Genomic DNA, 57,671 nt, shown 5'->3' on the forward strand with positions numbered 1-57,671 from the left:
TGGACATGGCAAGGTCCAAAAATGGCCTAACATAGTGGGCTCGTAGAGACCCAAGCTCTTAATCTTGAGCAAAATTCAAAGAAAATATCAAAAGGGGTTCGGAATTAATACATTCCGAACCCCTTTTGTCGACAAACTGCAGGGAGCCAAATTTATTGGCTCCCTCAGTTTGGAGTTTATTCCCTAAGAGAGGATATCCCCTTGCCCATCTTTCTATTTGTTTTGATGGGTACACTATATAATGTAATTATACTTCAATAAAAGAGGATATCCCCTTGCCCATCTTTCTATTTGTTTTGATGGGTACACTATATAATGTAATTATACTTCAATAAAAGAGGGAAGTATTGGCGTATAACGAAGAGGCGCCGCCAGAGTGTACGAATAGAATGTTATCATCCGGCTTAAATGTGCCTTTTTTTACTAAATCAATGAGTCCCGCTGCCGCTTTACCCGTATAAACCGGATCCAGTAAAATCCCTTCTGTTCTGGCCATGAGCTTGACAGCTTCCACCATTTCAGGCGTAGGTAAAGCATAACCAGGTCCGACATACTCATCAAAACACACAACAGCCTCACGAGAGATTGAATTCGGAACGCCGATGTGTGCTGAAGTTTCTTTAACGAGCTGAAAAACTTTCTCTTCTTGTTCGGCTTTTCCTCTGCTTACGTTTATTCCGATTACCGGGATTTTACTTTGATTTCCATAAAATCCAGTCACCAAACCTGCATGCATTCCCCCGCTGCCGCTAACACAAACAACAGCATTCACATTGACTCCTTGATCAAAGGACTGTGTCAAAATCTCCTGAGCACAAGCAACATATCCCGTTGCACCAATGGTATTCGATCCCCCTACCGGAATTATATAAGGTTTATATCCCTCTTCCGTTACCTCTTTAGCTACTTTCTGCATTTCTTTCATCAAGTCTGTTCCATTAGGTACAACCTTGATTTGTTCAGCGCCCAATAAATGATACAGAAAATAGTTACCGTTAAAATCCGGCTCTGAACTTTCTGAAAGGCCCTCTTCCAACACAAGGATGCAATTCATTTTCTCTTTAACGGCAGCAGCTAGTGTTAAGCGGCAATGATTTGATTGAATGCCTCCACATGTAATTAACGTATCTGCACCTTTTTCCATTGCATCGGCTACAAGGAACTCTAGTTTTCTTGTTTTATTTCCACCAGCCGTCAGCCCAAGTAAATCATCTCGTTTAATATAAATAGAAGGGCCCCCAAGTACTTCAGAAAAATGATGTAATTTCTCCATGGGTGTATTTGTTGGTGTATATCGACGTCTGGGAAATTGCGCTAAATTCATATTAATTCTCCTCCTGTATTCTCTGTCTAGGACTACCCTATGTAAAGTAAAGAAAAGAGAATATCAATTTGACGTTCTCTTTTCAATTATTATTATTATTATTATTATTATTATTAAATTATAGCAATTGCTTCGATTTCAATCAAAGCGTCTTTAGGTAAACGAGCAACTTCAATCGCACTTCTAGCAGGATAATCATCCAAAAAGAATTCTCCATATACATGATTCATTGCAGCAAAGTGACTCATATCGCTTAAAAAAACCGTTGTTTTTATTACCTGCTGTAAGCTTGCTCCCGCCGCTTCTATAACCTTCTTAAGATTCTCCAATGACACCCTTGTTTGCTCCTCAATATTATCAGGCATTTCTCCAGTTTCTGGATGAATGGGAAGCTGCCCAGAAGTATACACTACGTTTCACTTTTATACCTTGTGAATAAGGACCGATAGCCTTTGGGGCTTCATTGGTTATGATTGTTTCTTTTAACATATAAACCACCTCTTTTTTTGTAATCCTATTGAAAAACGGAATTGAATTTAATTCTCCTTTGAATAAAACGCTTACATTCAAACAAGCCTTCCCTCTTATTCTTTGCGCTCAAAATCACACTCCATCAGAGGAACTATTTTTGTTTTCCTAATGATTTTATAACCAAGCCAGAGAAGCAAGAAAATAGGAAGACCTATATACGTCGCTATAATTTCTGCCCAGCTAATTTGATCTCCGTAAAAAAAAGTCTGCCCAAAAATGAAAACCACAAAAAATAACAGTGTGATGACCGGGCCCAGCGGGTACCATTTGGCTTTAAACGGCAATTCATTTAGATCTCTGCCTTGGGCTACATAGGCTTTACGGAAGCGGTAATGACTAACGGCAATCCCGAACCATTTGATAAATCCGGTAAGGGCTGAAGCATTTATCAACCAAATGAAAACTGAACCATTTCCAAAAAGGGAAGCCAAAAAAGAGGCAAGTCCTATAAAAGCAGTTGTACAAAGGGCCCACATGGGAATTCCCTTTCTGTTAAGCCGTGCAAAGATTCGTGGTGCCTTTCCTTCTTTCGCCAGTGCCCATAGCATACGTGAAGAAGCATACATTGCTGAATTTGCTGCTGATAAAACAGATGTAAGAAGCACGGCATTCATGACGGAAGCGGCTAATGCCAACCCAGCTCTTTGAAGAACAAGCGTGAAAGGGCTGATAGATACATTTTGAACACCCGATTTAAGCAGGTTTGGATCCGTATAAGGAATAATTAAACCGATAACAAAAATCGTCAACACGTAGAAAATAAGGATTCGCCAGAAGATTGACCGAATCGCTTTCGGTACGTTTTTCGATGGATTTTCGGTTTCACCGGCTGCCGTCGCAATCACCTCAGTGCCCTGGAACGCAAAGCCCGCGATGAGCACTACACTAAAGATAGATACAAGCCCGCCATGGAAAGGAGCATCTCCTTGGGTAAAGTTACTGAACCCGACCGCATGTCCTCCCATAATTCCAAAAATCATGGCAACCCCAATAACGAGAAATACGATGATTGAGATGACCTTAATGCCGGCAAACCAGTATTCACTTTCCCCATATGCCTTGACTGATAAAACATTTAAGATTAGCAACAAACCCAGAAATAGTGCACTCCACAAGATAGAAGGTGAGTCCGGAAACCAATACTTCATAATAAGAGTAGAGGCCACCAAATCTGCAGGAACCGTTATCGCGGTTGTATACCAATAGTTCCAACCTAACGCAAAGCCTAATGCAGGATCAATGTACTTTGAGGCATAGATGTCAAAGGCTCCCGGGAGCGGTAAGAAGGCCGATAGCTCTCCTAAACTATTCATAACAAAATAGACCATGATCCCTACCAGAATGTATGCAGCAAGCGCTCCCCCCGGCCCCGCAGTGCTAATCGTCGATCCGCTGGATACAAACAATCCAGTTCCAATAGCGCCACCTATAGCCATCATCGTTAAATGTCTGGATTGCAGCTTCCTTTGCAATGATCCTTTTGAATTTCGCTCTTCTATGGTGTTACTTATCTCTGCTTCTAATTTCCCCATAGTGTATCCCCCTTTTTACTCATCGTTCAAATACAATTTGTATGCTAGGTTCATCTGGCTGTTATTTCAAAAAATCTCTTTATTAATCATTTGCAGAATTTTCAGTTATTTCACAAAATATCTCTACCTTCTGCTTTTGTCCTCACCCTTCTAAAATTCAGGCGAGAAAATGATATGCACTCTCCCGCTTTTATTTTAAGAAACTTTAATTGAGAAAAATAGATATTTTCTATGAAGTTAACATAATTTATATTTTTCCAACTTGCGATAAAGAGTAGAGAGGCTAATCTGTAGTTCCCGGGCAATTTGTTCCTTATCATGCCGATATTTTTCAGCCAGGAAATAGCTCTGGATTACGTCTTTTTCATATTCAGAAATCATTTGTTCTAAACTTAACCCTCTACACTCTACAGAAAGAGGATCCTGTTGAAACAGATAGTCAGGTAAGTCATGGAAGGAGACGATATCTGATTCAGCCATATTTGCCATATATTCTACGGCGTTTTCCAACTGCCGTATATTCCCCGGCCAATCGTAGCTTATAAGCCATCGTTCCAGCATGGGGTCAAATCTCAATGGGTGCCTTTGCAGGATCTTACAATGTTTATGCATGAAATGTTCAAGATACAAAGCGATATCATCACGCCGCTCTCTTAAAGGTTTGGTATGGAGAGGGATGACATTGAGACGATAATATAAATCCTCGCGGAAAGTGCCATTCCGCACCATTTCCTCCAGGTTTTGGTGAGTGGCTGCAATCACCCGTACATTAATCTGGATTGCTTTTTTTCCACCGATTCTTTCAATCTCTCTTTCTTGTAAAAACCGTAATAACTTTGGCTGCAAGAAAAGCGGCATATCGCCAATTTCATCAAGGAAAATGGTCCCGTTATGTGCTAATTCGAATTTCCCTATTTTCCCATTCCGCTTTGACCCGGTAAATGAGCCCCCCTCATAACCAAACAACTCACTTTCCAACAAGCTCTCAGGAATGGCAGCGCAATTAACTGCCACAAATGAATGCATCCGCCGCTTGCTTTCAAAATGAATCGCTTTGGCTATTAATTCTTTCCCCGTACCGCTATCTCCCCTGATCAAAACAGTGGAGGGGCTGTTTATAATCCTTTTAGCTTTCTTAATAACATCTTTAAGCCCGGAATCTTTTCCAAGAATGTTTTCAAAAGTAAAAACCTTCGGGGGAATCGGAATCTCTTCTTGAATTTTGCAACCCGGTTCCTTCTCAGGGTCCAGCATTGCTAATTTATTGACCAACAATGTACTAACATACCGTAAAAACTGTATTAGATTCTCTGATTCTATAATCATTTTCTCCTTTTGTTCATGGGAAAAACCAATCATGCCGATGACGCCAACTGGTTTGTCTTGCTTTACAATAGGAAACCCGATGGTAGCGAGTTCTTTGCATTGATTCACGAATTTACAACTCCTGCACTGCGACTCATCTCTTTTCACGTCGTAAACCACTCCAGGCTCCCCTGTTTCCAATATCATTCTGAAAAAGGAGCCTTCCGGAGCGGTTTTGCCAATGAGATCTTTATAGTAGCCAGTTCCGCTAATGCGAATGCCCTTTTCATCAAGCACGGTTATATCCAGACCAAGGATTCCTGCTGTGTTCTCAGCGTAATCTTGAATAAACTGCTGTATGCCAATAAAGCCTGCCATATTATCCTCCTCTGCTCTAACGTTATATGCAATAATAAAATAATTTTATTATTGCATAAATTCTACGCTTTGCACAAAGAGGAGATAGCTTTTTCTATGCCATCCAAAGCATTTTTCAACATCGAACGCGGACAAGCAATATTGAGCCGCATGAACCCTTCACCTTCCATACCGAAAATGAGCCCTTCATTCATTGCAACCCTTGCTTTGCGTAACATAAATTCATCCAATTCTTTAACTGAAAAACCCAGTTCCCGGCAATCCAGCCATACAAGGTATGTGCCTTCCGGCTGGATGACTTTAATTTGCGGGATGTTTTTGCTGAAGTAATTCAGAGTGAATTCCAAATTCCCCTGCAAATATTCAAGGAGCTGATCCAGCCATTCTTCTCCGTGTCGGTAAGCAGCCTCTAACGCAACAACGCCAAATATGTTCGGCGAACCAATGGATAATGTATTAAGTTCTCGATCATACCTATCGCGCAGTTGTTGATTTGGAATAATGATACTTGACGTCTGTACACCCATCAGGTTAAAAGTTTTGCTTGGCGCAATGCAGGTAAGAGAATGATTTGCAAACTCTTCTGATATAGAGGCAAAAGGAATGTGAGTATGTGTCTTATAAACAAAATCACAATGAATTTCATCTGCCACAACGAGAATGTTATGCTTCATGCAAATCTGTCCCAATCTTGTCAATTCTTCTTTGCTCCATACCCTTCCAATCGGGTTATGAGGACTACACAAAATCAACATTTTTACCGTTGAATCTATCTTTGCCTCTAGGTCTGCGAAATCTATGGAATAATGTCCATTTTCAAGCTTAAGCGGGTTGTTTACAATTTCACGGCCGTTCGCTTGAATCACACGGGCAAAATGATGGTATACAGGAGGTTGGATAATTATTTTGTCCCCTGTCTGAGTGAAGGACTGAATCGCCAACGATAGGGCTGGAATCACGCCTGGGCTGTGGGTAATCCATTCTTTCTCAATGGACCATCGATGTCTTCTTTTTAGCCAACCTTCAATCGATTCCATATAAGAGTCCGGTCTAAGTGTGTAGCCATATACACCGTGCTCCACACGCTGTTTTAATGCTTCGATGATAGGTTGTGGAGACTGAAAATCCATATCGGCCACCCACATCGGTATCACATCCTTTACCCCAAATTGACTTTCAAGTTTATCCCATTTTTCACAATCAGTGTTCAGTCGACGGATTTCTTGGTCGAAATTGTATTTCATCGAGTATCTCTCCTTCTCATGTTCGCTTGTGTACCTTGCCTCTTTATATATGCAATTGCCATGCCAACCCATTTCTTCTATAAAATCTCCTTATACCGCGGTGATTATTAAAAAAATTTTCCATTCTAAGCATTGGCACATTTGCAACTATGGTAAGTATTTTCGCATGTATGATAAAATTCAAAGAATTCATTTAGCATCTCTGGCAGGGCGCAACTTCTGCTGTTTTCTCCATTCCTCATATCCGCCTACAAGGCTTTGTACTTCTTTAAAACCATGAACTTGTAGAAGGCTTGCAGCGATGGCCGATCTTCCGCCGGTTTTGCAATAAACCAAAATTGGTTTATCATGCGGAATTTTGTGTACCTGTTCTTGTAAATGACCAAGCATCACATGCTTCGCCTGCGGAATATGGCCTTCCTCCCATTCTCCCATGCTTCGGACATCAAGCACATATATATGGTCTGTTTGAATAGCACCACCTAACTTGTCCATTGTCACTTCTTCATACTTCATTACACGCGAATCAATTTCGCCTGCCATCTCATCGATATATGGTTCCATTGTTGCAACGACGTGATCCAATCCAATGGACTGGAGATCATTCACAATAATTTCCACAACATCATTGCTTGCGAGAAGATATAAAGGTCGGTCATAGTCCAACAGCCATCCCGCCCAGGTTATAAATGATTTGTTATAAGGGATATTAATTACACCTTGTATATGCTTTTTAGCAAATTCACTGGCCGGACGTGTATCAATGACAATTCCCTGTTTCGCCCATTCCTGTACAATATCTATTGAAACCTCCATACGAAGTGGTACTGCTATACTTCGAATTTGCTGCGGACCCTCTTTATTCAACCGCTTCATCATTGAAAAATAAGAGGGTGCCTCCGGCTGTCCAGCCAACAGCGCTTCTATAAAGCGCTCCTCATTATCATATTGCAGAGCCCAATTTGTCCGTTTTTCATATCCGATGGTTGATGATGGGATTGCTCCTAGCGCTTTTCCACAGGCACTGCCCGCTCCATGCCCTGGCCATACTTGCAAATAGTCAGGAAGATTTTTAAACTGCTGCAGAGACCGATACATCTTGCGTGCCATTTTTTCCGAGGACCCGTGCACCCCTGCGGCTTTTTCTAATAAATCGGGACGCCCCACATCACCGACAAATACAAAATCACCAGTAAATATCCCGAGTGGATCCTTGGTAACTATACCCCCATCTGTTATAAGCAGTGATATATGTTCAGGTGTGTGTCCTGGTGAATGAATCACCTCAAAATGGATATTTCCAATCGTAAATACATCTCCATTTCTTAGAAAGCGGTGTTTATACCCAGTTACGTACTCATACTTCCAGTCCGGCCCTCCCTCATCAGATAAATACAATGTTGCCCCAAGCCTTGAAGCCAGCTCCTGTGAACCAGACAAAAAATCGGCATGGATGTGTGTTTCCGTTACACCCACGATCCTCACACCATTTGCTCTTGCCGTTTTTATGTAAGGTTCTACATTACGTGACGGATCAACAATGATCGCTTCTCCAGTAGCTTGGCATCCCACAAGGTATGAAGCTTGGGCCAGTTTCTCATCATAAAAATATTTGAGCAGCATAAATCTTCCTCCTTTTTTTATGGATATCAGAAATGCTATTACATCATACCTTTAAGCATCCCATTCCAATACATAACGGGAAGCAAGTTTTTCTTCAATACATACATACTGAACCTCTCACGGGATTGATCGATTGGAAAGGTTTCTTGAGGCTGTAAATCATAATTGAATTCAGCCAGTATAAGCCGCCCGTATCCAGTAACAAGTGGACATGATGTATAGCCGTCATATTTATGAACCATTTGTTTGGCACGCATTCGATGAAGTAAATTTTGCACAAGCACTGGTGCTTGTTTGCGAATAGCAGCCCCTGTTTTTGACGTAGGCAGGTTTGTACAATCCCCTATGCCGAATATATTGTCAAAGTGTTCATGCTGCAGCGTATATTTGTCCACTGCCAGCCAGCCATTACTAGCAGCAAGGGAACTATTCTTGATGAAATCCGGGGCGCTCATCGGCGGTACCACATGAATCATGTCATATTGCATATTCACGCGCTCTTTTGTATTTAGATTTTCAAATGTCGCTCGTTTTTTATCACCATCAATTTCAATGAGATGATGCATAAAACATGTTGCGATTTCTTTTCGTTCAATTATTTTGTTTAGTGCCTGTTCATATTTTTTTACATTGAATATGGATGGGCTGCCTGAAACAAAAATAACCGAAGATTGCTGGCGAACACCTGATTTTCTGAAATATTCTTCCGCCAAATACATAATTTTTTGAGGAGCACCACCGCATTTTACCGGAGTGTTCGGATTGGTAAAGATGGAAGTCCCGCCCTTGAAGTTTCGGATCGCATCCCAAGTGCTATCAACATAATCATAAGAGTAATTACTACATACCCCATTCTTTCCAATACTCTCTTTTAACCCCTTGATTTCATGCCAGTTAATTTGAATCCCCGCAGCGACAACTAAATATTCGTAGTGCAGTTTGTTTCCGGATGCTGTTACAACAACGTTTTCATCTGGCTGAAATGTGGTAACCGCATCCTGTACCCATACGGCTCCTTTCGGAATAACAGATGCCTCCTCCCTTTGTGTCACAGTTTTGTCAGCTTCGCCTGCTCCTACAAGCGTCCATAAAGGTTGATAATAATGTTTCGTCGCAGGGTCAATGATGGCAATGTTTCCGCTCAGAGTGCGTGATTCACGGAGGAGACGTGCCGCGACCGTAATTCCGGCACTGCCGCCTCCTACAATCAAAATTTTGTAATGTGTCTCATTCTTCATCTTTGCCATTCTCAATCACCTCATATCAATTTTATAAAGCAGCTCATCAATTTAACGCTTCAGATTGGAAGCGGCACTTTTCGATAGGCACCCTCCCAATTAAATGCCAGTAAATGATTATCTTTCTAATTTTCCACTTTCCACTACGAATTGATTGAGAAACTGTTCAACCTCCTCCTGGCTTTTTCCGAGTTTACTTACAAAGCGATTAAGTTCCTTCCCTTCTTGAAATACAATAAAGCTTGGGATTCCATACACATCTAGCTTCTCTAATAATTCCGGAAAATGGTCTCGATTTACTGCAATCATATCTATTTTTTCTTTATACGCTTCTACTACAATTGGCATGAATAAATTGGTATTCTGACAGTCTGGGCACCATTCAACATAAAATTTGGAAACAACTGGTTTTGTTGCTGAAATCGCCTCATCAATTTGTTTTTATCTCTTTCATAATTACAATCCTCCCTATATTTTGTTCTCAATGCTATACTGATTGTCTTCATTACTTGATCGCTCTTGCTTCAAGATATCTTTCGCAATCCAGAGCATCCATACATCCACTTCCTGCAGCAAACTCTTTCCAATAAAGCTTTAGTAATTGGCGATTCATCACTCCCTACTTTCTCGATTTACTCATCATTTATATCAAGCAAAAACCATGCCAACTAATTTCCTCCTGTAAAACCGCTTTGTTTGTATACTTCACTCTTTGGAAATTCCCATTTTTGCTATCATTTATATTAAAAAACCTTTATCATCAGGCTTAAAGCCTTCCTAGGACTAGGAAGGCATTTTGCATCTGTGATAAACTCTTCGAACCAATTATTAAAGTGATTATCTAACATTTAAAGCTAATAAGTATTTTCCTTAAGTTTCGTATAACTAAATTGACTAGCCTTTCCCTTTATTGCATAAGATAAAGAGCTGATTTCACAGCCTTTTCATGAACCATTGCATCTGTTGATCACCCCGGCTCAGCCTTCCTGTTTAACAAATATTCTTCAATTTCCTGCTTGCTTTTTAAAATAACCATTATCTTTTCAGGCTCACTTCTTTGAAGATCTGCAAGTCTTTTTTTCATTTTTTTCTTACGTGGAAAGTAGGTGGTCATTATAAATTTAACAAACTGCCAGTCTAATTTTTCATAACAGCCCTCACCCATATCAGGTCTTGTTTTCCCTATATAAGACAGCCAACGTTTTACAACACGGTAAAGGCAAACACGGAGAGGGAGTTCTAAATAAATAATCGTATCGGCATGCTCAAAACGTAAGTCAAAAGAATTACTATAATTACCATCCATTATCCACTTACCATCACTCAATACTTTCTTCTGAGCAGAAATAAAATCCTCTAAAGGAGCTTCCACCCAGCCAGGCCTCCAGTAGAATGTATCCAAATGATGTACATCAATATTTAAATTTTCTCCTAGTCTTCTTGCAAAAGTAGATTTTCCGACGCCCGCAGATACTCCTATAACCATAATACGTTCCATTGATATACCAGCTTTCTACTTTGGGTATTGGGAATGATTTGTTGTTTCATCATTCTTTCTTCCCTTTAGCTCCATAAGGAAAAGGCGACCCTTCTTAATGAAGAATCGCATCAGTAAATTGAAAGAAAAAAATGATTGGTTATTTTGTACACTGACATTTAAAAAAGGCTATGCTTTTTCTCAATTAAATCAGTTGCCCTAAATGTTTCTTTGCCTCGTAATCAACAAGTTTTTCTTCATGCTTAATTCGTGCCAGATAATCCGGGTTGGCGATAAGCGGACGTCCAATCGCCGCAACGTCAATTGTGCCCTTTTCCAGTGCGGCTTCTGCTGTTTCAGGATCAAGCCCTCCCACACCAACTATAATTCCATCCCAGTGACTGCGTACCAATTCATGCATGGTCAGTCCCCTTGCAATCGGTTTGGTAAATTCCATCGTGGACGGGTGAATCATTTTGACTCCTGTTTCATTAAACGCTTCAATAAATGTTTGGATCGCTGTTTCAGGGTCTTCCCACATGTAAGACGGCTGGTCAATTTTCAAAGCCGAGAAACGAATAAGGGTACGTTCCACTCCAACCGTATCAATAACAGCTTTTAGCACTTCCTTCATAAATGTCAGACGCTGTTTTAAATCACCGCCGTATCGATCCGCCCTTTTATTGGAAGTGTCAGAATTGAACTGGTCTATTAAGTAGCCATGTGCACCATGAATTTCAACGCCGTCAAAGCCAGCATCCATCGCATTCTTTGCAGCTTGTTTATATTGGTTCACTACTTCTGCAATATCCGTCTCTGTCATTTCTTCAGGAATATCAAAAGGTTTTCCGAATCTTGAAACCTTTCCTTCAGCAGCGATAGGAGAAGGGGCCTGCGGAGGTCCTCCTGCAATTTCATGATGGCTTGCACGGCCAACATGCCAGATTTGCGCAATGATCGTTCCGCCTTCAGCGTGTACAGCTTCCGTTACTTTTTTCCACCCATTTATTTGCTCTTGAGTATAAATCCCGGGCACCCCAGGATTCCCCTTTGCTCTTGGTGAAATCACGACACCTTCTGTAATGATAAGCCCGATTCCATCTTGAGCCCGTTTTCGGTAGTATTCTACGGTCAGGTCATTCACAACACCAGTTTCGTTATTGGCAAACGACCGTGTCATAGGAGCCATTGCCGTTCTTGTTTTTAAGTTCCATGCACCTATTGTTACAGGTTCCAACAGTTTAGTTATTTTTTTCATTTGAATTCCTCCTGTTAACCACTTTACCTGAGCTAACTTTTAGTAACTATTATTGTGTAAGATTATCCGATAAGTGGTTGATTTTCAAATAATTAACTCTGAATATAATACCATTTGATAAAAAATGGTATTAAAGACCAATAAAAAAGAACTTATTCATTACCAATAAGTGGATGGTTCTAAATTGCTTTTTTCCAAGCAAAAAAGCCAGTCAGAGAAAACCTTTTCCCTGCTGGCTAATGGATCTTTTTTCATTACCTTTTTAGTCACGTGCTGTTCTGATAAAAAACGATATGATCAAACCAATGATTGCAAGGACTAGACCGAAAATGAAGGCATCTTGAACGCCTGCAGTCAATGAACCGCTAATGGCTGATGGATCGAACGGATCTTCTGCATTTGCCATATAATTTTTTTGTGATGCTGACATGATGGTAATGGCAACGGTTGTCCCGATAGCTCCCGATACTTGTTGCAATGTATTCATAAGAGCCGTTCCATCCGGATAAAGATTTTTCGGCAGTTGATTCAGCCCATTTGTCTGGGCGGGCATCATGACCATCGAAACACCAATCATAAGGAGAGTATGCATGATGATTACCATAATGATAGATGTTTCAGTCGTTACGTTCGTCAAAGTCCATAACATGGCAATCATGATAATAAAGCCTGGAATCACTAGTCCTCTTGGTCCGAACTTATCAAATATGCGTCCAGTAACCGGAGACATGATACCATTAAGCACTCCACCCGGTAAAAGTACCAGACCAGCTGAAAACGCAGCTAATGCCAGCCCGGTTTGCAGGTATAGCGGTAAGAGGATCATGGATGACATGATGATCATGAAGGTGATGAAGACGGTTATTAACCCTAAAGTGAACATGGGATATTTAAAAACGCGCAAGTCAATCATCGGTTTATCCATATTGAATTGTCTTACAGCAAACAGGAATAGCGCTATAAGGCCGACAATGAGCGAGGATAGAACTATCGCATTACTCCATCCATGTTCCCCAACAATACTAAAGCCATAAACAATTCCTCCAAAACCAATGGTCGATAAAATAATGGATGGTACATCGATTTTAGGTTTGGTGATTGTTGAAACGTTTTGCATATACTTGAGACCGAATAGTAAAGCAATCACAAAGAATGGCAAAGACACCCAAAAAATGTAATTCCATTTCAAATTTTCAATAATCAAACCTGAAACTGTCGGTCCGATGGCTGGGGCAAACATGATCACCAGCCCCATCAATCCCATCGTCGCTCCCCTTTTATGGATCGGAAAAATCAATAAAATGGTATTGAACATGAGAGGCAATAAAAGACCTGTTCCGATTGCCTGGATGACACGAGCTAGCATCAAGATGCCGAACCCAGGTGCAATTGCTGCAATGAGCGTCCCAATGATGGAGAACACCATTGATGCAATGAATAATTGACGGGTATTGAACCACTGAATTAGGAGTCCCGAAACGGGAACCAATATCCCCAATGTTAATAAATAACCCGTTGTCAGCCATTGCACGGTGGAAGGACTGACATTGAATTCCTGGATTAAATCCCCCAGGGCCATGTTTAAAGCCGTCTCACTGAATAACCCAATGAACCCTGCAATTAAAAATGCAATTAAAATGGGGGTAGTTCTAATGACTTGGTTTTGTTGCTGTGTTGCATCTATAGACATAAAATGATTCCTCCAATTACTGACTGTTCGATGTAAGCATAAAATAATTTTTCCGTATGACTTATTTATTTATCAACAATAATGGTATCTGTTCCGCAATAGCTTGGAGAGGTTTACCGTTTTTCGCCGTTAAGGATAAAAGGATACCACCCTCAATTAAAGCATTAATTACGATACTCAATTCCTTTGCCCGTTTCTCACTGAATTTCGCCTCGAGTAATTTCTTCACATATATGGATTGCCAATCTTCTATCGCTTCTTGACAGGCCGTTCTTATCGGCTCACTCGTCGTATATGTTTCCGCCGCTATCGTCCCGATTGGCAGTCCTAAAAGATTTTCACTTTCACCAAAAACCTCGGATAATTGAAAAATATGAGCCTGAATCGCTTTAATAGGGTCTTCGATTTCATCAAATCCCCGTTGAATTTCATCTATCACGAATTCTTTTGTATGAATAATCGCCTCTATCGCCAATTCTTCTTTGCCTTTCGGAAAATAATGATACAGAGAACCTTTTGGGATACCACTTTCCTCAATAATATCCTTAAGTCCTACACCATAATATCCACGTATGCGAAAAAGTCGGGAAGCAGCTTCAATAAGAATGTCTTTTGAGTTTCGTTTGTCTGCCATAGCTGGATCACTCCTTTGAATTATATCAACCGGTCCATTAGGACTATACTTGTATATTATTGTTTTGTCAAAGATGACTGCCAATGTTTGCTTATGAACTCATGTGAAATACTTATACAACAAAAAGAACACCTTATACTCGGTGTTCTCTGCAAGTTCGAGGAAATCATACCTTCTATTAAATCCCGGTATTTTTTAAAACGCTTCCATTATCAAACACAGCGGCCTGGCTTATCATAAACATATCGTTATCTTCAAGGATTCCTGTCATGATTTTTGAAACCAAGAATAGCAATTACAAACATGCCAAAGCTTAGCATTAGGGAAATAACTTCGAAAGTACCCATTCACACCGCCTCCTTACATCCAGCTTTTCCTGATCAGAGATTGTCCTATACAAGAAAAACATGAAGGCAGCACCTTTTATTCAAAAAAAAAGCAAACCCCAATCAAGGTCTGCCCTCCTACTCCATTCATATCATTGAAAGTTTGAAAGTTCCCATTCGTTGAGAGCTTCTTTTTCATAACCCATTCCTGTTAATAACCCAGTCCTTTTTCCACAACGTTCTTGAGCGGCTTACCGTCAGAAAACAGCTTTAAATTTTTCAGGAATAACTCCATTACACGATCTAGATGTTTGGCAGAGTTGTAAGCATTATGTGGGGATACCATGACATTTTCCAGCTGCCAGAAAGGGTGATCCTCAGGTAAAGGTTCTACTTCAAACACATCGAGCGCCGCTCCTGCTATGTGCCCATTTTTCAATGATTCAATTAAATCTTCATCCACAATCGTATTACCACGGCCGACATTAATTAAATGGCTGCCTTTTTTCATTTTATTTATGCGTTCTTCATTTAAAAAATAAGAAGTATCTTTTGTAAACGGGAGTGCCAAGACTACAAAATCGGACCTAGAAAGGACCTCATCCACTTGATCCATCCCCATTATCAAATCAGCAGGTTCATATTCTTCCTTCCTCTGGGCGGGATTTCTGCGGCAGCCAATAACGGTCATTCCTAGTCCTTTACATCTCTTTGCTATCTCAAAGCCAATATCACCATACCCAATTATCCCGACTGTTGAATTCTCAAGGTCTTTCACAGGGATTTCAACCCAATTTTTGTTTATTTGATTTCTGATCATTGTCGGCACACCCCTTGCTAACGAAGATAGCATCGCAATTGTATGCTCGGCTATCGGGACAGATGAGCAGCCTTTGACATTAGTGATGATGACATCGCTTTTTTTGATGTCTTCATTCAGCATGGCCTCCACTCCCGCACTGTCTGAATGTACCCATTTAATTTTTGGAGCTTTTTTTAAAATGCTAAGATTATCATGAAGTCCCAGCGTATAAAGGATATCAAACTTTGATAGATCTACTGTTGGCTGCGGTTCAGTTTCGCCGAATTCCCATGGTTCGATAACAACTTCAGAACAAATCTCCTTAAACTCATTGATGTATTTCTCCGGTATATCGACCCTGATATAAAGTGAAGGTGCTGTTTTCTTAGAATCGGACATTATTAAACCTCCTCAAGAACCTGCAATCCCTTTTTCCCTCTTTGATGAAAGCAATCCGTTTCATGTTTCGTGTCTATCCCCGTGCTTTATGATCACTTCAAGCAATCCGGTTGCTCTTCTCTAATTCTATCCCAAAGAGGCTGAAAACTCAGCCATCCCTCATATTCAGTTCCCGTTTGTTCTGCAGTTAACTTTGCATACTCCTGTTCTATAAAAATGGGCTTGCCTACAGATTCAGCCATTATCTGTGCTTGACATGAACGTTCCATCGTTATGAACCACCAAGCAGCTGAATCTACAGATTGGCCCACCGTTAACAATCCATGGTTGCGGAGGATGACAGCTTTGTATTGACCTAGAGCCCTGGCAATGCGTTTCCCTTCTTCAGATGCATAAACCACACCAGTAAAATCATCAAATAATGCATGGTCATTGTAAAATTGGCAGGCATCTTGCGTAATCGGATCTAACAGTCTCCCTAAAGAAGACCATGTCTTTCCATAGACCGAATGAGCATGTGCCGCTGCAACTGCATCCGGTCGTGCTTTATGAATTTCCGAATGGATGGCAAAGGCAGCACCATTCACTGAATGTTCACCCTCTACAATATCACCTTTATGATTAACCAATATAAGATCTGAAACGGAAATTTGACTAAAATGCATCCCAAACGGATTGACCCAGAAATGGTCTGTATATTTTGGATCACGGACCGTAATATGGCCAGCTATCCCTTCATCGAAACCAAACTTTGAAAAAAGCCTGAATGAAGCTGCCAACCGTTCTTTCCGGTGATTGCGCTCTTCTTCCATTGTATTGAATGTTGCGGGTTGAAGGGAAATTGTCTTTGTCATTTTTCGTTCCTCCTTGATTCTTTTTCTGTTTTTTTGGTGAACCATCAATTAGCCATGGTGTCCATGTCAGCTTTACCCTTAACATCTTGCATTTCCTCGCTTTTGTTCTCGAGATGATTTTTCGAACTTAGGAAAGTAAATGTAGTAATGACGACAAAACTAGTAGCGAGCCCGTACAGAATTGGTTGAGTGGAGGATGGTCCATTTATCACTAATCCAACAATAATAACGACCATGCTGGCCAGGATGGAGTAAAATGCGGCTGTAGCCGTTACCCTCTTCCAAAAGAATCCAAGGATGATTGGAAAGAACACAGCACCAGATAAAATTGCGTAAGCTACGTCCAATGCAACTAAAATATCCTGAATCCATATCGAAACGATAATGGTCAATACACCAATCGTTAAAGTCGTAATCCGGGATGTTTTTAAAAATTGACGTTCACTCATTCCTGGACCGATATATTTTTTAATGATGTCATTAACAACTAAAGTGGAAGAAGCAAGCAATGTCCCTGATGCTGTGGACATAAGGGCAGATACCACACTCGCAATGACGACCCCCAATAGACCAGGAGGCAAAGTTTCCATCGCTATACTAGTAAAAGCGTTTTGTGGATTTCCTAAATTAGGAAGGATAATAAAAGCGCACATTCCAATGATACTGATTGCTATCGCATAAAAAACACTATATATTCCCGCTCCAACCGTTCCGCCACGAGATATCGCTTTGGTTCGTGCAGTAAAAAGACGCTGCCAGATATCTTGGCCAACAACAACCCCTAAAGTAAATAGTAAGAAGTATTGAAAAATTGTCTCTCCGCCAATGTTGCCTAACTCGAAATGGGATGCAGGGAGATTTTCTTTAAGCGATTCCCACCCTCCTGCCTTAGAGATGCTCAATGGAAGCATGATAAAGAAAATACCGATCGTCATGATGACGAATTGCACGACATCAGTCATGGTGACTGACCACATACCTCCTAATATTGTATAAAATAAAACGATCCCACCCCCGACTATCATGGAAACCGTTAAATTCCAGCCAGCCAAAACATGTAATATCGTCCCCATCCCAATCACTTGCGTTACAGTCAGCATGAAAGTATAGATAACAGAGACAAGGGCACTAATCAATCTTGTTTGAGAATTGTAACGCTTCTCAAGCATTTCACTGATCGTCAGTACTTTTAAATCAAATATCTTATTTGTTAAAAACAACCCGATAGCGATAATGCCGAGTCCAATCATCACCACTAGCCAAATACCGGATATCCCAAACTGATAACCTAACTTTGCTGTACCTAGAGTGGAAGCCCCCCCTAATATCACAGCAGCTAAACAGGATAAATACATAAAATGCCCTAGATTACGCCCTGCTACAATGAAATCATCTGCCGTTTTTGCCCGTTTGGATCCGATTACTCCCACAATGATTAAAACAGAAAAATATAGAATCATGATCGATATATCCAAAATATGCATGTACACATCTCCTTTTGGGGTTGTTTTGTTTTATATCGCTTTGTGTTTAAAGAGGGAAGGATTGGATTTCACCGTTCCTCCCTTCAATTTATATGAGAGAACTAGTTGTTAAGCTGCGTTTCCAGATCTCCCGTTCTCTCTTTTTTCTCCAGTTTACCTTTTTTTGCGAGAGCGATGAGTGTGATGAATTCATAGACAATATTAGCTGCGGCGGCAGCCGTGATTTGTCCGTGATCATATGATGGTAAAACCTCAACAAGATCGAATCCCACAAAATCTATATTCGTCAATCCTCTTACAAAGGCTAAAGCATCATCAATGCTGGCCCCTGAAACCTCCGGGGTCCCCGTTCCAGGGGCATAGACGGGATCTAAAAAATCAATGTCAAAAGATAAAAACACCGGGCCCTTCGCGACACGTTCATGAATGACCTCTAGCATCTTTTGGACCCCGATGCGTTTATAATCGTTCGTCGTATAAACCCCCAAACCTAAATCCTGGGCATCCTGAAGATCTTCCGGTCCGTAAAGACCACCCCTCATTCCAATTTGAAGAGATCGCGATACATCGATGAGACCCTCTTCTATTGCCCGGCGAAAAACCGTTCCGTGATTATACTTTTGATCAAAATAACTATCCCAAGTATCGGAGTGAGCATCGAATTGAAGCAAGGCCACTGGTCCATGCTTTTTTACGATTGCGCGTAACTCCCCTAGAGTAATAGAATGATCGCCTCCTAATGAAATGGGGATGATCCCTTTTTCAATGACGGGGGTAAGCTCTTCTTCGATCTTTTTATATGTTTCAGAGATATAACCGGGAATGATCGGAATATCCCCATAATCAATTCCTGATATAAAATCAAAAATATTTATATCTTGTTCTGGATTATAAGGGCGTAAAAGGATTGAAAAATCGCGAATGGCTTCTGGTCCGAATCTCGCACCCGTTCTGAATGATTGCCCGGAATCAAAAGGAATTCCCGTAATGACAAAATCCATATGTTCATCTACCTGTTCAACAAATGGAAGCCGCATAAACGTACGTACTCCGCAAAAACGGGGTGATTTGAATGAGTCTTTCGGTTGATACTTCATCATGTAACATCCTCCTAAATTTCAACTATTATTTTCACTACATTGCAATTTCATGATGTTAAATGAACTTCCATCTTTTTTACACTAATAGAATGGAAATATATAACACCCTTGTTTGGAAGTTCTCTTCTTACCTTTTACATAAGCAAGATTCACGCCAACTATTTCGCTGCGGTTTATAAGGCTTTTCGATATTCTGTTTCATCAAATGATCAAAGACTTAATCATTTTCTTATTTTTTGATTTAATTTTTGATTATTCTGACTTTTTGATTTATATTTTAATTAATCAACATCCCAAAGGAGCGGAACTCATGTATGACGATATGCTGGAGGAAGAACTTAATAAGATCATTGAAACATCGAATAATAACATCCTCATTACCGATCAAGATGGAATCATTTTATATTCCAATCCAAAGCTTTGGGAGATTTATGGTATGGAAAGTGATTCTTATATCGGTACCTCTGTCTATCAATTAGAAAGTGAGGGCCTTCTCACACCATCCATCAATGCGATTGTTTTAAAAGAAAAAAAAGCGAAGCGTATAATGCAACATACAAAAACAGGTCATGTTGTCATGTCGACTGGCTATCCCATTTTTAATAAGGACGGACTTCTCGTTAGGGTAATCAGCTATGGCCAGGATCAAACCGAGATTCTGCAATTGCAAGATCAATTTGAGCAATTACAACGAAAAGTAAAAGGCTATCAAACCGAAGTCGAGGATTTAAGAGAAAAGGAACTGGATTACCATGATATGATCGCTAGAAGTAATGAAACGAAGCAGATTTTAAAAACGATCCATAATGTTGCAAAAACCGATGCCACGATTCTCTTATTAGGACCATCCGGGGTAGGGAAAAGCACTTTTGCCCGTGCTGTTCATGACCAAAGCAACCGAAAGAAAGAACCTTTTATCGAAGTGAATTGCAGCACGATACCTGATAGTTTGTTTGAATCCGAAATATTCGGCTATGAGCCGGGATCATTTACAGGGGCAGATAAACAAGGAAGGCAAGGCCTGGTTGAGCAGGCTGACAGCGGAACTCTTTTCTTAGATGAAATCGGGGAACTCCCACTTGCCATGCAAGCTAAATTACTGAAAGTATTACAGGAAAAAAAGATAAAGCGTATCGGCGGAAAAAAAGAAAACTATATTAACTTCCGCCTTGTTGCAGCAACTAATCAAGATCTGAAGGGGATGGTTAGTCAAGGTAAATTTAGATTAGACTTATTTTATCGTTTGAATGTGATTCCCATCCAAATTCCGGCTTTGCATGAACGTAAAGAAGATATACCTCTCTTAATACAACATCATTTAAAGAAAACGAATGATAAATACCAGAAATTCAAAAAAATCCATCCATCGACTTATGAAGTTTTGACCCATTATAATTGGCCCGGGAATATACGAGAATTAGAAAACCTAATTGAACGGTTAATCCTGACCATTGAAGTGCCAAATATATTTCCCGAACACCTTCCGCAATCCATCACAGGGCAAATAGAAAAGCCCGAAGACTCCACTTTCTTGGCAATCGAAAAAGAATGTGAAGAGAATTTCGATTTAAAGAAGACACTGGAAAAGGTTGAAATGCAACTGATTGCTAAAGCATGGAAACAATGTAAAACCACCTATGAAATGGCAGACCATTTGGGCATCAGTCAGCCAACGGTCATCTATAAATTAAAGAAATACAAAAAGTATTTTTAAATTCATCTGGATTAAAATCCCCTAGACACGATAGATGGTGGTCCTTAGCCTTTAGTAATGAAATGCCATTCAAGCTAAGTGCGCTTTTGAAACCTTATATGCCAGTTGCCATAAACCCAATAACAATAAAAAAGCTATAATACAAACAATCAATAAAAAAATCCACATTCAAGATGAATGGGATCCACAAATATCTTTTTAAGTAAGATTTGCAGGCTTAAATTAATTCAACGAATAATCGTCAGTGAGGCTCCTGCTGCTCCTCCTGTAAAGACAACTGTGGCCTCTAAATCAAATACATGAAGGAGATTGAGATTGTATTCTCTGCTGATAAATTAACACCCACATCATTATTATAATTAGAAATTAAGACTGCTATTGATAATATGGAGCTGCGAATAGGCGAAGCACCCTTTAAAATCAACCTCGAACCAACAACAATTGTTCCAGTTGCCCTGTTGTTGATCCTGTCGCCCAGTTAATCCCGTTGCTCCGGTTGTTTCTGTATTTTTCCTTTTTCTTTTTTTAGATATATCAGGACATTATTGCTGAATATCAGGTTTTTATGATTGGATTAATCTTGAATACATATATCAGAACGAATTTTTTCATTTCAACGGTTCCGCCTAAAAAACAAAAGATATTTTACTATATCAACAGAATAAGAATTACATATCCTAATCGAAGCTGAATACATCAAAAAAAGAGGCACCCATAATGGGAGCCTGAATTTTAGTGAAGGTAAGCTATTGTATGTAAACGGCAACCATTCCGCATCCCTATCCGATGCGATAGTTGAGAAATAAGATATTCCACGCAGTCACTTTAGAGATTTCTTTAAGCCTTTTAATGAGTTTAATGAGGCTTTGACTTAAGGACACGGACTTAAAACTGGAAATGCAAAAAAATAAAAATGAATCAGGAAGCCATGCATAATTTCCCGATTCATTTTTTACATTCATTTACTTTTTATCTTTAATGCTTTTGGGAACATAGTCATTCAGTTTATTAAATAAAGAAGTAATGTAGGAGTTGAGCTCGAATCGATCCTCCTGAATAAATTCAGCTAACGACACTCCATTCTTTTTCATATCTTCTCCCCCTTTTAGCATTCTATCCTGATGCATATATCTTCCAGCCTCAGCCTCCACTACCTGTGACTCCAGTCATTGGCGCACTTACAATATCTTCTCTCCATCGTTTTCTTTATTTGATTATCATGATTACACAAGAAAGCGCTTACAATGTAAAATATTATAATACTATAGATTCCTATTTACTTATGTTTCAGATTAAATAAAATTTCATCTTCATCATATTTATATTATCAAGCTGCACTGGCTTCTATGTGCGCATGAGCTTTTCTTTTCTTTTATTTCAAAGCTACTTGTCTTTTTTACAGTGTGCAAAATTTCATGAAATGCCCTTCAATATTTCAGTTAAACGTATGAACTCATCCTTATCATGATTCTTCAATGAATCATCGATTTCTTTTTCAATTTGTGCTTTCCGATAATCACTAAGGGCCTTTTTCAAAACCAATTCAGCCATCTCTTCAGGTTCCAGCGATGTTCCTGGCAATTGCTTCTCCATACGAAACCAACTCCTTAACCTTTTTTCTATTATACTAAGTAACTTGGAGATTATTATTATTTATTGAAATCTTATCCTTTCCGCTTTTTTATTTCCTTATCCACATGATTTCCACTTTGCCACTCTTCTATACATAAAAAATACTAAATGATTTTAAGTGAATGTTCTTCTCATCTTTAGTTAAAAATTTCCCCTTACTTTGGCTTCACCATTTTATCCGTTAAGGTCTGAATTTGTTTATTTCCATTACTTTAGAATTAATTATATTCGAATACAGCTAATAAGAGCTAAGTTAATTGCTTCATTTTTTCTGAAAAATCAGAAATATATTGACTGTGATGGATAACCCCTCTAAAATAATCTAAATAATCCAGTTTTTTACTTATATTTCTAACCAGCGATTTTGTTCATTCAATGTAAGTGCTTTATTTATGAAACCATTTTTGAGTAAAACTATGCATTAAAGGAGCATTATCCATGAAAAAAAGTCGAGTTCTTTTCGCTAGTTTAGCCGGTTCCGTTATCGAGTGGTATGATTTTTATTTATACGGGACAGCAACGGGCTTAGTTTTTACAACTCTATTCTTCCCCAATCATGATCCTGCCATTTCACTTCTTCTCGCCTTTGTCACTTTCGGGGCAGGTTACGCAGCCCGTCCAATCGGGAGCATCCTCTTCGGTCATATGGGTGATCGCATCGGCCGGAAGGCAGCACTCATGTTTACACTAATTGGCATGGGCGGGAGTTCAATGCTTATCGGTGTTCTGCCCACTTATGCCCAGGTTGGTTTGGCGGCACCCGCTATCTTGGTGGTGCTGAGGTTGATTCAAGGAATTTCCCTGGGAGGTGAATGGGGCGGAGCCATCCTATTGGCAACGGAATCTGCTCCAAAGGGTGTCCGTGGGTTATATGGATCCATTCCCCAACTAGGGGTACCCATCGGTTTAGTTGCCGGTTCGTTCAGCCTAACCCTTATAAGTTCCTTGACAACCGATGCCCAATTTTTAGCTTGGGGTTGGCGAATTCCTTTCCTTTTAAGCGGTGTACTGATTGCATTGGCAATCTGGGTAAGGAGTGGAATTGAGGAAACGACGGAGTTCCAGCAACAGAAAGATAGCGGTGATCTTGCGAAAGTTCCCATTATTGAAACGTTGAAACACGATTGGAGAAGTGTGCTGCAAGTAATCGGATTAAAAATTGGGGACGGGTTCTTCAATGTATTCATCATGTCCTATGTTCTCGTCTTTACTACAATGTATTTCGGTTATTCACGAGATTCCGCCTTGACCGCTTTAACGGTTGGATGTGCTACAATGCTAGTTACCATTCCAGTCATTGGTTACATTTCTGATTTTATCGGTCGAAAAATTATTTATTTTGGGGGCCTGATTCTCCTTTTCATCTTGGCTATCCCATATTTCACAATGATTGGGCAAGGGGTCGGCTGGTTCTATTTTATGCAGGCAATTGTACTCGGAGTCGTCTGGGGAGCCATTTTTTCTACACAAGGAACATTATTCTCAGAGCTCTTTCCAGCAAAGGTCCGTTATACCGGATTATCCGTCGGATATCAGGTCGCGGCAGCCATTGCAGGTTTCGGTCCCCTCATCTGGACCACCATGGCGGAATCATATGGCCCATCCCCTTTGGTATTTGGCGGATTCATGATGACAGGCCTCGTAATCTCCCTAGCACTCTGTCTGCTATTACCGCATTCCAGTAGAATGATCGAAACGGATCAAACTCTTAAACCCAATGAGCTGGATTTGAACTGATTCTAAAATCCTTGGCATAAATAAAAACAAAGGCTGCATGTCATATCACTTGGACAAGCGGCCTCTGTTTTTTAGAACGCAGATAACTCTCTAAACTTGCTTACTTCCTATAATCCCTAAAAGATCAGTCAGCTTACGGATTTCATAGGTTGGCTTGATTCCCAGATTATTATCCTTTTGATGGGGATTGTACCAGCAGGTGTCAATTCCATAATTCAATCCACCCTGTATATCTGATGTCAAGGAGTCACCCACCATCAACGCTTTCGATTTATCTGTGATCTTTAACTTGGAAAATGCATAATCAAAAATCCCTTTATCAGGCTTCTGAAACCCAGCCTCTTGGGAAGCTATCAAATGCTCAAAAGTATGGCTAAGAGGAGAACCCCCGATTCTTGCTGTCTGCACTGACGTAAAGCCATTTGTTATAATAGCCAGCCGGCATCCTTTAAGCTTCTCGCAAACCTCTACAGCCCCTGGCATTAGATGTATTTCCTTTCCCAAATATCCCAGATACGCACGGCTGAATGAATCCGCATGGATATCAAGACCATGCTTAAGGAATAACCGCTTAAACCTTTCCACTCCCAGTTCAGTTAAATCAATAAGTCCCTGTTCCAGATCTCTCCATAATCCTCTACTGATTTCTTGATAGCCTACCACATAATCCTTTGCCCCTGTGGGCAAACCGAACTCCAAAAAGGCTTCATGCAGTGCCTTTTTTTCCGATATTCTAAAGTCTAGCAATGTATCATCAACATCAAATAAGATAATCTCGTATTTCATCGCTGCCTCCTGTATTCATACTGAACTGTTTAAAATCATCATCTGTATTACTATTCCTATGAATAGAAGCCTAACGAAGAATAACTTCTTCCAAACATAGAAAAGCCGAATAAGGACACTCTTTAATAGTGTCCATTATTCGACCGATGACACAACACCTGTTTATAAAGCCTCTTTTTTAGGAAGGGGCGCTTTTTGTTCAGGTTCTTTATTTTGTTTTCCCATTGTTAGACCTATTTCCGCTTTAAGACCTTTATATGTAGAATAACACATGACGAGCATTAGCACCGCCAAAGGAACCGCGGTTGCAACAAGTGCGGATTGCAAACCTGCCAGACCACCAGTCATGATCAATACAATAGAAATTGCCGCAATGACAGCTCCCCATATCATTTTTATTGAATGGGATGGATTTGGATTTCCATTTTCGCTAAACATCCCTAACACAAAAACAGCTGAGTTGGCGGATGTGATAAAGAATACCAGTACGAGTACCATAGCTAGAATACTTAAAAATGTAGTCATCGGAAAATAATCAAAAAATTTAAACAATGCAGATGTCACATCGGTCGAAACTGCAGTAGCTAGTTCTGTTTCACCCATATTTTGAATTAAATGAATGGCTGATCTCCCCACTTCTCTCGATAAAGCACTTGATGAAACGAAACGGATATTGATCAGGAAATCTTACCAAACATACAAATCATCAAGGAAAGTCGCGAAGGACCTCTCTATCAGTCAAACGAAAGCTTCGGCATTGATCCGGGAGTACTGTTGGGATTTAATGAATAAATAGGTATCATGAAAGGACAATATTTGTCTTACCTTAAACAAGTCCATTTGCCCCCAACCGAAACATGCTGGTTATTCGTTGCTAGTGATCGATAGTGAATGGTAAACACTTATATTCCAATTCATATTTCACTTAGCTATTAAATTCAGGTACGAACAGAAAATAAGAGACTTCCCCTTTGCGGGCAAGTCTCTTATTTTTATGAAGATCCAACTATTTTATCACCTCTCGGCTTTGTACTATTTGAATCTGGTTCTTTTGTGATGCCAATTTGATTGAATTGATCATTAATGGACAGTTTGTATGTCAACGATCCTGTGCCTGCTTCATCAGGCTTGAAGGTTCCTGCATTTGTCCGTTTTCCATCTTTCAGCAACCATACCTGATACACCTCGGACTCTTGAAGGCTAGGCAAATTCTGAATCTGAACGATTAACCTTCTTTCTTCACCTTGCTGCAAAATGTATGCAGCACCGTCCGTATTCATCTTTATAGCTGTCTTATCAGCAGGCTGCAAAGATAGTGACGTTTTAACCTCCATTGGCAGATTGATGGCTGTAAGTTCTTTTTTTAGTTGAATATTGGAATACAACAGCACAAATGACAACACTAGAGTGGCCAGCAAGATACCTGAAGTTACAGGTGTAAACTGCTTAAGGAAAAAACCACTCCATTTCTTTTCCTTTGTCACTGGAACTTCATCATCAGTCTCAAAGACAAAATTCATAACCTCTGATTTCATGGAAGAAGAAGGTTCTATTTCCTCAAAATCCCATTTCAATGAATTCCAGGCTTCCGTCATTTGTTCATACTCCCTAGTGCATTCAGAGCAGTGAATTAAGTGTTCCGTGAATGCCTTTTTTTCTTTTTCCCCCAGTTCACCCGATAAAAATGAAAGCAGGTTAGCGCATTTTGTATTCATTTACAAACCACCTACTTCCAAATGCTTTTTCAACAATTTAAGCGACTGATGAAGTCTGCTCTTGATGGTACCAACCGGTTCATTTTCAATTTTGGCAATTTCCGTTAACGAGTACCCTTTCCAATACAGTAAATCAATCAGCCTTTTTTGCGGCTTGCTTAACTTACTTTTTGCATTGGCAATTTCACTGTGTAATAGCCCATTTTCTATATCATTATTCGGATCTTCTATGTCAATTGGATGACTCATGTCCATATGTTTGTTATTCCGGATATGAACACTGTCTTTACGCACATAATCGACACACACATTTCGTGTAACCGTCAAAAGCCAGCTTAAAAAGTGCCCCTTTTCGGAATTGTAGCTGCTTTTTGTGGTCCAGAGCTTTAAAAAGACCAACTGCACAATCTCCTTAGTTTTTTCAGCATTTCCATTTGTGAATTTAAAAATAAAACCATAGATTAATTTAATATGCCGGTCATAAAGTTCTTCCAGGGCAGGACGATGCTTTTTCATTACTAATGCCATCAATTCCTTATCAAGTTTTTCTTTCAATCGCACCTGCAACTCCTCACCAAGTAAATTTGGAAAACGAACAACAGGAACGATCACCAGTGATCGTCCCTTTTTTTCTTATTTTGGAAAAACCGTCTCATTATTTACAATATACCAAACATTTTTCACTCCTTCACCATTGACATCTCCCGCTGCCTTATCATTCACAAAATAGTAGAGTGGAAATCCTTTGTACGTTACCTGTTCTTCTCCTGTATCTTCCCTTTTAATGGTTCCAAAATCTTTTTCCTCAAATCCTTTTGGAACAGCAAAATCCCTTTCCATGAACGGCGGCCATTTCTCCAGACATTCATCCGCGCAATTGCTTTTACCGGATTTATCATTCTTGAAAAAATAAAGTGTCATTCCCTTGGAATCAGCCAAGTATTCGCCTGTTGTTTCACTTTCCATTAATTTTAGGGTTACTGCTTTTTCATCGGCAGTACCACTAACAACTTGATCCTTTTTGGGTGAATCATCAGCTTCATTTCCACACGCCGTCAAAACTAGGACCATCATAAAAACTGAAAATACCAACCACTTTTTCATATACTCTCACTCCTCATAAATTTTACTTCCATCCCCATTTTTGAAATACTTGATGGGATTCTTCCGTTTTAAGATAGTCAATGAATTGTTTTGCTTTTTTCTTGTTTTCGCTCTTACTTGTTATGCTTACCGGAGTTCCCCTATATAGCTTGTCTTCCTCAGGGAGTTGAACCAGGTCTGTCACATCCGATAGACGGTAATGCCAGGATTCATATGTTATCCAAGCGTCGAATTTAGAATTTGCCTTCCATAGCTCGATAGCTTCTGCACTGGACTTCACTGAAATGGCAATATTCCTGCTAATTCCAGGAATAAGTCCTTTTCTTCCCGCCAAATCTTCCCATAGCCCCAGTTGCCCGGCTCCATTAACATCCACAATCTTTACGCCCTTCTTCGTTAAATCCTCCAATGACTGTATATTCTTTGGGTTTCCTTTTCTAACCAGAATTCCAGCCGCCCTCGAGTACAATTCAGTACGGCTTTTTTCATTAATGATACCTGGATGATTAAGCATGAAATCAGTTAGCATATACTCAGAACCTCCGTAAATGATATCGGCATCCTGCTTGGCTTGATCAATCCATTTTTCTTCGGGTCCCGCTGTTACCTCAACTTTTATTCCCGTTTCATTGGTGAATTGCTCCGCTACTTCCTTGATTGGTCCAAGAGGGCCACCTGGACCGTATACTTTTACGACATCGTTGACTGCTTGCCCCGGTTTCGAATCCATTTCAGGTGAAAATCCTACAAGGACTAACATCAATGATATCCACCCAACAAAAATGACCTTTTTCTTCACGTCTTTCTTCTCTCCTTTCTAAAAAAACCTTTGTACTATAGATAACGGGACAAACCTCAAAACGGTTTGAAAAAGATTGTTAATTATTTTTAACTTGCTGCAAATTACATCTGATGATCTCCAGTTTTTAAGTTTTTCACTCAACAAAAAAACCATTCGAAAACGGAATGGTTGCAGACTGTAGACAAACTCCATAATGATTGAGTCTTTCTATAATTTTTATAAGATTTTTAAAATTTTGCCGTTGATTGGAACATAGAGCCCTCGGCGCCATGCGCCTGCGGGTTCTCCGATGGAAGCGCTTTTCTAAGCAGGAGTCTCGAACCTTTCGTTCCAATCAACTTTGTTTTAACATTAAGATAGAGCTCCTTTTGCCTATTTTCTTGCCCATACTTTTTTCAAGCATCTTAAATCAAAGAATTGGAAGAAAAGGTTAGCTTGAATTGCTTCCCTTTTTCTGTATTTTTCTTTTCCCAATCACAGCAATCACCAACAATAACAGAGGTATAATCGTTTGCATCAAAATTCCTTGAAAAGGGAAGGCGATGATATCATATCGACTGACATCCATAGAGCTAGGATACGACCAATAGCTGAATTCTACAATCAATATCCCTATCGGCCATACAACAGGACGATAGTCGGAGAGATTCAGCCACTGCGCGGTACCTAAAGCAGCCGCATAATAAAACACGGAAATTTTGACAAACGCTCCTACTATCCATACGGCCATGATGGCGGACTCCAAATGTTCAAAAAAGTCCGCCAAACTGATGTACCGAGATACATTCATCACGGGATAATTCTTTGTGGCTGTTGTTGACCCGAGTATAAAAAGAACCAGAAGATTCACCACAATCAACGTCATCATCACGGCAAAAACAGACATCATCCCGGATTTCATCCCTTTTTTCATATCGGTTAAAAAAGGGAGGAGAAAAATCATCAAAAAAAACTCGCTGAACCATCCACCCGGTACAATCGAACCCTTGATTGGAGGCATAATTCCATTCCCCAATATCGGGAATATATTCTTAAATTCAAGATCTGGGCCCAGTAGGACGATTAAAATGAGGATTGGAAAGATAAAAACAGGAACCAACAATTGGGCAGCTCTCCCCATCACCTCTATCCCTCCGCGTACGATAAAGGCACAGAGGAGTACCATCGATGCCATGATCACGCTAATCGGGGTTTTGACCAGAAAAGAGTCGACAATAAATTCTCCGTAACTTCTTAGGATTTGCCCTGTGATCGGGATATAAAAAAACAAGAATAAAAAACCGAGAATTTTCCCCGGAATCCGACCTATGATATGTTCACTGAATTGGATAACCGTTTGTTTTGGATAAAGTTTGTGCAGTTTATAAGTGATATACACCGTCGCATACCCGATGAGAGACGCCAAAATGGGGGAAAGCCATAAATCAGTTTTGGCATATTTCGCTGTGATGCTTGGAACACCGAGAACAGCCGTTGCCACAATCGTTGGATACATCAAGAATGCCATCTGTAGAGATGAAATTTTACCTTTCTCCATCATCTTCCTCCTTTCTGTGATGGTAAGTAAATTTGGAATCACGTAGCCCACTGATAGATTTACTTTTTCATAAACTCTTCAAAGGGCTAAAAAAAGAGATGCAATCCATTCAGTTAGTCCTGCCCTCTGCGCGAGTACGAACATAGATAGCACCTTTTTGATAGGATATTTAGCATAAAAAATGCCCAGTTAGCTGGTTTCGGTTCCTTTACGATTTCTTTTCCTTACAACAGCAATCACCAACAATAACAGAGGAATAATCGTTTGCATCAAAATTCCTTGTAAAGGGAAGACGTTAGTATCATTACGACTGACATCCATAGAGCTAGGCAACGACCACAAACTGAATATGACAATCAAGATCCCTATCGGCCATACAACAGGACGATAGTCGGAGAGATTCAGCCACTGCGCTGTACCTAAAGCAGATACATAATAAAAAACGGAAATTTTCACAAACGCCCCCACTATCCATACCGCCATGACGGCGGACTCTACATGTTCAAAAAAGTCGGCCAAACTGATGTATCGAGATACATTCATCAGGGGGTAAAGTTTTGTGGATGTGGTTGACCCAAGTACAAATAGAACCATAAGATTCACCACAATTAACGTCATCATCACGGTAAACACAGTCATCATCCCTGATTTCATCCCTTTTTTCATATCTGCCAAGAAAGGGAGAAGAAAAATGATCAGGAAAAACTCGCTGAACCATCCACCCGGTACAATCGCACCCTTGATTGGGGGCATTATACCATCCCCCAATACCGGGAATATATTCTTAAATTCGAGATCAGGAATCAGCAAGAGGATTAAGATAAAGATTGGAAAAATGAAAACAGGTACAAACAATTCAGCAGCTCGCCCCAACACTTCTATTCCCCCGCGTACGATGAACGCACACAGAATCACCATCGATATCATGATCACACTAATCGGGGTACGTACCAGAAAAGAGCCGACAACAAATTCTGCGTAGGATCTAAGGATTAGCCCCGTGTTCTGGATATAAAAAAACAAGAGTAAAAAACCGAAAATTTTCCCCAGAATCCGACCAATGATCTTTTCAGTGAATTGGATCACCGTTTGTTTTGGATAAAGTTGGTGCAGTTTATAAGCGATATACACCGTCAAATACCCTATGAGCGCAGCAAAAATGGGGGAGAGCCATAAATCAGTTTTGGCATATTTCGCTGTGATGCTGGGAACACCGAGAATAGCCGTTGCCACAATCGCCGGATACAACATGAATGCCATCTGCAGAGATGAAATTTTCCCTTTCTCCATCTGCTTCCTCCTTTCTTAATAGAATGAAATTAATCCCGCAACACCCACTAATAAACTCACTTTTCCATAAACTCTGCAAATGGTCTGAAAAGAGTCTCCACCCATTGAGTGGGCCCTGACATCTGTGGGAGATTGAACATGGACAGAACCAAGCCAGTGAGGAGCAGTGTAACAAATGCCACTTTATCTTTTTTAGGATTTTTTTTCATTTTCGGCCATTCATACAAAATGATTAGAATTACAATCACGGTTGTACACAAAAAAGTCCCCCATCTCACTTGTCCTTCACCTCATTTTCAGATAAACCTGCCGGTTTGTTAATATAGCCCTGTCTTCGAATATAGGCCATAACATCGATTTCCACTTCCATTTCCGCGAATATCTCCTCCCAGTGGTTTTCGACCTTATTAAACTGTTTAGGATATTTCCTATAGAAATCTTTACCTAACCCTAAAATGTCCGATTTCTTATGCTGAGTATTCAGAAAAGCCAGCTCGATGCGTTTTTCTATATCTTTTTGATAGGCTCGTTCTGCCATTTTTAAAGATTTTGGACTTGAAAGGTCTAAATTCGTTCCATTTTGTATAACAGCTCCTTCTGTATTTACCTTCACCAACAATTTCCATTTGTCATTGATAATTTGCGGAATGATCTTGACTTTGGCTGTCACTGGATTTAAAGAAATCTCCCCTTTCACACCTTTTGGTTGTAAGGTCACGGTATATGATTCTATTTCATCCCTTAACCACAATAGCCCTCTAGTTTCCTTTTCAGTCAGCGTTCCAGTCATTTTATCTTTTTTGAACACGGCTGATCCGACAATGTAAGGAATCCCCTGTAATTTCGTTTGCCCTTTCCCTGGAGGTAATATTTTAATGAATGGAATTACGGCCGCTTGAGGCTTACCCGTTAACATTTCATCTAAATCCTGTAGTGTAACCAGCATCCCGATATGTAAATCAGATAGTTCTCTAAGCACTTCCCCTGAATAGTTTTCCAGGGGCGGCAAAGATTCAAGGATAGGCTTTGCTTTCCCTTTGCTTACATACACATTTGCTTTCTCTCTTGGCTGCGGATGGCGCAGCAAAAAATCCAGCTGCTCTTGAACTCCTTCCTTCGCTAACTTTTCACCGAATACAAATACTTTACAATGTCCCCAAAATACTTTTCGCGGAAGCTTGCTTTGAAGCCTAGACAATGCATCTGAAATATTGGAGCCTTTTTCAGATCTCACCAATGTCGTAACCGCACCCCCTCCTTGACTGGACCCTCCTTGACCTCCTCCGCTACTTATTGAACTTGGAATAAAGACTTGGACGGATAGTTCGATTTGATTATCATCCTTCTTATCGATGGCGGCTGCTGTGACAACCGCCAAATCAGTGATTTCCACTCGATCCCAACAACCGCTTAGAAAAGGGGTCGTTCCACAAATACCGAGCAAAAGAAGGACGCTTTTCATGAAATGACGCCTTTTTCCTTTCTCCAATATCCTTTTTCGCCTCCAGCTATTATTCACTCCGTTTCACTCCCCCTTTTTGGATTTGGTTTCTGTTCCGGGGCTTGACGGTATACATTAGAATCCCCTGTGAGACGCGGGCGTGAATCCATCATCCACCAAGGGGCTCTCCACAGCACATCTTTCAGCTCTTTACCTTTTAACGGTGCCAGTGGCGCTAAGTATGGAACGCCAAAGGAACGTAAGCTGCATAAGTGAATGACTATGGCGATGATCCCCATCATGATGCCAAGCAGTCCTAAGGTACCGGCAAGCAGCATCATTGGAAAACGCAGCATCCGGAAAGCAATTCCGGCAATATAACGAGGCATCATAAAAGAAGCGATTCCCGTAATTGCAACCACAATGACCATTGGCGCTGAAACCAAGCCCGCTTGTACGGAAGCTTGACCAATCACTAGCGCTCCAACAATGCTGACGGCAGAACCTACCTGCTTCGGCAATCGAACCCCTGCCTCTCTTAGTGCTTCAAACGTAATTTCCATAGCCAATGCCTCTACTATTGCAGGAAAAGGGACCGATTCCCGTGATGCTGCTACGCTTAGCAGGAGGGCGGTTGGGACCGCCTCATGATGGAACGTCAAAATGGCAACATATAGGGACGGGAGCAAAAGGGATAAAAACATGAAAAAATAACGCAACCAACGGATAAAAGTGCCTGCCATAAAACGTTGAGCATAATCCTCTTGTGATTGAATCAAAGAAAAGAAGGATATTGGTGCAATTAAAGTAAAAGGGGTTCCTTCTACAAGAATGACAGCTCGTCCCTCCAGCAAACTAGAACAGGCTACATCCGGCCGTTCTGTCGACATGATCTGAGGGAAAGGTGAAAACGGATTGTCCTCAATCATTTCCTCGATGTACTCGCTTTCTAAAATACCGTCTATTTTAATTCGTTCCAACCGAGTTGTAATCTCTTCAATCAGTGTTTTATCCGCAAGTCCATCAATATAAGCAATTGAAACATTCGTCCTGGTAAGAGTTCCGATCTTCATCGATTGTATTTTAAGGGCAGGACTTTTAATAATGCGTCGCAATTGGGACGTATTTACCTCTAGCGATTCAATAAATCCCTCTCGTGACCCCCTAACTCCACTCTCTGCCACAGGTTCTTCAATCGCTCGCTTTTCCCATTTGGACAATCCTAAAGAAAATCCATCGCTTCCCCCTTCATATAGAAGGATCGGGTTTCCAGAGGAAATCGATTCAATGCAATTTGCCAGCATACTCACTTTTACCACTTTAGGAACGGGCAATTTATGTTCAATAAAATCATTTAATGGTTGTGGTTCTTTTGATGACTCCTGCATGAGTGGAGATAGCACATATTGCTCTATCGCCTCGATGTCTGAGAGTCCCGCAATGTAAATGAGCATCGCCCGCGTTTTTCCGAAAAGTAAGAACGAGCGAAACATGACATCCGAACAATTATCATAAACAGAACGAAGTGTTTCTACATTTTGACTGAAATTCGCATCAAGTGAATCTGCAGGCTTGGAATCTAGGTAATCATTTTGCACCAGGGATTTTTTTTCTTTCTTTTTTCTTAACAATTTGCCAACATTACGAATCAAGCTGGTTACCCCCATTTTTTTGCAGGTCGCTCTAACTCCATTTTTCTATGTTTCTTCATTAAGGGTATTTTATACAGAAAATCCTGATTCCAGCATGAACTTATATTTAGAAGAATTAAAAAGCTATGTTATAAGCTGATATTGAATAAACCGTAAACTCTTGTGATATCCTGTTTGTAATTAATAACTAAGGGGTATATCAAAAACCGAGACTACATATTAGTGAAAAATACTGTCTCTGTTTAAGTATGGATTTTGACCAAGATATGCAAGACCATAAAGAAGGGGATACTTTTTAAAGGATGGATATTCGCTTTAAAATACCTCTGCATTTTTATCTTTTTATAGTAGTTTCATGGACACTCAGAGTAAAACATTAGAAGATAGGGGGGATTCTATGTCATTCTTAATCGCTTTGCTCGGATTATTGGTTGCCACAATAATTGCAACCATCTTGAATGCCATATGGCCTCGTATTCCGCTTCCAATATATCAGATAGTCATGGGAGCAGTGCTTTCATTATTGCCATTTCAATTATCGTTGGATTTTCATTCAGAATTATTCATGATCTGTGTCATTGCTCCGCTGCTCTTTACAGAAGGAAAAAATACGTCCCGTAAAGAAATGCTTGAATTGCGTAAGCCTATTCTGTTATTGGCCTTTGGGTTAGTATTCGTGACCGTTTTTGCAGGAGGTTTTTTCATCCACTGGTTAATACCCGATATGCCCATGGCTGTTGCTTTTGCTTTAGCAGCCACGATTACCCCTACGGATGCCGTAGCGGTACAATCGATTACAAAAGGATTGAAATTGCCCGGAAATATGATGCCCATCCTTGAAGGTGAATCACTTTTCAATGATGCTGCTGGAATCGTTGCTTTTAAAGTTGCCTTGGCAGCTGCCTTAACTGGTGTATTTTCTATAAAAGATGCTTCGCTTAATTTTATATTCGTAGCTTTAGGCGGTATCTTTATAGGTATCCTATTGGGTTATTTAATCGTTAAATTACGATTATTTTTACGGGTTCATGGTCTTGAAGAAATCTCCATGTCCATTGTTATTGAACTGATTACGCCTTTTGCCATATATATGGTAGCTGAAGAATTCCATGTATCCGGCATCTTGGCAGTGGTTGCTGCAGGTGTAATTCATGGCATCGAGCGGGACCGCCTTCAGAGTTCCACAACTAAATTGCAAATTGTATCAACTAATACATGGTCTGTATTAGGTTATGTTTTGAATGGACTTGTATTTGCCTTGTTAGGATTCATGTTGCCGATTGTTTATCAGGAAATTGAGTCCGGCTTAAATAGGGGTAATCTTTTTGGGATAAGTGTTTTGATTGTTCTTTTATTATTGGTGATCCGTTTTATTTGGGTATACATTCTGCATGATACTTTTACGAAAAACAGAGTGAATCCATTAGAGCAATTCATCATGTCAAGGGTTCATCCAGAAGATAGCCATGACACCGATGAGGAGAATGTTTCAAGATCACGATTTGCCTTCTTGACATCCGTTAGCGGCATTCATGGAACCATTACATTAGCTACAGCTTTATCCATACCATATTTTATGCCGGATGACACTTTATTCCCGATGCGTAATACTGTCTTGTTTATCGCAGCTTGCGTTATATTGTTAAGCGTCATATTGGCTACGGTTCTCTTGCCATTACTGGTGAAGACACCGATTGAATTCAAAGATGAACGCCTAACCCCTGAAGAGGCTTATAAAATTGTTTTAAATAAAACGATCAATCAGCTGAGCAAAGAAGCAACCATCGATAATCAGAAAGCTGTCCATCAAGTGATGGAAGATTTAAATGATCAACTGATAGATTTGGAGCGGGGAATAACAAATAGACCGGATAATCGGACAATACGCGATTTAGTTGAGCTAGGTGCCAACAAGGAATTGGAGGTCGTTTCTGGATTAGTCGAAAAAAGGACTATATCTGAAACAGCCTTTGAACTTTATAAAGTATATATCTCAAGAACCTTAAATTATATGCAAAAATCTTCGCTGAAAAGGGCTTGGATCAATTTGCAGGCCATTCTTTTCAAGAAAAAGATCAATGTCAAATGGGATAAGAAATGGAAAGCGAAATTAGAGGACTCCATCGTTAAAAATGCTGACCTGATCCGGGAGTTCCGTAAAGCACAAAAAGAAGCTTCAAAGGAAGCTATTTCATTGATCAAACAACAAACTACAACTGAGAACCGTCATGAAGTCATGCTTGTCATTCAAAGATATAATCGTTATTTGAATCCATTCGGAACATTAAGTGAAAAAGAAGCAAATCGCTTTAAAGAGATGGTGAGTCATTTTCAGTTGAATGCGATGCAAATCGAACGTGATATCATTCAGCAAATGGTTGAAGATGAGCAAATATCCATGCAATCAGCGACTGAGCTTAGACAAAACTTAATCTATGATGAAATGTTAATGATACAAAATTGATAAATTATAAAGAGGCACCGATACAGCAGGAAGCGGTGTCTCTTTATTTAAAACCAAAGGGGGCAAATGGAGAAATAACTCAGGAAAAAAGAAATGAAAAGACCTGCTATAGATCGAGCAGGGATAAGGGATTTCAGTTTAAGTTGGTACGGTATCTTCATGGCATCTGTTCCCTCTATCCTTCTCGGTGTTCTTGTTCTTTCACAATGGTAAGTTAATCGTTTTGCAGCTTTAACTGTTGTTTCAATTGCATACTGCAGTTGATGCAAGCATCATGAAGCCGGCGGGTTATATGAAAATGCCTTTATTTTCTTGCGGTTCAGCTCCACACTGCTCTAACTGATCACTCCACGCTCAATTCCTTCTTTTATCAAGTCCATCATTCAATATTTTCATTTGGAAGCGGAAGTAGAGATAGAATATGGTCCAAATGATCATATAGAATGGTATGAAAATCCCTATTCCTATAGCTAATCCTTTTAAGCTGAATGGGATCCAACCAACAAAGAAGGATAATAGGAAGTATAGGATGCTGACAGTCAGGAAGTGCAAAATGGTTTGAGATAACAAACTCCATTTTTCCTTTTCAAAGTAGAGTGTTGCCGTGCTGAAGAACCAGCCACATAATATGCAGCCTATCGCGTTTTTTACAAATATTTCACTGTCCAATGAAGTAGCCTCCCCAAAAGCGATCACCCCAAAACATGTCAGCACCATCACGAGTGCCCCAAAGCAAATCCCAACTAAGCTGCGGAATAATAGTATTTTCATCATAATCCCTTCCTTTTCCATTGAAATGCTTTCTTGATCCCTTGAACATAGTGGCGAGAAACATATTCTTTTTCCCCTGATCGGAAATACACACATAATGTCCCGTTGAAAGATGCCTCGAATCTGCTTAACTCATCCAAATTGGCAATCACTGACTTGGACAATCGCACGAATTGATTACCGGGAAGTTCCCTTTCCAGTTCATATAACCTTTCTTTCATTTCGAAAGTACCCTGTTTCGTCCGCACCATTATGGAATCTTGCTCTGTGAACAAACAAATAATTTCTTCTGCCCGGAAGACATGCTGCATTTCTTCTTTTCTACCAACAAAATACGGTCTTTTCCTCTCCTTCAAGCGCTCCATCAGTTCCTGCACTTCCTCATTCCATTCGTGATTGCGGATAAGCACCTCTATCGCCTTGATCTCCTTATCTATCTCTACGTTAATTTTCATTCTGCGACCTCCTTTGCTTATAACGTAAGTATATTAATATCTTGATATTTCGCTTGTGATTTCCAGCTACATGCCACTTTATAGCGATAACATGCTTTAAATGGATAATCAGATACACTAAATAACCGTCCAAATAATTGGACGGCCCTTTGATATAAAATCTAATTCTGATTTTAAATGCGTTTTATTAATTAAGATCTCTCTTTGCTTGTAAAAGTACTTGGCATCACAACAGCGATAACTTCTCCACGGGCGCAAAGTTTATCGATGGCAAAAACCTCTGTTTCGATTCTCCATTTCTTAGGATGAATTTCATGAACCGTCCCAACTGCCATTAATGGCACATCATTTGGGGTTGGCTTTACGAACTCCACTTTCAGTGAAGCTGTCACGAACCTGGGAGGCTCCACTCCATCTCCAGCTTCATGACCATTTTTACGATGCAATGCAATAGCAGCGGAACCTGTTCCATGACAATCAATTAAAGATGCAATCAAGCCGCCATAAACAAACCCTGGAATTGCGATATGCTCTGGACGTGGTGTATAAATTGTCCTTGTTTGCTCGCCTTGCCAACCCGTTCGAAAATGATGACCATCTTTGTTTAAGCGACCACATCCATAACACCATGCAAATGCATCTGGATAATCATCTTGAATCGCTTTTAGCACATTCTCCTCCATCAACTCTCCCCCTTTTTCAGAATATTATAACACCATTAAAGGATAATCGGTCTATTTGGATAATTGCTGAAAGATAGTTTTTTTGTCATTCCATGAATCTTTATTAAGCTTACGTCCTAGTTTTAATTTTCATGCAATAGTAAACTGACGCAGCTTTATACATACTGTGGAAATCGACAACATACATAAAAAGTTTGCAAGGATCCCTTGCTCCTTTACTCGATATAAATGCAAAGGCCCCTGTAAGCATGCAGATTCAGGAGCTTTCCTTTTACTAATATATAGTTAAGAATTGTCTAGCATTGCATTGACTAATTGCAGGCTTACCTTCTTATTAAAAGTTAAGCCTTTTTCTTAAATCCCAATACTTAAATGTCATTTTACCCATTTTCGACTTCGAAAGTGAATCGTATTTACGTCCAAGTGCCCGGTTTTGTTTTTCTAACTTGGTAATTTTTTTAAGTTGAGCTTCGTTCAGTTTTTTTAATTGCTTTACTTGTTTAACAAATTCTTTATTTTTCACTTTCAAATCATTGTTTTTATTTTCAACAATGATCCGGTCTTTTATTGGAATTTCCATGTCTTTTGGTTTTAATTTAGGAGTGCCATTGGTTTCATATCCTATAGTTTTTAGATATGGCAAGTTATTTTGAAAATCTTGTTCAAAGCTTCCAACACTTTTATGGATTTGGAGGAAAGTAAAACACCCTGCTTTTTCTGCTGAAATGATTTGACCATACCCTGATAGTTTAAAAAGTTTTTCGCCCCGTTTTACTTCTTCAGGTATGTTTTTCACTATACAGGTAAAAACTTCCTCAACATTAAAATCTGCCGGCAATTTTTTTATCTGATTTGATGGTACATGCTTATTCAGTTCATCAAAGTCATCTTCATCAATATAAAAATACACATTTCCGCTTTGATTCACATAATCAGTTATACGTCTACTCCATAATAGCCCTTGCAATTTTTTTAATGCTTCCGAAAACAAAAACTGCCTGCTAACTTGATACATTCGTTTTGCCGCAAACTCATATATATCCTTATTGCATAAAACTAATTTGACTGCGCTACGGAAATCCTTCTCTGTAACAGCATATAACGGGTAATCTTCGCCAAAAAGCTTTATATGCATTTTTGTTGGATTCATTATTACAGCCTTTCTTAATATTCCATACTCCAATAGCTTTGTAGACAGTTCCAGACTGCTGTCCATTTCCTCACTTCTCCAGGTTATCCCAATATCACCGTTCACTATTAACTGTTGGGCATTCTCCCTTGTCAATGCCCCATACCATGTAAGCCCTTCTGTATTTTTAAGCAGGTATTCCGCTTCTTCCTTAAACTGTGAATCATCTTTAACCCATTTGAATTTATCCCCTGCGATATCAAGTGAAAGATTCGGAATCTCGCGTTTTAATTCTTTAAAGGCAGTAATGATAGGAATGGTCTTCCAATCAGGGTCGAACTTGCCTGTATACACAAGTTTGTGTTTTAAACGGGTCTCCCCTCCTGCTGATTCAACATTTGGTATCATCGGGGTAAGCAGGGAAACTTTGTTTTTGTCTTTATTCAAATTAAGAGTCTCAATTACAAATTCGCACATTTCCTCTGTTTGACATAAGAAATACGCACATTGATCATATATATTTTTAATGCTCTCAAATTTTTCTTCATTAACATCCTGACCTATATGAGTCAAGCCTGTAGCATAAACTAATGTATTCTTTATGATATGCTTATGCTTTACTATTTTTTCAACAGTCTCAATACTTCTAACAAATAGCCAATCATATTCCTTTTGACTCCAATAATGAGAAATGAGCATTTCAGCTTTATCAAAATCAATGACCCCTTTTTTTACCCATTCAGCATCGGTGGCAGTAAAAAAAGGATCAACAAAAGGATTTAGAATGGTTATATTATCAAATTTCTCAAGAGGTTGAATCAAGATATCGCGTTTGACCGGGCTTGCTAATAGTAAATCAACCTCGATGTTAGAGTCTAACGCAATGGTCGATGCTAAGGAAGATAAAAATATTGCAGATCCATCCATTGAATTCATGTCAATAAAGCCAAATAGAAGTACCTTCAATTTTCCTTTTTCCACTAGTTCATATGAATTCAAAGTTTTCACTCCAATGACTGAAATTTGATATGAAAATTTTATTTTTTTATTTGTTCTTTAATAGATGATTTAAGTGCAAGATATTTTAACGTGAATTTCCCTGCATATGTAACGTTGAATTTGTGTTCTAATAACTTAAGTCTCCGTATCTCTTTGTTAAGTTTAATATTTTCTTTTTGGGCTACCTTACTTTTTTCTAATTCTGCTCGCAACATATTATTTTCTTTTGTAACGTTCTCAATAATGTTTTGTTTTTCCGTGTTATTGCTCTCTATGAGCTCCAATGTCATCGACATCATGTCTTTCATTTGCAATTCAAGTTCTTCATACATAGTTTTCCAATATTCGTTTAGTTCGTCCATATTGAAAAAACTCCCCTCCATTAACCTTGGATAAGCTCCAATTCTCTTTTAATAACAACATCTACGGCGCATTTATCCCGAATCGACTGCGATGCTTGTTTTGACACTCTTAAAAATACGTCCGAGTTGTAATATAAACGCTCTATTGCATCCGCAATATCGATAGGGGACTCAGGTTTTGTAAGAAGGCCAGAAACGTCGTGTTTAACGAATTCCGGAATTGCCGTGATATCTGTTGAAATCGGCACTAGCCCACTGGACATGGCCTCGCACATTGAAACACCTTGAGAGTCCAAACGGGTTGGGCAAAGGAAAATTCCATACTCCTTATGTAATGCAGCGATTCGCTCTTGAGATATGAAGCCTTTATGGATAGTTACATTCTCAAAGTTCCGGATTGGCTCAACGGTTTGGTCGAATAATTTTCCATCACCATAAAAAGCAAATTCCAACTTATCGAAGCATGGTCTCTTTGATAGTTCCAGCACTGCTTTCACCGATAAATCATTTGCATATTTTCGTGAAGCGTATGGCCTGATTGAAAGGACTTTTGTCCGCATTTCAACTGGTTTTTCTACAAAGGCGAACAGATTGTCATCTATTACATTGGGAATGATTACAGAATTTTTCGAGTCCGCTCTCGCGTCACATTCCGCTATATGTTCTTTGAACCATTTGGAAATATGAACAAAGGTAGTATCCAATTCATTCGTTTGATAAAACCAATTCATAAAAGTAAGCTGTTCTACATAATAGTCGTCCGACATTTCAAGTATCTTCCGTAAGCTTTCAGGGCTTTCAAGAAAATTAAACCATCTTCTATGCCATGCCTCGGTTTCAAATCCATGTATCCATGTGATAATCGGTAATTCCGAGCTTTCTTCTTTTATCGCTTGTACCATTTTTGGATTAACAAAATGAATGAGTGCTTTTTTATGTACTTTATGATTTAAGAAAATGCGCAGATGCTGTTCAGTTCCTCGATAAACTGGCACATCTTCATATGTATACTTTTCTGCTTTTTTATAGGCAGGATGCAAAACAAAGACATCAACCTTCAAACCCTCATCCAGATAAGCCTTGACTCTTCGATGGATGAACCCATTCCGATATAACTGCTCTTCATGTGGATAAGCATTCGTAATGATTATATATCTATCTCTTTCACTAAATGTAAGCTCATTTAGATTTATAGATTGCTCCATTATTGTTCACTCCTACTAGTCAGTCATCTTCAATCAGCCTGCTTACTCATCTGCGAATGAAAGATTTTTAGAAGACCCTTTTCCAATCTCTTTTTAAAACCGTTAATCGATTATACCAAGCATGTATTACTGAAGATTGACATCAATATAAGAAATCTGTAAATAAAAGTAAAGTTTTCGTGAACTTTTATATGTTTTTGTAAAGGAAACATTGTAAACCAGCAAAAATTAAGAAGAACGATTCATTTACCAGAATCGTCCCTCATACATATAAACTATTGTATTTTTTGTGATTACAGTAGGCAGTATTCTGAAGCTATCAATGAGGAAATTACTTAAGATTAATGACATTGGAGAACATTGGCCCCTGATACTTATGCAAATATTTTTTTAAATATGCTAAAGAACTTGTAGAGCATAAAGCCTATTTCAAAACGAATAAAAATTTATAAACTTATATAAAAAGAATAATGGTTTACACCACACTATTATGTTTTCCAAACTACATTTATATATATGGTGCTATTAAAAAAATCCACTATTATCCTCTATAGCTTGTCTATACCATTTTTAAAAAAATTCATACTTTATAAGAAAAGGAATTGTCAAAAAAAGGAGGTGCGACATTACATGATACCCATAGATGATTGTAAATTATTAATTTCATGCTGCAATCATAAAGGTGCTCTTTATTTAGTCCAATTTAAACACCAAGAATATGAAATAAAAAAGATTTTAAATGTTGGATGCACAGGTATTACAAAATACGGAAGCTCTTTTGTCGTACTTTCAAATTCTCATGGAATCTTTATTTTGGATGAAAACTTAAAGGTTATAAAGAATAAAGCTTTATCTACAGAATTAGATTTACATGGTATAGCAATAGACAATGATAAAGCTTATATTATTGAAACCAAAACTAACTCAATTGGTGTTTATAATTTGGAAAACAATTTGGAGAGAATTGATGAAATTAGATTCTCATCTGAAAATGACGATGTTTGCCACGTCAACGATTTGTATATCGTAAATGATAAGTTATATGTATCAATGTTCTCAAATCCTCCAAGGAAAAATTTGCTCTCCTTCACAAGTTATTTCCCTAATAAAACAATCCCCAAAGGTGTGATTCTAGAATATTCTTTACAGGAAAGAAAAGTGGTTAAGATTTGTTATGATAAATTACTTCAACCTCACAGTGTACTTCATTATGATGATAAAATGTATTATTGTGTTTCAGGTGAATTCCTAGTAAAAAGAAATGAGGAAGATATTTTTAAATGCCTTGGTTATACTCGGGGTTTGGCAGTCAGAAATCAAACGATGTTTATTGGCCAAAGTGAGAGTAGACAAATACCGGTTTTATTAAAAAAACATACGAACATATTGCTAGATTGCGGGATTTATGTTCATGATATCTCTACGAAACTTTCATCTTTTATCCATATACCGTCTGAAGAAATTTATGGAATTTTGGTTATTTGATGAACCACATGGATTTTTCCGACGGCTATTGATGTCACTTCGTTGGGGGAGAGGCTTTACATAGCTTGGTGAACTTATGTGAAGCAAAACAAACCTATTTCATGACAATAGGTTAATGATACCTACCGGAAGTTACCTAAAGCTCCCTTAATCCAGAGCAAAATGGAAAATAAATTCCTCCCCATCTTCCCCGTTAAATCTGTATCCTTTGTCAACAAATCCAGCTTTTTTATATAAATTTATCGCTGGAATATTCGAATGATGCACCGTTAGAATAATCTCATCTTTATCTGGATGACTTAGTTTGATCATTTCAGGTAAAACTTTTAAAGCCTTAAAAGCTAGCCCCTTTTTCTGATGGCGTGAATCCAAGGAGAATGATTTTAGAAGAATGGCATTCTCATTACTTGTAAACTGATTTCCCGCTTTATCCGTATATAAGGCAAAACAACCAATCAAATCCTCATTTAAATATATGACCATGGGGAGGTTATATTTATCCTTCCTGAAGTCTTCGATAACTTTCAAAGGTAAAGAAGTATAGATTGCTTGTTCTATAGGTAAAGAATAGTTGATCAGTGCTGTATAATCATTTTCCATAAAAGGTCTAATATTTAATCCAGTAACCATACCTACACCACCATTTTTTAAGAACTTATAATTCTATATTAACAGATACTAAATTCACAATCCCTGCCAAACAATACTTTTCAAGAACACATATTCAAAAAAAGGAATGGATTTGTTTGCCATTCCTTTTTTCTTCTTCTGAATTGAAAGCAAGTGCAAATATGATGCTAGATCATTCAGACGCTGATAATTCACTTTCCGTTACCCATTTATGATTCTTCACTTTTTCTCCTCCTGTAGTCGGAGTGAAATCAACCATGTAAACAGTCGTTTTTTCAGCCGATTCAATTTCAGCGACTGCCCCATTCATCCCTTTCATATGAGAGGCATTTACTGTAACCTCCGCTCCGGGTTCATACGCTTTTTCACCTGCATCTTTGATCTCCTCGTGAATGATCCATTTATGATTTTCCACTTTTTCTCCGCCAGTTGTAGGCGTATACGAAATTGCATAAGCAGTCGTATCATAGGCACCCACTATTGTTGCTTTTGCCCCCTTCATGCTTTCCATATGACCTGATTCGATAATTGCTTGACTTCCAACCTCATAGGTTGGATTTTCTGTAGCTTTTAATCCTTTAGGAACATCTCCTGAGCCAGAATGGTTCATTTCCATTTCACCATGTTGCTTTTCTACTTTATTATCTTTGTTTTGATCACCGCTGTTGGAACAAGCGCCGAGGGCTAAAAGTAGGGCTGTTAATAATGATAAAATGATTGGCATTTTTGTTCTTTTTTTCATCATGGATAAAACCTCCTTTTCGAGTTAAACCCACCTTACCAATTAAATATGCAGAAATTGTGGAGAACACTCGAGATCAAAGAAATGGAGCCAGACATAATTTATGATTAGTCTTCCCCTTCTATGAATGTGATCTGATAGCGTTAATCCTACATATCTTATGAGGTGGCATATTAAAGGAAAGAAAAAAAGACGAACTTTTCTATCGCAAATAGAAAAATCGTCTTTCATTTTATTAAGCTAAATTGCTTAGGGTTTTATTTATCCGCAAACGCACAACTTAAATGGCTGACTCGGGACAATTCCATCATCAGTAGGATTAATCACGAGCCCTCTTTTGATTCCTCGATTTTTTGTATGATATGTGAGAGATTCATAGAAGTTTGCTCTTTATAATCCCTGCCGATGGATTTGAATAACCCTTTCGCTATACTCCTTAATAAGATTTTGGTATGCCCATCCGGGATAATGGAATTATTAGGGAGACTTGATTCAGCTTGCGCCCCACCAATCTTATTAGCTGTTTCCTTTATAAAATCAATGATTTTTATTTCATGGATTTTCCCTTCGATAATGGTTTTATAGATAATTTGATTTCTCCAAAGCTTTAGCTCAATCCTCTGTTTAGAGTAATCGAAGAGGTCTTCGGGAATATCAGCATTGCTTATTTGAATGGAATCTTTTATGGGATACAATTTCGGGTAAGGATTGATTTTCTTTATTAAGGAATGGTCAATGGTGACCTTTTCCCGTTTTATACGAGTATTTTTCGTCTCACATAGAATCAGCATTAACTGACCTGCAATTATATTGTTGAATTCTTCTAATTCAAAGAATTCAACTAGCATTACGCTATATTCCAAAATGGTGATCGCTTCATCGAATTTTCGTTTAGTACCAGCATTTGATCTAGTAAAAACCAACCGATTCTTCCTATCCATATCCTTTTCACCCCTCTGAATCCGAATCTAAAATGGGAAAAACATCCATAATGGATGTTTTTACTTATTAGGTCTGAACTTGATCGACTCCGATTTACGATTACCTTTTTCTCCTGTATATTCAATACTAATTACATTAGCCAAGTTGATATGTTTGCCACCGGCTTGCAGCCACGTCGCATTTTGGATTAATTGCAATTTCAGGATACTATTCGCTTCATCAGAATATTGTTCATTCGTCTCTAACTCTTCTGTCTCACCGTTCACATAATAAAATTTATATTTTGCATTACTCATTTTCATCAGCCTCTTTTCAACTACTAATTCAACAAGGACTGACACTTGTCCTGCTTTCAGCAAAATTAGATTGTCTTTCACATCAATGAATTCCCGAAAGTGAACATACTAATCATAAAAAGACTGTCAAGCACGCCTTTGATATTCAGACCGTTTCTCTTATCTATCGAAGTGTTGTTTCATTAATTCTTTAAATCGTGTTCCATCTATTTCTTCTTTCGTCACTTTCCCATCGTCCCACTGTGTAAAGGATGTATCAGTTAAAGTGATGTTACCACCGTTTGTAAGACGGGTGATTAATGGATGCTTATTAAATGGCGATTGGGGATTTTCACTGATGATCGTTTGGATCTCATTTAGTTCCACTACATTTTCTACGGGTTTTGAAGAATCGAATGCATACCCGATTTTCCAATCGGGATCTTTATATTTCAGCTTTAACTCAAGGATATGATTCCCATGGTCGGTATTTTCCTTTTTTATCCTGAATTCACCATTTTGGGAAATGACGGTTTCTCCGTTCAACGGAACTGGTTTTAAAGGCAGGTTCCCACCAAATCCCGTATCGATTAAATATATTTGGCCCTCATGTTTCAAAAGAATGGTGACATGTGTCCTTCCTATGGTCATCCACCCTTGTTTATAGATGACACCCCGAACCAAGAATACATCAAAGTCATTTTCCAACAGGAAAAAATAAAGGGCTGTATTCAATTCATAGCATAATCCACCCTCATTCCTCACGAGGACTTTCTTCATGATATTCTCTTTATTGATATCACTCAAATGGGATGCCATGATTGATAAGTTTTCAAAAGGAATGGTTTTCGCTGTCTTATCAAGAATTTCATCTAATTCATCAAATGTCAGCTTCTCATCGTTCTGAAGCCCAATTCTTTTCCTGAATAATGCATTCAGTTCATTCATTACGATTCCCCCTTAAGTCCGACACCGATGAAAAGTATCCTGACTCTGTATATATTCATTATACTTTGGCCTTATTTCATTCGCCCCATAATGTTGTTTTCTTTATCAACCTCCTCCATTCACTCACCAAGCAATTCTCTTTCTTCATTCATTCACCTGTAAGATGATTTTACCTGAGTTCTTTTTGGCTTCCATTTGTTCATGCACCCTTTTTATTTCTTCAAAAGGGAAGACATGACCTACGATTGCCCTGATTTCATTTTGGAAGAACAACGGCATGGCCTTTGAAGCGAATTCTTCCGTTAACTCTTTTTTATATTCATCACTCCGGGGAGTTAATAGATTCCCTTTTAATTGAACTCGTTTTAAGAGAAGTTCCATCAAATTCACCTTCTCGACTACAGTTCCACCTAGAATGCCTATCAGTATCATCTTCCATCAGTCCTTACGCTTTTAAGGTTTTTCTCCCAGTAAGAAGCACCGATGAAATCCAGAATGACATCCACTCCTTGATCATTTGTAGCTTTCAGTACTTCCTCATCGAAAGATTGTTTCTTATAGTTGATACAGATATCCGCTCCTAGAGAGTGACAGAAATCCAATTTGTCATTTGAACCTGCTGTAGTGTTGATTTTCGCTTTTGTCAGTTTTTTTGCCAGTTGGATAGCTGTTAGTGCCCACACCGCTTCCGTCAGAATGAATCAATACTATTTCTTGATACGTCAATTCACCTAACCAAAACAAGGTTTGGTACGCAGCCAAGAATACTTCAGGGATCGCTGCCGCTTCCTCAAATGACAGGCTATCCGGGAACTTCATCGCTCTATCAGCTGGCATCACAGCATATTCAGCATAACCGCCGCCGTTTACAAGGTCCATCACCCCTGTCCCTAATTCTATATTTGCTCCTTCCCCTGTTTCCCCCACATTCCCAGAAACTTCAATCCCTAATATAGGATTGGCCATATAACCGGATTTTCCTTCTCGTGAAACAATATCCGTTCTATTTATTGCAGAGGTTTTCACCTTAATTAAAATTCCCCCTTTTCCGGCATGGGCTTAGAAAAATTTTTGAATAGTAATTGTTCTGCACCACCCGGTTCTTTAACTACTACAGCTTTCATCTATCCCACTCCTTATTATATAAATAGAGACCGCCTTTGATATGGATTGTCTTGAAGTTGGAAACTATGCTACTCCAAAAAATTTCACAAGCAACTATTAAAGTTTTGAGCAACTATATACAGATAATGAAATATGTCCATCGATGAATCCGTAACCCTGGTAGAATAAAAAAAGCCGATGTCCCTTTAGGTCCATCAACCTTTTTTTGATGAGTTTTTATCTCTTTATCTATTAAGCGATTGATTTCTATCAAGGTCATGATGCAATTCTGCAGCCGGAACCTTTTGGTTAGGAATCTGCCCTTTTGCAACTGGTTCTGCTACATAAACAAAATCTCCTGTTCCATCTGGGGCACTTCCTGTTGCCCACAGGCCGTCTCCTGATTCATTGCCTTCTGACAAGTTCCAGAATTCGTACGCTTCCGGTTGAGATTCCATTTCCGCTTCAGGAGGGAATGACGCAGGAACGACTACGCCGTTTTTCTCTTCAAGTTCTGCAATGGCCGCCATCCATTGATATTGGTGGTAACGGTCACGGGCTAACATTTTACGGAACGTAGCACGGACCCCTTCATCTTTTGTCATATGATATAAACGGGCCACTTGAAGGCGTCCTTGACTTTCAGCATGCAGATTCGACCGCATGTCCGCTAATAAATTTCCGCTCGCTACAATATAAGATCCGTTCCAGGGAACCCCATTCGAGTTGGTTGGCAGTCCGCCTAGACCGCTTACGAGCAAATGCTGGGGATTGATTCCACCCATGATCGCTGCTATAGCAGGGTCTTTTGCGGCTTCTGCCTGGTCTTCCGGAGAAGCGCCATCAAGCAATTGACTAATGAGCGTACAAAGCATTTCTACATGTCCAATTTCCTCTGTACCAATATCCATCAGCATATCTTTATATTTTTCTTCTCCCCGACAGTTAAAACCCTGAAAAAGATATTGCATCATGACAGTCATTTCCCCAAACTGTCCACCTAAAACTTCCTGGATTTGACGGGCCAGCATCGGATCTGGTCGATCTACCTTAACTTCAAATTGCAATTCTTTTTGATGACGAAACATATTAACTCCTCCTTTTATTGTAGTAGATTTTTTATATAATTCGGTTTTTTTTACCCGCTTGCCCATCCTTGAAACATGATTTCAGTTATAACGAACAACAGGAATTAGAAAAAATTGTTATGTGGTTAAAAAAGATAACTGAACTGAAAGCTAAGGAATATCTAAATTCATGACCGTCTCAATAAATAAGTGTTATTAAAGGTCCATTTCCCCTGTCTATAACCTTACAATACTGGGTAAAGTACAAAGAACCAAATAAAGGAAAATATACTGTATCTAAGAAAACTAAAAGGAGGAAGGAAAATGGATTTCAAGCCCAGAAATCAAAAAGATCAATCTATTTCAGAAATCCGCTATACTTATTCCGCTCGTAATCTATGGTCAGGTTTTCTATTCGGGATCGGACTGGTTGCATTCATCGATGAGGCCATCTTTCATCAGCTATTGCATTGGCATCACTTCTATGACAAGTCCACATCCAATATTGGGCTTGTCTCGGATGGTTTATTTCATGCTCTAAGCTGGTTCGCGACTGTCGGGTCTTTGTTCATGTTCGCTGACCTTCGCCGTCGAAAGGGATTATGGCTGAAAAGGTGGACAGGGGGAGTATTGCTAGGGGCAGGTTCTTTTCAGTTATATGACGGTACCATCCAGCACAAGCTCATGCGTCTTCATCAGATCCGTTACAATGTCGATATTCTCCCATACGACTTGATTTGGAACATTGCAGCCACTGTCATGATTTTGATCGGCATTTCCCTTATCATTCGAACACGGCGCAGCTTACTTAAAATGAAAGCAGAAGGCCGCTATGCACAGTAATGGTCATATTCAAAATGATAATGGAGCTCTCTTTGAATCGATTTTATTGATTCTACCCGCGCTTGTTATAGTGATCTATATTGCAGCTGTCGTAATTTCGAGCCGCCGCTATCAAAAATGGCCCTTATACCGTACGTTCTCATGGATTCTTGGCATCATCTGTGCAGATTCTGCAATCATTGGCCCCATAGCCAATCGCGCGCATATGGACTTCACTGCGCATATGGTTGGTCATTTACTGCTTGGAATGATTGCACCCATCCTACTCGTGCTTGCTGCTCCCATTACTCTTGCACTGCGAACACTTGATGTACAATCAGCAAGACGCCTTTCAAAGTTATTGAAAAGTTGGCCGCTGCGCATTTTAAGTAATCCAACCATTGCTACCGCGCTAAATATTGGGGGACTCTGGATACTTTATACGTCTGGGTTATATGGGTTGATGCATCAGAGTGCGCTTCTACGTGCATTAGTGCATTTTCACGTGTTCATAGGGGGTTATCTATTCACTGCGTCTATGATTTATATGGACCCTGCGCCCCACAGGTTCAGCTTCATGTTTCGAGCTATCGTATTTACAATTTCACTGGCCGGCCATGATATCCTTTCTAAATATATTTTTGCCCATCCTCCAAGCGGAGTCACCAAGGAACAAGCGGAAAATGGAGGAATGTTAATGTATTATGCCGGTGATGCCATCGACGTTACAATTATCTGCATCCTATGCTATCAATGGTTCAAAGCCACCCGGCCTAAGGAATCACTTGCCTTGTAGGAAGGACGGTTCTATGATTACTTCTGTAAACTCCTGTGTTTCTGTTTAATCGTTCATTGTTTAGCCCATACTAATTTTTGATGAAAAAAATTTAGGATGGAGCTGAATGGAAAATGGAATTTGAAGCTAACAATTCTACTGAAAATGCTCTTCGTGATTATAAAGCTGGAATCGGTGCCTTTACGCATAAAATGCCTGATCTAGCTGAGAAATTCAATTCGTTTACGGAAGAGTGCTTTAAAGAAGGACAATTATCCAAGAAAGAAAAACAGCTTATCGCATTAGGAATAAGCTTATATTCGCAAGATGAATATTGTATTATCTATCATACTAAAGGATGTCTTGATCAAGGCTGTTCCGAACAAGAAATTCTTGAAGCCATTGGTGTGACCGCAGCATTTGGCGGAGGAGCCACCATGAGTCAGGCTGTAACCCTCGTCCAGGAATGCATTCAGGAAATAAATCAGATGAAACAATGATAAAGAAGGGGTAGGACAATTTGTCCTACCCCTTCTTTATGTTTGACAAAGGAATCCAAAAACCATGTCATTTAATGACTTATGTTGTTATTTCCTTGTGCGGGTGCATATGAATTCATCATTTGTTGCATATCCTGCTGTGCAAGCTGTGGAACTTGGTAGTAATGATGTTTGTTTTGATATAACGAAATCTCATATGCCATTTCAATGCAGTTCGGAACGGAATCTGCAAACACACGGCGAACCACCGGATTCGTTATTTCAAGCGCTGCCATCGCTTTCATGGATGCTGCAGACTTAACAGCTCCAAGCATCAAGCCTGCAATGCACTCATCTGTAATTTCCGACACGGATTGCAAAGGTTTCTTTGGCTGGGTTGGTGTCAATCCATATATAAAATCATTACCTTGATTCATTTTGTAGCTCTGGGTTGGTTTAGAAGGATCTTGGCCCGTTTGGAAGCACTCCAGTGAAATATTATATTCATCTTGGATGAACTGATATTGACGATCCAGAATGTCCATCAATTCCTGATCCTGAGCATGCTGACGCAAAAGCATGTAAGTGTTTAAAGTTCCAATCGCTCCCGACAACACTTCATGTACATCGAATACTTCGTGACCACCGTGATTCATTTGTGGGGGAATAGCACCCGTTTGCATGTTCTGGTGTACTTGACCTTGTTGATTTTGATTTTGCATTTTATTTCCCTCCTCGTTTCGTTTCATCAATGATGTGAACAAGCTTAGTATGTTAAAAACCAACAGGATTATTCAATAAACTCTTCCGCCCTACATCATGTTGTCTGTTTAAAAAAAGCCGTGATGTTCTAAACTATAAACACTTTATATGTATGGGAGGATTTCAAATGACTCATAAATGCTTCTATTGTACTGATGACACGGAAGAAAAAAAAATCCATGTCGTAACATTTCAAGTTACTGACACGGATAGAAATGAAATGCTCTGTGATGAATGTTATCAAGAATGGCTACAAGGAATAAAAGGCTAAATTACCCTCTAACATTTCCAAACATTAACTCATGGATTCATGGATTAGTACAGGGTAACTTAAATGCGTAAAATAGTTCAAGGAGGATGGTTATGGGAATTTTAAGCGGAAACCCAAAAGAAGAGCCTATGCATTACGGAGAGGTATTTGGTACATGGGCATTTCTAACAACAACAAAAGGGTTAATTGCATGTCATCAAACAATGCTCAATCACACTGGTGACAAGGACCTGCATAAATTACTTGTAGAAGTGATAAATCAAGGGAAACAGGAAAATGACCAAATTGAATTATTATTAAAAGAAAATAACGTAGGACTGCCTCCATCACCACCTGAAAGGCCTAAAGCTAATTTAGAGGATATTCCCGTTGGGGCACGTTTCAAGATCCTGAAATCTCTGCTTCAGTATCAATCGATATTAATGCAGGATTAGTTGCTTGCAGCCAGATCATGGGTCAATGCATCCGCGAAGATATCGCAGTGATGTTCGCACAATTCCATGCAAAAAAAGCAGCATTGGGTGCTGATTTCCTAAGATTAAATAAGGAAAAAGGATGGCTGGTCCCTCCCCCTCTTCATATTAATAAAACAAGTTTGTAATGAAATATCCCTTAATCATGTTGACTTTATGATTGAATGCCCCACATGATTAAGGGATTAATTCCGATAACGAAAGGACGATTAAGGAATCACTACCATTGCAGACTTTCGATTAAGTAGCACTTTGTACATTGTTGACTATAATCATTTTTTACAAATTCATGATTACAATTCTCCCGAAAAATGTTCAGCTCTCTTTTTAGCTGTTCCAATTGAGTTTCCAACTGTTTCATTTCAACTTTTATCTGGATTACCCGATTCATCGAATTCTCCCTCTCGTCCGAATCATTGATAGATTTCTCCGTCCGTTTTCCTAAATTCATTCGCTTTTTCTTTAAGCCCTTCATCGATTACCGACTCAAAACCCAGGCCCTTTTCTTTTGCCAAATCACGGATGTCCTGGGAGATTCTCATACTGCAGAATTTAGGTCCGCACATTGAACAGAAATGGGCTGTTTTGGCACCTTCAGCCGGAAGAGTTTCGTCGTGATATTCAACCGCCCTTTCAGGGTCGAGAGAAAGATTGAACTGATCTCTCCAACGAAATTCGAATCTAGCCTTCGAAAGGGCATCATCCCGTTTTTGTGCATCCTTATGGCCCTTTGCAAGGTCAGCTGCGTGGGCTGCAATTTTATAAGTAATGACCCCTACTCGAACATCCTCTTTATTCGGAAGTCCCAAATGCTCTTTCGGTGTCACATAACATAGCATGGCAGTTCCAAACCATCCAATCATTGCAGCACCAATCGCAGAAGTAATATGATCGTATCCAGGAGCTATATCCGTTGTTAAAGGTCCTAAGGTATAGAATGGAGCTTCTTGACAGACTTCCAGCTGCTTATCCATATTTTCTTTAATCAAATGCATCGGTACGTGACCGGGTCCTTCCACCATGACTTGAACATCGTGCTTCCAAGCAATCTTCGTCAGTTCCCCCAGTGTTTCCAATTCAGCAAATTGCGCCTCATCGTTTGCATCTGCAATGGATCCAGGACGGAGGCCGTCACCTAATGAAAATGAAACATCATATGCCTTCATGATTTCACAAATCTCTTCAAAGTGAGTATAGAGGAAGCTTTCTTGGTGGTGGGCCAAGCACCATTGTGCCATGATGGACCCCCCTCGTGAAACAATACCCGTAACTCGTTTTGCTGTTAAAGGGATGTACCGCAAAAGCACACCAGCGTGTATGGTAAAGTAATCGACACCTTGCTCGGCCTGCTCGATTAATGTATCCCGAAAAACTTCCCAATTTAAATCTTCCGCGACTCCATTCACTTTTTCCAATGCTTGATATATCGGAACCGTCCCAACTGGCACTGGTGAATTCCTGATAATCCATTCCCGGGTCGTGTGAATATTCTTTCCGGTGGATAAATCCATTATGTTGTCGGCTCCCCAACGTGTAGCCCAAGTCATTTTCTCCACTTCATCTTCGATCGATGAACTAACAGCTGAGTTTCCTATATTCGCATTTATTTTCACATGAAAATTACGTCCGATGATCATTGGCTCACTTTCAGGATGGTTAATATTTGCCGGAATGATCGCCCTTCCGCTAGCTACCTCTTCTCTTACAAACTCAGGGGCAACATTTTCCCTGATTGAAATGAACTCCATTTCTGGGGTGATGATACCTTTACGGGCATAATGAAGCTGGGTTACGTTTTTCCCTTTCATTGCGCGCAATGGCTTTCTTTTCAATCCCGGAAAAATTTCAGCTTTGGATTGTGACTCCACTTTTTTATATCCATTATCTTCGGGTTTTATTTCACGTCCTTCATACTCTTCAACGTCTTCACGTTCCAAGACCCAATTGCGTCTAATCGGGGCAAGGCCTTTATGAATATCAATGGGATATTCTGAATCCGTATATGAACCGCTTGTGTCATAAACCCGCAAAGGCGGATTCTCCTCTTCGCCGAATGCACCTGTAGTGGGACTTAGTTTAATTTCACGCATAGGTACTTTAATATCAGGTCTAGATCCCTCAACATACACTTTTTTACTCCCGGCAAAACTGGACATAATTGAAACGTTCATGTCATTTACTGAATTACTCATCATGATTTCATTTCTCCTTTTTAAGTTCATTTAAAAAGGACAAAATCCAATCCATTTCGCACGAAAAAACCGGATCTCATATTTAAGACCCGGCTAACGTTAGTATGACTACAGAAATGACCAAATGAAATGTCATTGTTTAGTAGATTCTAACTTCCCCACGCTGGTATGAACCAGATCAGGTCCTGAGGGTTAAGAAGCATAAGCACTTCTCTCTCAGCCCAACTGTTATTGGACACCCCTAGTCTGAATAATTTAATTGATTACAGGGTAACTATATATCACCCTTTTCATTCTGTATATAATTTGAAAGTCCTAATACTTTAGGTCATCCTCTCCAAATTCGTTACTTGGAGAAGGATCACCAATTAATTTTCCAGGCTCTCAAGGATTGGGAAAAGCCCCTCTAAATGCTTGATTTCATAGGTTGGAAGCACTTCATTCCGTTCCTTATCATGGCGATTTACCCAAACCGACTTTATACCTACCCGTGATGCTCCAAGGATATCCGTCATTAAATTATCGCCGACCATCAATACTTCATCCTTATCAAGCTCCATGATCTCCAAAGCATGCTCAAAAATGGAGGCATCCGGTTTACCTCGTCCAAAAGCTCCAGAAATGACGATTTGATCGAAATAAGGAACTAGTTCAGGTGTAATTTCAAGTTTAGTATTTTGGAGTTCAGGAGAACCGTTTGTCAACAATAGCATTTTGTACTTCCCTTTTAATTCATCTAACACACGGAATGATTCTTCATAAATAAATGGCTTTTTACGTCTCTCTGCAGGGAAACGTTCTGCCAGTTCCAGCCCAAATGCCGGGTCATCGATCCCTAATGCCTTCAAGCCTCTCGTCCATGCTTCTTTCCGATAATTTGGTGCAATCACGGCCATCTTCCGGAATTCATCATGATCATCCTGAAAATTTCCCCACAGTCCTTCAAATGGGTTGATTCCGATCATTTGTGTAAATCCATAAGTATCGTAAGAAGAATAAAGCTCACGCGCTTCCTTCCGAACCGCTTCTTCAAACTCGTCGACATTTAAATCATATTTCTCCTTAGCCACTTCACATGTGGCCACAAAAGCCTCTTTTACACTTTTCTGATCCCATAGTAATGTATCATCTAAATCAAAAAAAACTGCCTTCACCAAATTGTCCAACCTCTTTCCCTATTATTGAATTCGTAAAAATTACACTATTACAATAATAAACCACAACCAACGGAAAAAGAATAACTAATCGGAAAAGGCCTGCATCTTTCTTAAGCAAAATGTTCAATATACCAGACTTACCTTCTATGGCGGGAAACCCTATATTTTTGACTTATCATCTTTCGAATACATACAGCTTTCCATTACCGGCAATCTTGAATTTTGGACCGGTGAACCCCCGTCGGATCAGCTCTTTCCTCATATAAACCATAAGGGCGGCATGACTCACGATCAGAACATCCCTTTCCCCCTTTGCAAAAACTTCATCCAATACTTTATTGATCCTTCGTTCGGCGATCTTAATTTCCGCCCTTGTCTCCTTGTTGAACAGCGAGCAGCAGCGAATCCAGATGGCCCAAAGGATGAACGGCAGCTTCACCTTCCCTTTGAGAGGGGGAGAAGGTATTTCCCGCAGCTCCTCCATCCGATGAACCGTACCTGGATAAATATGTTCCGCTGTCTTGACAGCTCTCGACATATCACTGCAATAACATTCCTGCCATTCCTCCACGCCAAGTAAAGTCGTTCCATAAATAATATCCGCTGCATCATAGTCCACAAACCATTGCTTCATATCATCCGCCGTCACAGATTTCCCAGTAGGGAATTCATGTGCCACCTTAAAATGCCGTACCAAACCAATTTTCATTTTTTTCTCCTCTTTAGCTTTTGAATTATAAAATTAACTTTCTATTTGATCCACCAACTTATATAATAGATAATGTAAAAATTATACAAAGGTGGTAATTGAATGCTATCCAAGAATTTCACTAAGATTTTCCTTGCTGTCGCATTAACTTTTACATGTAT

The 57,671-nt window shown here is 39.5% G+C and carries 57 protein-coding genes, 3 pseudogenes and 1 riboswitch (1 of these 61 running past the window's edge); of the genes and pseudogenes, 11 read left to right on the plus strand and 49 right to left on the minus strand.

Translation table 11 applies throughout. From position 1 onward, the window contains the following. Positions 1-328: 328 nt before the first annotated feature. The 17 genes and pseudogenes from cuyA to speB all read right to left on the minus strand — a co-directional run bounded on the left by cuyA (position 329) and on the right by speB (position 19,199). Positions 329-1,324 carry a D-cysteate sulfo-lyase gene (cuyA, locus tag N9I19_RS10095; RefSeq protein ID WP_089363568.1) on the minus strand — a complete coding sequence of 332 codons (996 nt, stop codon included), beginning with the start codon at positions 1,322-1,324 and terminating at the stop codon, positions 329-331. 113 nt (positions 1,325-1,437) lie between these two features. After that, positions 1,438-1,813: pseudogene (locus N9I19_RS10100) on the minus strand (Rid family detoxifying hydrolase). Positions 1,814-1,908: 95 nt separating this feature from the next. Further along, positions 1,909-3,387: an amino acid permease gene (locus tag N9I19_RS10105; RefSeq protein WP_317777704.1), complete on the minus strand. Its 1,479-nt coding sequence runs from the start codon at positions 3,385-3,387 to the stop codon at positions 1,909-1,911. Positions 3,388-3,624: 237 nt separating this feature from the next. After that, complete coding sequence (locus N9I19_RS10110; RefSeq protein ID WP_317777705.1) at positions 3,625-5,070, minus strand: sigma-54 interaction domain-containing protein; 1,446 nt, start codon at positions 5,068-5,070, stop codon at positions 3,625-3,627. 62 nt (positions 5,071-5,132) lie between these two features. Continuing rightward, complete coding sequence (locus N9I19_RS10115; protein ID WP_317777706.1) at positions 5,133-6,314, minus strand: MalY/PatB family protein; 1,182 nt, start codon at positions 6,312-6,314, stop codon at positions 5,133-5,135. A gap of 189 nt (positions 6,315-6,503) precedes the next feature. Further along, entirely contained in the window at positions 6,504-7,937 is a 1,434-nt protein-coding gene (locus tag N9I19_RS10120; protein ID WP_317777707.1) for an MBL fold metallo-hydrolase, read from the minus strand. A 38-nt stretch (positions 7,938-7,975) separates the two neighbouring features. After that, positions 7,976-9,175 carry an FAD/NAD(P)-binding oxidoreductase gene (locus N9I19_RS10125; RefSeq protein WP_317777742.1) on the minus strand — a complete coding sequence of 400 codons (1,200 nt, stop codon included), beginning with the start codon at positions 9,173-9,175 and terminating at the stop codon, positions 7,976-7,978. Positions 9,176-9,292: 117 nt separating this feature from the next. Beyond that, a complete protein-coding gene (locus N9I19_RS10130; RefSeq protein ID WP_317777743.1) occupies positions 9,293-9,610 on the minus strand; it encodes a thioredoxin family protein in 318 nt (105 codons plus the stop codon). A 532-nt stretch (positions 9,611-10,142) separates the two neighbouring features. Further along, positions 10,143-10,673: a P-loop NTPase family protein gene (locus N9I19_RS10135; protein ID WP_317777708.1), complete on the minus strand. Its 531-nt coding sequence runs from the start codon at positions 10,671-10,673 to the stop codon at positions 10,143-10,145. 184 nt (positions 10,674-10,857) lie between these two features. Continuing rightward, a pseudogene (locus tag N9I19_RS10140) lies at positions 10,858-11,898 on the minus strand (alkene reductase); the annotation flags it as partial. 274 nt (positions 11,899-12,172) lie between these two features. Next, entirely contained in the window at positions 12,173-13,600 is a 1,428-nt protein-coding gene (locus tag N9I19_RS10145; RefSeq protein ID WP_089363559.1) for an MDR family MFS transporter, read from the minus strand. A gap of 61 nt (positions 13,601-13,661) precedes the next feature. Beyond that, entirely contained in the window at positions 13,662-14,234 is a 573-nt protein-coding gene (locus N9I19_RS10150; RefSeq protein ID WP_284471676.1) for a TetR/AcrR family transcriptional regulator, read from the minus strand. A gap of 254 nt (positions 14,235-14,488) precedes the next feature. Further along, the gene (locus tag N9I19_RS25225) at positions 14,489-14,581 is read right to left on the minus strand and encodes a putative holin-like toxin (protein WP_289320953.1); all 93 of its coding nucleotides are present in this window, start codon (positions 14,579-14,581) and stop codon (positions 14,489-14,491) included. A gap of 190 nt (positions 14,582-14,771) precedes the next feature. Continuing rightward, a complete protein-coding gene (locus tag N9I19_RS10155; RefSeq protein ID WP_317777709.1) occupies positions 14,772-15,761 on the minus strand; it encodes a D-2-hydroxyacid dehydrogenase in 990 nt (329 codons plus the stop codon). Between the two features lie 92 nt (positions 15,762-15,853). Beyond that, on the minus strand, positions 15,854-16,660 hold the full coding sequence (locus N9I19_RS10160) for a class II aldolase/adducin family protein (protein ID WP_081108695.1): 807 nt from the start codon (positions 16,658-16,660) through the stop codon (positions 15,854-15,856). Further along, complete coding sequence (locus tag N9I19_RS10165; protein ID WP_317777710.1) at positions 16,660-18,099, minus strand: sodium:solute symporter family protein; 1,440 nt, start codon at positions 18,097-18,099, stop codon at positions 16,660-16,662. Before N9I19_RS10165 ends, N9I19_RS10160 begins: the two co-directional genes overlap by 1 nt. Before the next feature lie 101 nt (positions 18,100-18,200). Further along, complete coding sequence (speB, locus tag N9I19_RS10170; RefSeq protein WP_089363554.1) at positions 18,201-19,199, minus strand: agmatinase; 999 nt, start codon at positions 19,197-19,199, stop codon at positions 18,201-18,203. Between the two features lie 310 nt (positions 19,200-19,509). On the opposite strand from speB, the gene N9I19_RS10175 reads away from it, so the two are divergent. Further along, the gene (locus tag N9I19_RS10175) at positions 19,510-20,913 is read left to right on the plus strand and encodes a sigma-54 interaction domain-containing protein (RefSeq protein ID WP_317777711.1); all 1,404 of its coding nucleotides are present in this window, start codon (positions 19,510-19,512) and stop codon (positions 20,911-20,913) included. Between the two features lie 962 nt (positions 20,914-21,875). On the opposite strand, the gene N9I19_RS10180 is transcribed toward N9I19_RS10175, so the two are convergent. Both N9I19_RS10180 and N9I19_RS10185 read right to left on the minus strand, forming a co-directional pair. Further along, positions 21,876-22,004: a hypothetical protein gene (locus tag N9I19_RS10180; protein ID WP_260398923.1), complete on the minus strand. Its 129-nt coding sequence runs from the start codon at positions 22,002-22,004 to the stop codon at positions 21,876-21,878. A 322-nt stretch (positions 22,005-22,326) separates the two neighbouring features. Next, complete coding sequence (locus tag N9I19_RS10185) at positions 22,327-22,506, minus strand: IDEAL domain-containing protein (RefSeq protein WP_089363541.1); 180 nt, start codon at positions 22,504-22,506, stop codon at positions 22,327-22,329. Between the two features lie 477 nt (positions 22,507-22,983). Here N9I19_RS10185 and N9I19_RS10190 point away from each other — a divergent pair, with 477 nt between their 5' ends. Next, entirely contained in the window at positions 22,984-24,282 is a 1,299-nt protein-coding gene (locus tag N9I19_RS10190; RefSeq protein WP_317777712.1) for an MFS transporter, read from the plus strand. Between the two features lie 90 nt (positions 24,283-24,372). Here N9I19_RS10190 and N9I19_RS10195 read toward each other — a convergent pair whose 3' ends face one another. Continuing rightward, complete coding sequence (locus N9I19_RS10195) at positions 24,373-25,068, minus strand: YjjG family noncanonical pyrimidine nucleotidase (protein WP_317777713.1); 696 nt, start codon at positions 25,066-25,068, stop codon at positions 24,373-24,375. Between the two features lie 162 nt (positions 25,069-25,230). Next, positions 25,231-25,704 (minus strand): BCCT family transporter, encoded by a 474-nt coding sequence (locus N9I19_RS10200; protein ID WP_317777714.1) that lies wholly within the window; start codon positions 25,702-25,704, stop codon positions 25,231-25,233. Here N9I19_RS10200 and N9I19_RS10205 point away from each other — a divergent pair. Next, positions 25,688-25,864: a hypothetical protein gene (locus N9I19_RS10205; protein ID WP_317777715.1), complete on the plus strand. Its 177-nt coding sequence runs from the start codon at positions 25,688-25,690 to the stop codon at positions 25,862-25,864. The genes N9I19_RS10200 and N9I19_RS10205 overlap by 17 nt on opposite strands. 196 nt (positions 25,865-26,060) lie before the next feature. Here the strand turns inward: N9I19_RS10205 and N9I19_RS10210 are convergent, their stop codons facing one another. From N9I19_RS10210 to N9I19_RS10250, 9 genes are all read right to left on the minus strand, one after another. Continuing rightward, a complete protein-coding gene (locus tag N9I19_RS10210; protein ID WP_317777716.1) occupies positions 26,061-26,783 on the minus strand; it encodes an anti-sigma factor domain-containing protein in 723 nt (240 codons plus the stop codon). Continuing rightward, positions 26,784-27,338: an RNA polymerase sigma factor gene (locus N9I19_RS10215; protein WP_061465967.1), complete on the minus strand. Its 555-nt coding sequence runs from the start codon at positions 27,336-27,338 to the stop codon at positions 26,784-26,786. It abuts the gene before it with no gap. A 78-nt stretch (positions 27,339-27,416) separates the two neighbouring features. Then, entirely contained in the window at positions 27,417-27,887 is a 471-nt protein-coding gene (locus tag N9I19_RS10220) for a COG4315 family predicted lipoprotein (protein ID WP_317777717.1), read from the minus strand. A gap of 22 nt (positions 27,888-27,909) precedes the next feature. After that, entirely contained in the window at positions 27,910-28,686 is a 777-nt protein-coding gene (locus N9I19_RS10225; RefSeq protein WP_289320966.1) for an extracellular solute-binding protein, read from the minus strand. A 433-nt stretch (positions 28,687-29,119) separates the two neighbouring features. Continuing rightward, the gene (locus N9I19_RS10230; RefSeq protein ID WP_317777718.1) at positions 29,120-30,226 is read right to left on the minus strand and encodes a GerAB/ArcD/ProY family transporter; all 1,107 of its coding nucleotides are present in this window, start codon (positions 30,224-30,226) and stop codon (positions 29,120-29,122) included. 189 nt (positions 30,227-30,415) lie between these two features. After that, positions 30,416-31,516 (minus strand): GerAB/ArcD/ProY family transporter, encoded by a 1,101-nt coding sequence (locus N9I19_RS10235; RefSeq protein WP_289320968.1) that lies wholly within the window; start codon positions 31,514-31,516, stop codon positions 30,416-30,418. A gap of 56 nt (positions 31,517-31,572) precedes the next feature. Next, positions 31,573-31,776 (minus strand): hypothetical protein, encoded by a 204-nt coding sequence (locus N9I19_RS10240; protein ID WP_250211754.1) that lies wholly within the window; start codon positions 31,774-31,776, stop codon positions 31,573-31,575. 14 nt (positions 31,777-31,790) lie between these two features. Then, a complete protein-coding gene (locus N9I19_RS10245; RefSeq protein WP_317777719.1) occupies positions 31,791-33,035 on the minus strand; it encodes a Ger(x)C family spore germination protein in 1,245 nt (414 codons plus the stop codon). Continuing rightward, positions 33,032-34,624: a spore germination protein gene (locus N9I19_RS10250; protein WP_061461793.1), complete on the minus strand. Its 1,593-nt coding sequence runs from the start codon at positions 34,622-34,624 to the stop codon at positions 33,032-33,034. The genes N9I19_RS10245 and N9I19_RS10250 overlap by 4 nt, the downstream gene beginning before the upstream one ends. A 382-nt stretch (positions 34,625-35,006) precedes the next feature. Between N9I19_RS10250 and N9I19_RS10255 the strand changes: the two genes are divergently transcribed. Continuing rightward, positions 35,007-37,073 carry a Na+/H+ antiporter gene (locus N9I19_RS10255; RefSeq protein WP_317777720.1) on the plus strand — a complete coding sequence of 689 codons (2,067 nt, stop codon included), beginning with the start codon at positions 35,007-35,009 and terminating at the stop codon, positions 37,071-37,073. Between the two features lie 354 nt (positions 37,074-37,427). Here the strand turns inward: N9I19_RS10255 and N9I19_RS10260 are convergent, their stop codons facing one another. From N9I19_RS10260 to N9I19_RS10285, 6 genes are all read right to left on the minus strand, one after another. Further along, positions 37,428-37,844, minus strand: a complete 417-nt coding sequence (locus tag N9I19_RS10260; RefSeq protein WP_317777721.1) for a DUF3021 domain-containing protein — start codon at positions 37,842-37,844, stop codon at positions 37,428-37,430. Next, the gene (locus N9I19_RS10265) at positions 37,844-38,299 is read right to left on the minus strand and encodes a LytTR family DNA-binding domain-containing protein (RefSeq protein WP_317777722.1); all 456 of its coding nucleotides are present in this window, start codon (positions 38,297-38,299) and stop codon (positions 37,844-37,846) included. Before N9I19_RS10265 ends, N9I19_RS10260 begins: the two co-directional genes overlap by 1 nt. A 191-nt stretch (positions 38,300-38,490) precedes the next feature. Continuing rightward, positions 38,491-38,982, minus strand: a complete 492-nt coding sequence (locus N9I19_RS10270) for a PaaI family thioesterase (protein ID WP_317777723.1) — start codon at positions 38,980-38,982, stop codon at positions 38,491-38,493. A 334-nt stretch (positions 38,983-39,316) separates the two neighbouring features. Then, positions 39,317-41,110 carry a glycosyltransferase family protein gene (locus N9I19_RS10275; RefSeq protein WP_317777724.1) on the minus strand — a complete coding sequence of 598 codons (1,794 nt, stop codon included), beginning with the start codon at positions 41,108-41,110 and terminating at the stop codon, positions 39,317-39,319. Positions 41,111-41,148: 38 nt separating this feature from the next. Beyond that, the gene (locus tag N9I19_RS10280) at positions 41,149-41,472 is read right to left on the minus strand and encodes a hypothetical protein (protein WP_317777725.1); all 324 of its coding nucleotides are present in this window, start codon (positions 41,470-41,472) and stop codon (positions 41,149-41,151) included. A 20-nt stretch (positions 41,473-41,492) separates the two neighbouring features. After that, positions 41,493-42,677 carry a glycosyltransferase family 4 protein gene (locus N9I19_RS10285; protein WP_317777726.1) on the minus strand — a complete coding sequence of 395 codons (1,185 nt, stop codon included), beginning with the start codon at positions 42,675-42,677 and terminating at the stop codon, positions 41,493-41,495. Between the two features lie 630 nt (positions 42,678-43,307). Here N9I19_RS10285 and N9I19_RS10290 point away from each other — a divergent pair. Continuing rightward, positions 43,308-44,162 (plus strand): DUF4915 domain-containing protein, encoded by an 855-nt coding sequence (locus N9I19_RS10290; RefSeq protein WP_317777727.1) that lies wholly within the window; start codon positions 43,308-43,310, stop codon positions 44,160-44,162. A gap of 147 nt (positions 44,163-44,309) precedes the next feature. On the opposite strand, the gene N9I19_RS10295 is transcribed toward N9I19_RS10290, so the two are convergent. The 9 genes from N9I19_RS10295 to N9I19_RS10335 all read right to left on the minus strand — a co-directional run bounded on the left by N9I19_RS10295 (position 44,310) and on the right by N9I19_RS10335 (position 49,891). After that, the gene (locus tag N9I19_RS10295) at positions 44,310-44,792 is read right to left on the minus strand and encodes a GNAT family N-acetyltransferase (protein WP_089363517.1); all 483 of its coding nucleotides are present in this window, start codon (positions 44,790-44,792) and stop codon (positions 44,310-44,312) included. Positions 44,793-44,964: 172 nt separating this feature from the next. Further along, positions 44,965-45,534 carry a YdhK family protein gene (locus N9I19_RS10300; protein WP_411730426.1) on the minus strand — a complete coding sequence of 190 codons (570 nt, stop codon included), beginning with the start codon at positions 45,532-45,534 and terminating at the stop codon, positions 44,965-44,967. Between the two features lie 323 nt (positions 45,535-45,857). Next, positions 45,858-46,475 (minus strand): hypothetical protein, encoded by a 618-nt coding sequence (locus tag N9I19_RS10305; RefSeq protein WP_089363515.1) that lies wholly within the window; start codon positions 46,473-46,475, stop codon positions 45,858-45,860. Positions 46,476-46,535: 60 nt separating this feature from the next. Next, the gene (locus N9I19_RS10310; protein WP_089363514.1) at positions 46,536-46,853 is read right to left on the minus strand and encodes a hypothetical protein; all 318 of its coding nucleotides are present in this window, start codon (positions 46,851-46,853) and stop codon (positions 46,536-46,538) included. A 78-nt stretch (positions 46,854-46,931) separates the two neighbouring features. After that, positions 46,932-47,699: an arylamine N-acetyltransferase family protein gene (locus N9I19_RS10315; protein WP_317777729.1), complete on the minus strand. Its 768-nt coding sequence runs from the start codon at positions 47,697-47,699 to the stop codon at positions 46,932-46,934. A 144-nt stretch (positions 47,700-47,843) separates the two neighbouring features. Continuing rightward, a complete protein-coding gene (locus N9I19_RS10320) occupies positions 47,844-48,131 on the minus strand; it encodes a zinc-binding dehydrogenase (protein ID WP_309145529.1) in 288 nt (95 codons plus the stop codon). Next, the gene (locus N9I19_RS10325; protein ID WP_309145530.1) at positions 48,128-48,382 is read right to left on the minus strand and encodes a zinc-binding dehydrogenase; all 255 of its coding nucleotides are present in this window, start codon (positions 48,380-48,382) and stop codon (positions 48,128-48,130) included. Before N9I19_RS10325 ends, N9I19_RS10320 begins: the two co-directional genes overlap by 4 nt. After that, on the minus strand, positions 48,306-48,725 hold the full coding sequence (locus tag N9I19_RS10330) for an alcohol dehydrogenase catalytic domain-containing protein (RefSeq protein ID WP_317777730.1): 420 nt from the start codon (positions 48,723-48,725) through the stop codon (positions 48,306-48,308). Before N9I19_RS10330 ends, N9I19_RS10325 begins: the two co-directional genes overlap by 77 nt. A 323-nt stretch (positions 48,726-49,048) precedes the next feature. Further along, positions 49,049-49,891, minus strand: coding sequence for a manganese catalase (locus N9I19_RS10335; protein ID WP_284471701.1), 843 nt, complete (start codon positions 49,889-49,891; stop codon positions 49,049-49,051). A gap of 303 nt (positions 49,892-50,194) precedes the next feature. On the opposite strand from N9I19_RS10335, the gene N9I19_RS10340 reads away from it, so the two are divergent. The 3 genes from N9I19_RS10340 to N9I19_RS10350 all read left to right on the plus strand — a co-directional run bounded on the left by N9I19_RS10340 (position 50,195) and on the right by N9I19_RS10350 (position 51,967). Further along, complete coding sequence (locus tag N9I19_RS10340) at positions 50,195-50,713, plus strand: DUF2243 domain-containing protein (protein WP_089363512.1); 519 nt, start codon at positions 50,195-50,197, stop codon at positions 50,711-50,713. Next, a complete protein-coding gene (locus N9I19_RS10345; RefSeq protein WP_317777731.1) occupies positions 50,703-51,488 on the plus strand; it encodes a cytochrome c oxidase assembly protein in 786 nt (261 codons plus the stop codon). Before N9I19_RS10340 ends, N9I19_RS10345 begins: the two co-directional genes overlap by 11 nt. A gap of 113 nt (positions 51,489-51,601) precedes the next feature. Then, the gene (locus tag N9I19_RS10350; protein WP_061461776.1) at positions 51,602-51,967 is read left to right on the plus strand and encodes a carboxymuconolactone decarboxylase family protein; all 366 of its coding nucleotides are present in this window, start codon (positions 51,602-51,604) and stop codon (positions 51,965-51,967) included. A gap of 71 nt (positions 51,968-52,038) precedes the next feature. On the opposite strand, the gene N9I19_RS10355 is transcribed toward N9I19_RS10350, so the two are convergent. Continuing rightward, complete coding sequence (locus tag N9I19_RS10355) at positions 52,039-52,668, minus strand: spore coat protein (protein WP_089363510.1); 630 nt, start codon at positions 52,666-52,668, stop codon at positions 52,039-52,041. A gap of 167 nt (positions 52,669-52,835) precedes the next feature. Between N9I19_RS10355 and N9I19_RS10360 the strand changes: the two genes are divergently transcribed. Together N9I19_RS10360 and N9I19_RS10365 are read left to right on the plus strand one after the other, a co-directional pair. Continuing rightward, positions 52,836-52,979 carry a hypothetical protein gene (locus N9I19_RS10360; RefSeq protein ID WP_167555965.1) on the plus strand — a complete coding sequence of 48 codons (144 nt, stop codon included), beginning with the start codon at positions 52,836-52,838 and terminating at the stop codon, positions 52,977-52,979. Positions 52,980-53,071: 92 nt separating this feature from the next. Next, positions 53,072-53,580 (plus strand): annotated as a pseudogene (locus tag N9I19_RS10365) (DUF3231 family protein). Positions 53,581-53,865: 285 nt separating this feature from the next. On the opposite strand, the gene thiC reads toward N9I19_RS10365, so the two are convergent. The 3 genes from thiC to N9I19_RS10380 all read right to left on the minus strand — a co-directional run bounded on the left by thiC (position 53,866) and on the right by N9I19_RS10380 (position 57,510). Then, positions 53,866-55,647, minus strand: coding sequence for a phosphomethylpyrimidine synthase ThiC (thiC, locus tag N9I19_RS10370; protein WP_089363509.1), 1,782 nt, complete (start codon positions 55,645-55,647; stop codon positions 53,866-53,868). Positions 55,648-55,782: 135 nt separating this feature from the next. Further along, positions 55,783-55,897, minus strand: a riboswitch (TPP riboswitch). A gap of 115 nt (positions 55,898-56,012) precedes the next feature. After that, entirely contained in the window at positions 56,013-56,801 is a 789-nt protein-coding gene (locus N9I19_RS10375; RefSeq protein ID WP_317777732.1) for an HAD family hydrolase, read from the minus strand. Between the two features lie 175 nt (positions 56,802-56,976). Beyond that, complete coding sequence (locus N9I19_RS10380; RefSeq protein ID WP_284471704.1) at positions 56,977-57,510, minus strand: histidine phosphatase family protein; 534 nt, start codon at positions 57,508-57,510, stop codon at positions 56,977-56,979. A 102-nt stretch (positions 57,511-57,612) separates the two neighbouring features. Between N9I19_RS10380 and N9I19_RS10385 the strand changes: the two genes are divergently transcribed. Continuing rightward, on the plus strand, positions 57,613-57,671 hold the start of the coding sequence (locus tag N9I19_RS10385; protein ID WP_317777733.1) for a PdaC/SigV domain-containing protein. 838 nt of this gene lie beyond the right edge of the window; the window shows 59 of its 897 coding nt (coding positions 1-59); the start codon lies at positions 57,613-57,615; its stop codon lies beyond the right edge, outside the window.

The sequence above is a fragment of the Peribacillus sp. CSMR9 genome (assembly GCF_033141925.1).
In the GTDB taxonomy this organism is placed as follows: domain Bacteria; phylum Bacillota; class Bacilli; order Bacillales; family DSM-1321; genus Peribacillus; species Peribacillus simplex_A.

Bases quoted from the DNA above. Each gene is read 5' to 3' on its own strand.
- N9I19_RS10315 (WP_317777729.1), bottom strand. From the start codon at position 47,699: ATGAATGAACTGAATGCATTATTCAGGAAAAGAATTGGGCTTCAGAAC.
- N9I19_RS10350 (WP_061461776.1), top strand. From the start codon at position 51,602: ATGGAATTTGAAGCTAACAATTCTACTGAAAATGCTCTTCGTGATTAT.
- N9I19_RS10145 (WP_089363559.1), bottom strand. From the start codon at position 13,600: ATGTCTATAGATGCAACACAGCAACAAAACCAAGTCATTAGAACTACC.
- N9I19_RS10285 (WP_317777726.1), bottom strand. From the start codon at position 42,677: ATGGAGCAATCTATAAATCTAAATGAGCTTACATTTAGTGAAAGAGAT.
- N9I19_RS10125 (WP_317777742.1), bottom strand. From the start codon at position 9,175: ATGAAGAATGAGACACATTACAAAATTTTGATTGTAGGAGGCGGCAGT.
- N9I19_RS10210 (WP_317777716.1), bottom strand. From the start codon at position 26,783: ATGAATACAAAATGCGCTAACCTGCTTTCATTTTTATCGGGTGAACTG.
- N9I19_RS10155 (WP_317777709.1), bottom strand. From the start codon at position 15,761: ATGTCCGATTCTAAGAAAACAGCACCTTCACTTTATATCAGGGTCGAT.
- N9I19_RS10270 (WP_317777723.1), bottom strand. From the start codon at position 38,982: ATGGAGGAGAATGTGCTAAAAGCGATTCAAGATGATTATCCAGATGCA.
- N9I19_RS10120 (WP_317777707.1), bottom strand. From the start codon at position 7,937: ATGCTGCTCAAATATTTTTATGATGAGAAACTGGCCCAAGCTTCATAC.
- N9I19_RS10380 (WP_284471704.1), bottom strand. From the start codon at position 57,510: ATGAAAATTGGTTTGGTACGGCATTTTAAGGTGGCACATGAATTCCCT.
- N9I19_RS10185 (WP_089363541.1), bottom strand. From the start codon at position 22,506: ATGGAGAAGCAATTGCCAGGAACATCGCTGGAACCTGAAGAGATGGCT.
- N9I19_RS10105 (WP_317777704.1), bottom strand. From the start codon at position 3,387: ATGGGGAAATTAGAAGCAGAGATAAGTAACACCATAGAAGAGCGAAAT.
- N9I19_RS10235 (WP_289320968.1), bottom strand. From the start codon at position 31,516: ATGGAGAAAGGGAAAATTTCATCTCTGCAGATGGCATTCATGTTGTAT.
- N9I19_RS10165 (WP_317777710.1), bottom strand. From the start codon at position 18,099: ATGCATATTTTGGATATATCGATCATGATTCTATATTTTTCTGTTTTA.
- N9I19_RS10180 (WP_260398923.1), bottom strand. From the start codon at position 22,004: ATGAAAAAGAATGGAGTGTCGTTAGCTGAATTTATTCAGGAGGATCGA.
- N9I19_RS10345 (WP_317777731.1), top strand. From the start codon at position 50,703: ATGCACAGTAATGGTCATATTCAAAATGATAATGGAGCTCTCTTTGAA.
- cuyA (WP_089363568.1), bottom strand. From the start codon at position 1,324: ATGAATTTAGCGCAATTTCCCAGACGTCGATATACACCAACAAATACA.
- N9I19_RS10280 (WP_317777725.1), bottom strand. From the start codon at position 41,472: ATGGACGAACTAAACGAATATTGGAAAACTATGTATGAAGAACTTGAA.
- N9I19_RS10305 (WP_089363515.1), bottom strand. From the start codon at position 46,475: ATGGATAGGAAGAATCGGTTGGTTTTTACTAGATCAAATGCTGGTACT.
- N9I19_RS10295 (WP_089363517.1), bottom strand. From the start codon at position 44,792: ATGGTTACTGGATTAAATATTAGACCTTTTATGGAAAATGATTATACA.
- N9I19_RS10300 (WP_411730426.1), bottom strand. From the start codon at position 45,534: ATGAAAAAAAGAACAAAAATGCCAATCATTTTATCATTATTAACAGCC.
- N9I19_RS10320 (WP_309145529.1), bottom strand. From the start codon at position 48,131: ATGATACTGATAGGCATTCTAGGTGGAACTGTAGTCGAGAAGGTGAAT.
- thiC (WP_089363509.1), bottom strand. From the start codon at position 55,647: ATGATGAGTAATTCAGTAAATGACATGAACGTTTCAATTATGTCCAGT.
- N9I19_RS10175 (WP_317777711.1), top strand. From the start codon at position 19,510: ATGTATGACGATATGCTGGAGGAAGAACTTAATAAGATCATTGAAACA.
- N9I19_RS10250 (WP_061461793.1), bottom strand. From the start codon at position 34,624: ATGGGGGTAACCAGCTTGATTCGTAATGTTGGCAAATTGTTAAGAAAA.
- N9I19_RS10190 (WP_317777712.1), top strand. From the start codon at position 22,984: ATGAAAAAAAGTCGAGTTCTTTTCGCTAGTTTAGCCGGTTCCGTTATC.
- N9I19_RS10195 (WP_317777713.1), bottom strand. From the start codon at position 25,068: ATGAAATACGAGATTATCTTATTTGATGTTGATGATACATTGCTAGAC.
- N9I19_RS10110 (WP_317777705.1), bottom strand. From the start codon at position 5,070: ATGGCAGGCTTTATTGGCATACAGCAGTTTATTCAAGATTACGCTGAG.
- N9I19_RS10205 (WP_317777715.1), top strand. From the start codon at position 25,688: ATGGCTGATCTCCCCACTTCTCTCGATAAAGCACTTGATGAAACGAAA.
- N9I19_RS10265 (WP_317777722.1), bottom strand. From the start codon at position 38,299: ATGAAAATTAACGTAGAGATAGATAAGGAGATCAAGGCGATAGAGGTG.
- N9I19_RS10340 (WP_089363512.1), top strand. From the start codon at position 50,195: ATGGATTTCAAGCCCAGAAATCAAAAAGATCAATCTATTTCAGAAATC.
- N9I19_RS10230 (WP_317777718.1), bottom strand. From the start codon at position 30,226: ATGGAGAAAGGTAAAATTTCATCTCTACAGATGGCATTCTTGATGTAT.
- N9I19_RS10290 (WP_317777727.1), top strand. From the start codon at position 43,308: ATGATACCCATAGATGATTGTAAATTATTAATTTCATGCTGCAATCAT.
- N9I19_RS10260 (WP_317777721.1), bottom strand. From the start codon at position 37,844: ATGAAAATACTATTATTCCGCAGCTTAGTTGGGATTTGCTTTGGGGCA.
- N9I19_RS10360 (WP_167555965.1), top strand. From the start codon at position 52,836: ATGACTCATAAATGCTTCTATTGTACTGATGACACGGAAGAAAAAAAA.
- N9I19_RS10150 (WP_284471676.1), bottom strand. From the start codon at position 14,234: ATGGCAGACAAACGAAACTCAAAAGACATTCTTATTGAAGCTGCTTCC.
- N9I19_RS10355 (WP_089363510.1), bottom strand. From the start codon at position 52,668: ATGCAAAATCAAAATCAACAAGGTCAAGTACACCAGAACATGCAAACG.
- N9I19_RS10135 (WP_317777708.1), bottom strand. From the start codon at position 10,673: ATGGAACGTATTATGGTTATAGGAGTATCTGCGGGCGTCGGAAAATCT.
- N9I19_RS10255 (WP_317777720.1), top strand. From the start codon at position 35,007: ATGTCATTCTTAATCGCTTTGCTCGGATTATTGGTTGCCACAATAATT.
- N9I19_RS10115 (WP_317777706.1), bottom strand. From the start codon at position 6,314: ATGAAATACAATTTCGACCAAGAAATCCGTCGACTGAACACTGATTGT.
- N9I19_RS10160 (WP_081108695.1), bottom strand. From the start codon at position 16,660: ATGGTTCACCAAAAAAACAGAAAAAGAATCAAGGAGGAACGAAAAATG.
- N9I19_RS10220 (WP_317777717.1), bottom strand. From the start codon at position 27,887: ATGAAAAAGTGGTTGGTATTTTCAGTTTTTATGATGGTCCTAGTTTTG.
- speB (WP_089363554.1), bottom strand. From the start codon at position 19,199: ATGATGAAGTATCAACCGAAAGACTCATTCAAATCACCCCGTTTTTGC.
- N9I19_RS10335 (WP_284471701.1), bottom strand. From the start codon at position 49,891: ATGTTTCGTCATCAAAAAGAATTGCAATTTGAAGTTAAGGTAGATCGA.
- N9I19_RS25225 (WP_289320953.1), bottom strand. From the start codon at position 14,581: ATGGGTACTTTCGAAGTTATTTCCCTAATGCTAAGCTTTGGCATGTTT.